The organism is Bradyrhizobium sp. CCGB20 (genome assembly GCF_024199855.1).
Taxonomy (GTDB): Bacteria; Pseudomonadota; Alphaproteobacteria; order Rhizobiales; family Xanthobacteraceae; genus Bradyrhizobium.
Window position 1 is genome coordinate 2734562 of sequence record NZ_JANADN010000001.1, and the last position, 56329, is coordinate 2790890.

At 64.1% G+C, this 56329-nt stretch carries 52 protein-coding genes (2 of these 52 cut by a window edge); 32 read left to right on the forward strand and 20 right to left on the reverse strand.

The genetic code is table 11. The features are described from left to right. Positions 1-644, reverse strand: partial view of a response regulator transcription factor gene (locus NLM15_RS12700; RefSeq protein ID WP_254124222.1) — the 5' portion only. It extends 19 nt beyond the left edge of the window; only the first 644 of its 663 coding nucleotides appear in the window; it begins with the start codon at positions 642-644; its stop codon lies off the left edge, out of view. A 517-nt stretch (positions 645-1161) separates the two neighbouring features. On the opposite strand from NLM15_RS12700, the gene NLM15_RS12705 reads away from it, so the two are divergent. Next, entirely contained in the window at positions 1162-3234 is a 2073-nt protein-coding gene (locus NLM15_RS12705) for a TonB-dependent siderophore receptor (protein ID WP_309144926.1), read from the forward strand. Further along, positions 3234-3599 carry a hypothetical protein gene (locus tag NLM15_RS12710; RefSeq protein ID WP_254117280.1) on the forward strand — a complete coding sequence of 122 codons (366 nt, stop codon included), beginning with the start codon at positions 3234-3236 and terminating at the stop codon, positions 3597-3599. The genes NLM15_RS12705 and NLM15_RS12710 overlap by 1 nt, the downstream gene beginning before the upstream one ends. Positions 3600-3649: 50 nt before the next feature. Here NLM15_RS12710 and NLM15_RS12715 read toward each other — a convergent pair whose 3' ends face one another. Both NLM15_RS12715 and NLM15_RS12720 read right to left on the reverse strand, forming a co-directional pair. After that, positions 3650-4861, reverse strand: coding sequence for a 3-hydroxybenzoate 6-monooxygenase (locus tag NLM15_RS12715; RefSeq protein ID WP_254117281.1), 1212 nt, complete (start codon positions 4859-4861; stop codon positions 3650-3652). A gap of 21 nt (positions 4862-4882) precedes the next feature. Continuing rightward, a complete protein-coding gene (locus NLM15_RS12720) occupies positions 4883-5437 on the reverse strand; it encodes a MarR family winged helix-turn-helix transcriptional regulator (RefSeq protein ID WP_254117282.1) in 555 nt (184 codons plus the stop codon). 165 nt (positions 5438-5602) lie between these two features. Here NLM15_RS12720 and NLM15_RS12725 point away from each other — a divergent pair, with 165 nt between their 5' ends. The 3 genes from NLM15_RS12725 (at position 5603) to NLM15_RS12735 (ending at position 8532) form a co-directional block, all read left to right on the forward strand. Then, positions 5603-6670 carry an amidohydrolase family protein gene (locus tag NLM15_RS12725; protein WP_254117283.1) on the forward strand — a complete coding sequence of 356 codons (1068 nt, stop codon included), beginning with the start codon at positions 5603-5605 and terminating at the stop codon, positions 6668-6670. Continuing rightward, on the forward strand, positions 6639-7997 hold the full coding sequence (locus tag NLM15_RS12730; RefSeq protein WP_254117284.1) for an MFS transporter: 1359 nt from the start codon (positions 6639-6641) through the stop codon (positions 7995-7997). The genes NLM15_RS12725 and NLM15_RS12730 overlap by 32 nt, the downstream gene beginning before the upstream one ends. Before the next feature lie 70 nt (positions 7998-8067). Then, complete coding sequence (locus tag NLM15_RS12735) at positions 8068-8532, forward strand: DoxX family protein (protein ID WP_254117285.1); 465 nt, start codon at positions 8068-8070, stop codon at positions 8530-8532. 7 nt (positions 8533-8539) lie between these two features. Here NLM15_RS12735 and NLM15_RS12740 read toward each other — a convergent pair whose 3' ends face one another. The 3 genes from NLM15_RS12740 to NLM15_RS12750 all read right to left on the reverse strand — a co-directional run bounded on the left by NLM15_RS12740 (position 8540) and on the right by NLM15_RS12750 (position 11851). Further along, positions 8540-9682 (reverse strand): mandelate racemase/muconate lactonizing enzyme family protein, encoded by a 1143-nt coding sequence (locus NLM15_RS12740; RefSeq protein ID WP_254117286.1) that lies wholly within the window; start codon positions 9680-9682, stop codon positions 8540-8542. Between the two features lie 22 nt (positions 9683-9704). Next, the gene (locus NLM15_RS12745; RefSeq protein WP_254124223.1) at positions 9705-11162 is read right to left on the reverse strand and encodes a sensor histidine kinase; all 1458 of its coding nucleotides are present in this window, start codon (positions 11160-11162) and stop codon (positions 9705-9707) included. Between the two features lie 344 nt (positions 11163-11506). Next, entirely contained in the window at positions 11507-11851 is a 345-nt protein-coding gene (locus NLM15_RS12750) for a DUF1236 domain-containing protein (protein WP_254117287.1), read from the reverse strand. A gap of 136 nt (positions 11852-11987) precedes the next feature. On the opposite strand from NLM15_RS12750, the gene NLM15_RS12755 reads away from it, so the two are divergent. From NLM15_RS12755 to NLM15_RS12770, 4 genes are all read left to right on the forward strand, one after another. Next, on the forward strand, positions 11988-12221 hold the full coding sequence (locus tag NLM15_RS12755; RefSeq protein ID WP_254117288.1) for a hypothetical protein: 234 nt from the start codon (positions 11988-11990) through the stop codon (positions 12219-12221). A gap of 376 nt (positions 12222-12597) precedes the next feature. After that, the gene (locus tag NLM15_RS12760; RefSeq protein WP_254117289.1) at positions 12598-13596 is read left to right on the forward strand and encodes a TRAP transporter substrate-binding protein; all 999 of its coding nucleotides are present in this window, start codon (positions 12598-12600) and stop codon (positions 13594-13596) included. Between the two features lie 83 nt (positions 13597-13679). Beyond that, positions 13680-14195 carry a TRAP transporter small permease gene (locus NLM15_RS12765; protein WP_254117290.1) on the forward strand — a complete coding sequence of 172 codons (516 nt, stop codon included), beginning with the start codon at positions 13680-13682 and terminating at the stop codon, positions 14193-14195. Further along, on the forward strand, positions 14192-15511 hold the full coding sequence (locus tag NLM15_RS12770; protein WP_254117291.1) for a TRAP transporter large permease: 1320 nt from the start codon (positions 14192-14194) through the stop codon (positions 15509-15511). The genes NLM15_RS12765 and NLM15_RS12770 overlap by 4 nt, the downstream gene beginning before the upstream one ends. A 48-nt stretch (positions 15512-15559) precedes the next feature. Here NLM15_RS12770 and NLM15_RS12775 read toward each other — a convergent pair whose 3' ends face one another. Then, positions 15560-16834 carry a serine hydrolase gene (locus NLM15_RS12775; protein ID WP_254117292.1) on the reverse strand — a complete coding sequence of 425 codons (1275 nt, stop codon included), beginning with the start codon at positions 16832-16834 and terminating at the stop codon, positions 15560-15562. Between the two features lie 157 nt (positions 16835-16991). On the opposite strand from NLM15_RS12775, the gene NLM15_RS12780 reads away from it, so the two are divergent. Both NLM15_RS12780 and NLM15_RS12785 read left to right on the forward strand, forming a co-directional pair. Further along, entirely contained in the window at positions 16992-17909 is a 918-nt protein-coding gene (locus tag NLM15_RS12780) for a dioxygenase (protein WP_254117293.1), read from the forward strand. Positions 17910-18181: 272 nt separating this feature from the next. Further along, positions 18182-19021, forward strand: coding sequence for a Crp/Fnr family transcriptional regulator (locus NLM15_RS12785; RefSeq protein ID WP_254117294.1), 840 nt, complete (start codon positions 18182-18184; stop codon positions 19019-19021). A 52-nt stretch (positions 19022-19073) separates the two neighbouring features. On the opposite strand, the gene NLM15_RS12790 is transcribed toward NLM15_RS12785, so the two are convergent. The 3 genes from NLM15_RS12790 to NLM15_RS12800 form a co-directional block, all read right to left on the reverse strand. Further along, positions 19074-19817 (reverse strand): hypothetical protein, encoded by a 744-nt coding sequence (locus NLM15_RS12790; RefSeq protein WP_254117295.1) that lies wholly within the window; start codon positions 19815-19817, stop codon positions 19074-19076. A 353-nt stretch (positions 19818-20170) separates the two neighbouring features. Beyond that, complete coding sequence (locus tag NLM15_RS12795; protein ID WP_254117296.1) at positions 20171-21901, reverse strand: bifunctional protein-serine/threonine kinase/phosphatase; 1731 nt, start codon at positions 21899-21901, stop codon at positions 20171-20173. A 66-nt stretch (positions 21902-21967) separates the two neighbouring features. After that, on the reverse strand, positions 21968-22807 hold the full coding sequence (locus NLM15_RS12800) for a formate/nitrite transporter family protein (RefSeq protein WP_254117297.1): 840 nt from the start codon (positions 22805-22807) through the stop codon (positions 21968-21970). 671 nt (positions 22808-23478) lie between these two features. Here NLM15_RS12800 and NLM15_RS12805 point away from each other — a divergent pair. From NLM15_RS12805 to NLM15_RS12855, 11 genes are all read left to right on the forward strand, one after another. Continuing rightward, entirely contained in the window at positions 23479-24789 is a 1311-nt protein-coding gene (locus NLM15_RS12805) for a CmpA/NrtA family ABC transporter substrate-binding protein (RefSeq protein WP_254117298.1), read from the forward strand. Positions 24790-24851: 62 nt separating this feature from the next. Then, a complete protein-coding gene (gene ntrB / locus NLM15_RS12810; protein WP_254117299.1) occupies positions 24852-25748 on the forward strand; it encodes a nitrate ABC transporter permease in 897 nt (298 codons plus the stop codon). A 13-nt stretch (positions 25749-25761) separates the two neighbouring features. Then, entirely contained in the window at positions 25762-26556 is a 795-nt protein-coding gene (locus NLM15_RS12815; RefSeq protein WP_254117300.1) for an ABC transporter ATP-binding protein, read from the forward strand. A gap of 337 nt (positions 26557-26893) precedes the next feature. After that, a complete protein-coding gene (locus NLM15_RS12820) occupies positions 26894-28285 on the forward strand; it encodes an MFS transporter (protein WP_254117301.1) in 1392 nt (463 codons plus the stop codon). A 123-nt stretch (positions 28286-28408) separates the two neighbouring features. Then, positions 28409-28837, forward strand: a complete 429-nt coding sequence (locus tag NLM15_RS12825) for a globin family protein (protein WP_254117302.1) — start codon at positions 28409-28411, stop codon at positions 28835-28837. A gap of 10 nt (positions 28838-28847) precedes the next feature. Further along, on the forward strand, positions 28848-30065 hold the full coding sequence (locus NLM15_RS12830) for an FAD-dependent oxidoreductase (RefSeq protein WP_254117303.1): 1218 nt from the start codon (positions 28848-28850) through the stop codon (positions 30063-30065). 15 nt (positions 30066-30080) lie between these two features. After that, positions 30081-32786, forward strand: coding sequence for a nitrate reductase (locus NLM15_RS12835; RefSeq protein WP_254117304.1), 2706 nt, complete (start codon positions 30081-30083; stop codon positions 32784-32786). A 235-nt stretch (positions 32787-33021) separates the two neighbouring features. Then, positions 33022-33924, forward strand: a complete 903-nt coding sequence (locus NLM15_RS12840) for an SMP-30/gluconolactonase/LRE family protein (RefSeq protein WP_254124224.1) — start codon at positions 33022-33024, stop codon at positions 33922-33924. A 46-nt stretch (positions 33925-33970) separates the two neighbouring features. Then, entirely contained in the window at positions 33971-34810 is an 840-nt protein-coding gene (locus NLM15_RS12845) for an aldo/keto reductase (protein ID WP_254117305.1), read from the forward strand. 186 nt (positions 34811-34996) lie between these two features. Continuing rightward, positions 34997-35938, forward strand: coding sequence for a DMT family transporter (locus tag NLM15_RS12850; protein ID WP_254124225.1), 942 nt, complete (start codon positions 34997-34999; stop codon positions 35936-35938). A 60-nt stretch (positions 35939-35998) separates the two neighbouring features. After that, the gene (locus NLM15_RS12855; protein ID WP_254117306.1) at positions 35999-37078 is read left to right on the forward strand and encodes a zinc-binding dehydrogenase; all 1080 of its coding nucleotides are present in this window, start codon (positions 35999-36001) and stop codon (positions 37076-37078) included. A gap of 155 nt (positions 37079-37233) precedes the next feature. Here NLM15_RS12855 and ppk2 read toward each other — a convergent pair whose 3' ends face one another. Continuing rightward, positions 37234-38154 carry a polyphosphate kinase 2 gene (ppk2, locus tag NLM15_RS12860; protein ID WP_254117307.1) on the reverse strand — a complete coding sequence of 307 codons (921 nt, stop codon included), beginning with the start codon at positions 38152-38154 and terminating at the stop codon, positions 37234-37236. Between the two features lie 77 nt (positions 38155-38231). Further along, positions 38232-38693, reverse strand: a complete 462-nt coding sequence (locus NLM15_RS12865; protein WP_148737445.1) for an Lrp/AsnC family transcriptional regulator — start codon at positions 38691-38693, stop codon at positions 38232-38234. A 133-nt stretch (positions 38694-38826) separates the two neighbouring features. On the opposite strand from NLM15_RS12865, the gene NLM15_RS12870 reads away from it, so the two are divergent. Further along, entirely contained in the window at positions 38827-41190 is a 2364-nt protein-coding gene (locus NLM15_RS12870) for a transketolase (RefSeq protein WP_254117308.1), read from the forward strand. A gap of 211 nt (positions 41191-41401) precedes the next feature. Next, complete coding sequence (locus NLM15_RS12875; protein WP_254117309.1) at positions 41402-42832, forward strand: aldehyde dehydrogenase family protein; 1431 nt, start codon at positions 41402-41404, stop codon at positions 42830-42832. A 297-nt stretch (positions 42833-43129) separates the two neighbouring features. On the opposite strand, the gene NLM15_RS12880 is transcribed toward NLM15_RS12875, so the two are convergent. Then, on the reverse strand, positions 43130-44101 hold the full coding sequence (locus NLM15_RS12880; protein ID WP_254117311.1) for an SMP-30/gluconolactonase/LRE family protein: 972 nt from the start codon (positions 44099-44101) through the stop codon (positions 43130-43132). 89 nt (positions 44102-44190) lie between these two features. Between NLM15_RS12880 and NLM15_RS12885 the strand changes: the two genes are divergently transcribed. Next, on the forward strand, positions 44191-45015 hold the full coding sequence (locus NLM15_RS12885) for an NAD(P)-dependent oxidoreductase (RefSeq protein WP_254117313.1): 825 nt from the start codon (positions 44191-44193) through the stop codon (positions 45013-45015). A gap of 66 nt (positions 45016-45081) precedes the next feature. Here NLM15_RS12885 and NLM15_RS12890 read toward each other — a convergent pair whose 3' ends face one another. Both NLM15_RS12890 and NLM15_RS12895 read right to left on the reverse strand, forming a co-directional pair. Beyond that, positions 45082-45909 carry a potassium channel family protein gene (locus NLM15_RS12890; RefSeq protein WP_254117315.1) on the reverse strand — a complete coding sequence of 276 codons (828 nt, stop codon included), beginning with the start codon at positions 45907-45909 and terminating at the stop codon, positions 45082-45084. A gap of 11 nt (positions 45910-45920) precedes the next feature. Then, a complete protein-coding gene (locus tag NLM15_RS12895) occupies positions 45921-46058 on the reverse strand; it encodes a hypothetical protein (RefSeq protein WP_254117316.1) in 138 nt (45 codons plus the stop codon). A gap of 174 nt (positions 46059-46232) precedes the next feature. Between NLM15_RS12895 and NLM15_RS12900 the strand changes: the two genes are divergently transcribed. Further along, on the forward strand, positions 46233-46496 hold the full coding sequence (locus NLM15_RS12900) for a GlsB/YeaQ/YmgE family stress response membrane protein (RefSeq protein ID WP_254117317.1): 264 nt from the start codon (positions 46233-46235) through the stop codon (positions 46494-46496). 32 nt (positions 46497-46528) lie between these two features. Beyond that, entirely contained in the window at positions 46529-46918 is a 390-nt protein-coding gene (locus tag NLM15_RS12905) for a hypothetical protein (RefSeq protein WP_375166939.1), read from the forward strand. 83 nt (positions 46919-47001) lie between these two features. Here NLM15_RS12905 and NLM15_RS12910 read toward each other — a convergent pair whose 3' ends face one another. The 3 genes from NLM15_RS12910 to NLM15_RS12920 form a co-directional block, all read right to left on the reverse strand. Continuing rightward, positions 47002-47565 carry a hypothetical protein gene (locus tag NLM15_RS12910; RefSeq protein ID WP_254117320.1) on the reverse strand — a complete coding sequence of 188 codons (564 nt, stop codon included), beginning with the start codon at positions 47563-47565 and terminating at the stop codon, positions 47002-47004. Positions 47566-47598: 33 nt separating this feature from the next. Next, a complete protein-coding gene (locus tag NLM15_RS12915) occupies positions 47599-48762 on the reverse strand; it encodes a TAXI family TRAP transporter solute-binding subunit (RefSeq protein WP_254117322.1) in 1164 nt (387 codons plus the stop codon). A gap of 168 nt (positions 48763-48930) precedes the next feature. Beyond that, positions 48931-49611 (reverse strand): GntR family transcriptional regulator, encoded by a 681-nt coding sequence (locus NLM15_RS12920; protein WP_254117324.1) that lies wholly within the window; start codon positions 49609-49611, stop codon positions 48931-48933. Positions 49612-49783: 172 nt separating this feature from the next. Between NLM15_RS12920 and NLM15_RS12925 the strand changes: the two genes are divergently transcribed. The 4 genes from NLM15_RS12925 (at position 49784) to NLM15_RS12940 (ending at position 54666) form a co-directional block, all read left to right on the forward strand. Continuing rightward, positions 49784-51502 (forward strand): IlvD/Edd family dehydratase, encoded by a 1719-nt coding sequence (locus NLM15_RS12925; RefSeq protein WP_254117326.1) that lies wholly within the window; start codon positions 49784-49786, stop codon positions 51500-51502. A gap of 61 nt (positions 51503-51563) precedes the next feature. Continuing rightward, entirely contained in the window at positions 51564-52559 is a 996-nt protein-coding gene (locus NLM15_RS12930) for a TRAP transporter substrate-binding protein (RefSeq protein ID WP_254117327.1), read from the forward strand. Positions 52560-52750: 191 nt separating this feature from the next. Then, the gene (locus NLM15_RS12935; protein WP_254117328.1) at positions 52751-53329 is read left to right on the forward strand and encodes a TRAP transporter small permease; all 579 of its coding nucleotides are present in this window, start codon (positions 52751-52753) and stop codon (positions 53327-53329) included. Continuing rightward, positions 53326-54666, forward strand: coding sequence for a TRAP transporter large permease (locus NLM15_RS12940; protein WP_254117329.1), 1341 nt, complete (start codon positions 53326-53328; stop codon positions 54664-54666). The genes NLM15_RS12935 and NLM15_RS12940 overlap by 4 nt, the downstream gene beginning before the upstream one ends. Before the next feature lie 44 nt (positions 54667-54710). On the opposite strand, the gene NLM15_RS12945 is transcribed toward NLM15_RS12940, so the two are convergent. Both NLM15_RS12945 and NLM15_RS12950 read right to left on the reverse strand, forming a co-directional pair. Continuing rightward, positions 54711-55292: a histidine phosphatase family protein gene (locus tag NLM15_RS12945; protein WP_254117330.1), complete on the reverse strand. Its 582-nt coding sequence runs from the start codon at positions 55290-55292 to the stop codon at positions 54711-54713. Further along, positions 55289-56083 carry an enoyl-CoA hydratase/isomerase family protein gene (locus NLM15_RS12950; protein ID WP_254117331.1) on the reverse strand — a complete coding sequence of 265 codons (795 nt, stop codon included), beginning with the start codon at positions 56081-56083 and terminating at the stop codon, positions 55289-55291. The genes NLM15_RS12945 and NLM15_RS12950 overlap by 4 nt, the downstream gene beginning before the upstream one ends. A gap of 243 nt (positions 56084-56326) precedes the next feature. On the opposite strand from NLM15_RS12950, the gene NLM15_RS12955 reads away from it, so the two are divergent. Then, positions 56327-56329, forward strand: partial view of an NAD(P)/FAD-dependent oxidoreductase gene (locus NLM15_RS12955; protein WP_254117332.1) — the beginning only. It continues 1218 nt past the right edge of the window; only the first 3 of its 1221 coding nucleotides appear in the window; the start codon lies at positions 56327-56329; its stop codon lies beyond the right edge, outside the window.

Sequence of the window (56329 nt, forward strand, 5' to 3'; positions counted from 1 at the left end):
ACCATCCATCCGGCGCCACGGATGTTGTGGATGATGTCCTTGCCGTAGCGCTTGCGCAAACCGTGGATGACGACGTCGACGGCATTGCTCTGCACCTCGTCGCTCCAGCCGTAGATCCGGCTTTCGATCTGGCCGCGCGACAGGATGGTTCCGGGGCGTTCCATCAGGGCGTACATTACGGAGAATTCGCGCGCGGACAGCGTCGACTGGATGCCGCGGAAGGTCGCGACGTAAGTCGAGGGATCGAGCGTGATCTCCTTGCTGCTCATCAGCGAATTGGAGCGGTCGTTGACCCTGCGTATGATCGCGCGGATGCGGGCGAGCAGGGCGCGCAGTTCGAACGGCTTGACGATGTAGTCATCGGCGCCGAGATCGAGCCCCGTCACCATGTCCTCGACCCGGTCCCGAGCCGTGATCACCAGGACGGGCGGGGCCTTCCTCGATCGTGCCGCCTTGAGAATTTCGAAGCCTGTCATTCCCGGCAGCCCGATATCGAGCAGGGCGATCGCGTGTTCGGCGCGTTGCAGGGCGGCGTGGCCGTCGTGTCCGTGGCGAGTCCAGTCCACGGTCATTCCGTTTCGCTTCAATCCGCGGACGAGCGCTTTGCCGAACATCGGATCGTCTTCGATCAGCAGAAGGCGCATTGGTTTGGGAAAATCGCGTTGTCGGGAGGGGAGCCGTTGCGTGGCGCGGTCGTCAGCCGCGGCCTGATCATCTAGCCACATTCGACGCCAGGGCCAAATGGTCAACCGCCAGCGCACAAATTTAGAACTTCTAAAAACTGCTGTGCGGGATTCCGGGAGCCTCGACCTATTCTAAACCCGATCTAATCCTCATCTAATTCTTCGCATTGCAGATGCGCCTCGGTTTGGGACCGCGAAGCCGTCTTTCCAGAACGGCACGCGACATTTTGGGGCGTTGCAGATGAATATGGGTTGTTGGAGTGGCCGCAAGGCCTTGCGTGCTATCTTGCTGTCGACGAGTGCGGCAGTGTCGTTTGGTGTCGGGCCGACGATGCAGATCGGCTCGGCTTCCGCGCAGCAGGGGCAGGCAGCGAGTACCTTGCCGCCAGTCAGCGTTTCCCCTCCGCAGCAGCGTGCACGTCGGGCGCAGACCACGAGCACGTCACGCGCGGCGCAATCGACCCGCCGGACCGCTGTAGTGGCTCCAACCGAAAAGAAGCCGCCGAGCGTCAACAATCAGGATGCACGCACGGGCCAGCAAGGCTACCTCACGCGGAGCGTCACCAGCGCAACGAAGACCAATACGCCGCTCATCGACGTGCCGCAATCGGTGACGGTGCTGACCAAGGAGTTCATCAGAGACCAGGCGTTCACCTCGATCGGTGAGGCGACCCGCTACGTGCCGGGCGTGATCTATCATCAGGGCGAATCCCATCGCGACGATCTGGTCATACGCGGCCAGCGCAGCAACGCGGATTTCTACACCAACGGTATACGCGACGACGTCCAGTATTTCCGCGATTTCTACAACCTCCAGCGCCTCGAGGTGCTGAAGGGGCCGAACGCGATGATCTTCGGCCGCGGCGGCGGTGGCGGTGTCGTCAATCGCGTGCTGAAGGAGGCCGACGGCACCACCGTTCGCGAGGTGACGGTCGGCGGCAATTCCTATCCCGGCGGGCGCGTGACCACCGACGTCGGTCAGGCCATCAACGAGAACTGGGCCTTCCGCCTCAACGCGATGTACGAGAACACGCAGAGCTACCGCGATTTCGTCAACCTCGAGCGCTGGGCCATCAATCCCACGGCGACCTTCGCGCCGAACGACACCACGACGGTGAAGCTGAGCTACGAGCATTTGCACGACCGGCGTACGGTCGATCGCGGCATCCCCTCGCAAATCCGCGCCGGAAACGCCTTCCCGCGCTATCCCTACGACACTTCGTCGTCCGCGTTCTTCGGCAATCCCAACCTCAACTATGCGCTCGCCGACGTCGATATCGGGACCGCGGTCGTCGAGCACGATTTCGAGAACGGGTGGACGATCAAGAATTCGTCCCAGATCGCCAATTACGACAAGTTCTACCAGAACATCTATCCGGGCGGAGGCGCCAATGCGGGTGCGGTGAATGCCGCCGGCACGTCCAGCAATCTCTCCGCTTACAACAACGAAACCGACCGGACCAATTACTTCAACCAGACCGACCTCACCTACAAGTTCGGCACCGGCCCGATCCGCCATACGGTCGTGTTCGGCGCCGAGGTGGGTCGGCAGGACGGCCTGAACTACCGGCAAAGCGGGCTCTTCAACGGCGTCGCCTCGACCATCACGATCGATCCGAGGAATCCGACATCGTACGTGCCGGTCACTTTCGCCAATAACGGCGGTACGGACGCCAACAACACCTACAAGCTCAATCTCGGTGCCGTCTACGTGCAGGACCAGGTCGAGATCACGCGTTATCTGGAGCTGATCGGCGGGCTGCGATTCGACCATTTCGACCTGACCTCGCAGGACCGCCGCACACTTGTCGCGCTCAACCGGGTCGATGATCTGGTATCGCCGCGTGCCGGTGTCGTGTTCAAGCCGCTCGAGAATTTGTCGATCTACGGCAGCTACAGCATCTCGTATCTGCCGAGTGCCGGCGACCAGTTCAGCGTGCTGACGCCGGGCCTCGTCATCGCAGCCCCCGAGAAGTTCGTGAACGGGGAGGTCGGGCTCAAATACGACATCTTGCCGCGCCTGCAATTCGCCACCGCGATATATGATCTGAACCGCACCAATCAGCGCTTCGCCGATCCCAACAACGCGGGGTTCTTCATCTTGAGCGGCGCTACCAAAACCCGTGGCTTCGAGGCGTCGTTGACAGGCTACGTGACGGATGCCTGGCAGGTCATGGGCGGCTACGCCTACACGGACGCGCGGATCACCAGCAACAATTCGGCGACCATTCTTGCCGGCAACCGCGTGGGGCTTGTCCCGTACAATACGTTCTCTCTGTGGAACAAGTACCAGTTCACGGAGCAGTGGGCCGCGGGCCTCGGTGTGATCCACTACTCGAACTTCTTTGCGTCATCCGACGATACCGTACTGATCCCGGAGTTCACGCGGGTGGATGCCGCGGTCTACTTCAGGCTCGACAAGACCTGGCGTGCCCAGCTCAACATCGAGAATCTCCTCGACCGGAAATACTATTCGACGGCCGACGGGAATAACAACATCACGCCGGGGTCTCCGCGTGTGTTCAGATTGTCAGCCACGGCCAACTTCTGATGACGCGTACAGGCAGTCGGGCCGAGGGCAGGTCGGCAGCACGCAAGAGCAATCGCGCCGCAGAGGCGGCGCGACAACCTTGCTTCGTGCTGGAGATCAATCAGCGGCCCGTTCTGGCGTTCTCGGCGAGGTCGCTGCACTCCGCCCGAACGCGGGTGCAGGAGGCCTGGTTCGTCGAGGAGTTGGAGAGTATGCGTTCGGCCGGGAAGCCTCTGCTGCGCCCGGATGATGTCCGGCATGTCAGACTCGCACTTCCCGCGGAGATCGCCGCGGTCGAACTTGGACGCGGCCTCGATGAGGTGCGCGGCGAAGACGCTAAATATGGCTTTGCGTTTCTTGTGCCGATCGACGTGCCGCCGAATTGATGGGGGCGGGCACTCTTGGGTCCCGTAGGGCGAAGCGCACCGGCTCAGCGCTACGCGACCCGCCTTGCCGCATCCGGCGTCCGTTCCGAAAATGGCGACTGGTAGAGCCAGGCGAGGTTATCGCAGAAGCGCTCCAGGCTCGTCTCGCGCATGAGCTGATTGCGCAGCAGCGCGTGGACGCCGGCCGGATGATAGACGTGGTCGCCGAGCTCTCGGGCCTGAAGCTGGACGCGCGCGGTACGCAGCATCCGGGCATTGCGGTATCGCTCCAGCGCGTGGGTGACATCGCCTTCCGTCGCGTCGAGCTCGTCCGCGAGGCAGACGGCGTCTTCCAGCGCCATGCAGGCCCCTTGCGCGAAATATTGCAGCATCGGATGCGCGGCGTCGCCGAGGAGAACGACGCGCCCGTCGATCCAGCGATCGGTCGGATCGCGATCGCAGGTCACCCACGCCTTCCAGTCCCTTCCATGATGAATGATCGCCTTGGCGCGCGGGTGCACGTCCCGGAAACCTGCGAGCACCTCCTCGTGGGTCACGGGCTTCGCCGCGAACGCCTCGGCGGGATCGTTGTGGCAGGTGATCGCGAGATTGAACACTTTCCAGCCCGAGAGCGGGTAATGCACGAGATGGCACTTGGTGCCGGCCCACAACGTCGCGGCGTTCCAGCGCAGATATTCCGGCATCTGCTCGGTCGGGATGACCGAACGATAGGTGGTGTGGCCGGCGACCCGTGGCGCGCCGTCGGCGACCATCTGCTGGCGAATGCGGGAGCGGAGGCCGTCGGCGGCAATCAAGAAGCACCCGGCGACACGCTCGCCGGACTTGAGCCGCGCCGTTGCCGAACTGCCGTTCTGCTCGTAGCCGACGACGTCGCAATCGGAGCGCAGCGTGACGGACGGGTGCGCCTCGCAGACGCGGACGAGGATGCCATGAAGATCGCCGCGGTGAACCACCGCGTAGGGATTGCCGAAGCGCTGGCGGAAATAGCTGGTCAGATCGATGCTGGTGATTTCTTCCGCCGAGATCGCGTCCATCAGCCGGAGCTGATCGATGAAGACCGCGATCGAGCGCACGGCATCGCCGAGCGCCAGGCGATCAAAGGCGTGGAATGCGTTGGGACCAAGCTGGATGCCGGCGCCGATCTCCTGGTAGCGCGGCGCGCGTTCCAGGACGATGACCTGAAAACCCTTCTGTGCCAGTGCGATTGCGGCTGCAAGTCCGCCGATGCCGCCGCCGGCAATGATGATGGGATTCTGTCGCATGTCCTCTCCTCGGTGGTTTCCCTATTTTCTTGATGTCTTGGCGCGGGGCTGCCTCGCCCTGGCGCGTGCCTCCGGTTGCTCGTCACGGACGTCCTTGGGCCGCGCCGACGGGGGCACCTTGATCAATCCGGCTTCGACTTCCTGCTCGAGCCGATCGATGTTCTTGTAGAGCTCGACCAGCACGCGCTTGAGCTCCGCCGCTTCCTTGGCGGACATGCTGCCGGTTGCGACTTCCTCATAATAGGCGGCGAGCGGCATCAGCCGCCCCGCCAGCTCGGCGCCTTTCGGCGTCAGCACGACCTGGAGGCTGCGCTGGTCGTTCTCGGGCCGGTCGCGTGTCAGGAGGCCTGCGCGACTCATCTCCGCGACGATGCGCGACAAGGTGGACACGTCGGCCGACGTCAGCTCGGCGATCTCTCCGAGCCGCAACGGATGGCCCTGCTCCGACAGTGCGGCCAGCACGCGGTACATCGGAAGCGTCAACTTCTCGTGGCGGATCACGCGTGCGAAGAGGTCGCCCATGCGAACGCCGAGCCGGGCGAGCAGATAGGGCAGCGAATTCGAAAATCGATACATGGACTTGGATCCTGGCGGGAGAACTCCGCCCGGAATAAGCGTCAATCTTCGCATGAGCAATATTTGCATATCAATCATTTGCATTTGCAACTTTCTCATTGACAAGTATTTGGATCAGGTGCTTTGCTTTGTCAACGCCGAAAGCAGAGCCGAAGGAACGACGCCATGCAGAGAAAGATTGCGCTCGAGGAGCACTTCGCGCTTCCGGGGACCGTTCAGGACAGCGCGGGCTTCGCGCCGGCCGACGACTGGCGCGAGCTCGAGGCGCGGCTGCTCGACATTCATGACCGGCGGCTTGCGGAGATGGACGCGCATGGCATCGAGATGATGCTGCTGTCGCTGAATGCGCCGGCCGTCCAGGCTATTCCGGACCGCAGCCGTGCGCTCGAGCTGTCACGCCGCGCCAACGACTTCCTCGCCGAGCAGGTCGCCAAGCGGCCGGATCGCTTCCAGGGCCTCGCGGCGCTGCCGATGCAGGATCCCGACGCGGCTGCGCGCGAGCTTGATCGCAGCGTGGGCACGCTTGGATTTCGCGGAGCGCTGGTCAATGGCTTCAGCGAGCTCGCCGGCACCGATCATGCGATCTATTACGACCGCAAGGAGTTCTGGCCGTTCTGGTCGGAAGTCGAGCGCCTCGGCGTTCCCTTCTACCTGCACCCACGCAATCCGCTTGCGAAGGACGCGGCGATCTACGAGGGGCACCGCTGGCTCCTGGGACCGACCTGGGCGTTCGGACAGGAGACCGCGGTCCATGCCCTGCGCCTGATGGGTTCTGGACTGTTTGACGCGCATCCGCGGCTCCAGATCATTCTCGGCCACATGGGGGAGGGGCTGCCGTACTCGATGTGGCGGGTCGACAATCACAACAAGTGGATGCGGACTCAGAATGCCTATCCCGCGCGGCGCAAGATCGCCGACTATTTCCGGGAAAATTTCTACATCACCACATCGGGCAATTTCCGCACCCAGACGCTGATCGACGCGATGCTCGAGATCGGCGCCGACCGCATTCTCTTTTCCGCCGACTGGCCGTTCGAGAACATCGACCACGCCGCCGACTGGTTCGACAACGCGACGATCTCCGAAGGCGACCGCATCAAGATCGGTCGCGACAACGCCCGCGCCTTGTTCGGGCTCGGCGACGCAACATTCCAATCTGCCGCAGAGCAGAAGGCGCAATCGCTATCAATGGAGGAACCCCGTGAGCATCTCGTTCGAAATCGACGTGCATGAAGAACTATCCGGAGCCGCGATCGGGCCGTTCCACAAGCTGCTTGGCATCCTGATCACGCTCATCACCCTGTTCGACGGCTATGACACCTTCAATCCGGCCTATGTCATCCACTACGTCATGCAGCCCTGGGGACTCGCACCAAGCCAGGCCGGGTTTCTGGTGAGTTCGGGTCTCGTCGGATTCCTGTTCGGCGCGATCGGTCACGGTAGCGTGGCGGATCGCTTCGGCCGCCGCGGCACGCTGCTCGCTGGCTTGTGGATCGTCAACGTCTTCACATTGCTGACGGCGTTGCTGGCGAACGATTTCTGGAGCTATTGCGCTTTGCGTTTCGTCACCGGGCTCGGCCTCGGGGTGCTGCTGCCGCTCGGAACGACGTTCATCAACGAACTCGCGCCCAAGCGAGTCAGCAATACGTTCTCGCTGTGGGGCGTGACGCTGGGCTGGTCGCTCGGGGGCGTCTGCGCCGGTCTCGTCGGCGTGTTCCTGACGCCGCAGCACGGTTGGCAGATCCTCTACTATATTGGCGCGCTGTCGATCCCGCTGACCTTCGTGGCGCACGCGATCCTGCCGGAAAGCCCGCAATTCCTGGCGGCAAGGTCGCGGGTCCCAGAATTGCGCGCGCTGCTGGCGCGGTTGCGGCCCGAGCGGGCGGCCGTCTACCAGAATGCCACGTTCGCATCGCATGACGATCCGCGGCCGCAGAACACGATCGGAGCGTTGCTGAGCCCGCGCTACCGCCGCGTTTCGCTGACCATCTGGATCACGGCCTTCCTCAGCCTGTTCGCGATCTTCGGTCTGACGGGCTGGATTCCGACGGTGATGCTCAAGCGCGGCGAGACCTTTGCGGCGTCGTTCGGCTTCGGCGCCCTGATGCAGGCGATGTCGTTCATCGGCGGCCTCACGCTCGCCATGCTGGCCGACCGCAATTTCTCGCTGACGCCCCGTTACCTCGCGACCTGGTGGTTGACCGGCGGCATTGCCGTGCTGGCGCTCGTCTTCGTCAGCGGTCATGGCGTCAATCTCGCCATCGTGGCCGTTGCGGGGTTCTGCATCATCGGCGCGCAGCACGTGCTCAACAACTTCACCGCCGGCTCATACGAGACCTGCTTCCGCGCCAGCGGCGTCGGGATGGAATTGGGCGTCGGCCGGGTAGGAGCGATCCTTGGCCCCTATGTCATCGGTCTGTTGCAGCAAGTGACCGGCGGTCCCGACGCCGTGTTCTGGGCCATCGGCGGCGCATCCATCGTCGGCGCGCTGGCGATCGGATCGCTTGGTCTCGCCGCGGCAACGCGTCTGCCACGCGCCGATATCGCACCCGCGGAGTGAAGAGGCACCGGTCCGATCGACAATCAACGGCAGCGCCTTGACTGCCAGGCTTCACCAGAGGAGATCCGAAATGCCGACATCCACCCGTTCCGCCGCGACCGCAGGCCCGCTCGATGACTGGGTGCTTCTGTTCGCACGCATCGCGATCGCACCGCTGTTTCTCTACAGTGGTGTCGGAAAGGTGCTGGCATTTGCCGCGACCGCGAGCCGGCTTCCAGGAGGAGCGGACGGGCTGGGCGTCGTGCTCGCCGCTGGCGCGATTGCGGTTGAACTCGGAGGTGGCACGGCCCTGTTGCTCGGCCTGTTCGCGCGTCCGGCGGCCGCGGTCCTGATCCCGTTCACCATCGCCGCCACGCTGATGTTTCACAATTTCTGGGCTGCGCCCGAAGCGCAGGTCGTCATGCAGACCATCAACTTCCTGAAAAATCTCGGCCTGCTGGGTAGCCTTGCGCTCGTCGCCTGTTACGGACCGGGCGTCTACGCCGTGCAGGCCGCGATCAGGCCCGGTTCCAAAGGTGCCCCCCGGCTCACGTGATCCCTGGCTATTCCGACGAGCTGACCGCGAACCGCGCCAGCGCGGCGCGGTCGATCTCGATGCCGAGACCGGGGCCATCGGGCACCCGCACCACGCCTTTCTCGTGCTCGATCGGATCTTTCAGGATCGCCTGACGGATCGGATGCTCGGTGCGGTCGAATTCGAGCATCGGCTCGAGCGGTGCCAGCGAGGTCGGCGTGTGTGACGGCAGCACGGCGAGAAGCTGGAGCGAGGCCGCGATCGCGATGCCGGTGCCCCAGACATGCGGATTGTAGCGGATGCCGAAGGCCTCGCTCATGTCGGCGATCTTCTTGCATTCGGACAAACCTCCGGCCGCGCAGGTGTCGGGCTGGGCGATGTCGAGCGCATGCGAGGTGAACAGGTCGCGGAAGCCGAAGCGCGTGAACTCGCACTCGCCGCCGGCGATCGGAATCGTCAGCGCGGACCGCGCGGCGCGATAGCCGGCGACGTCCTCCGGCGGCACCGGCTCCTCGAACCAACCGATGTCGTAGCGCTCGATCAGGCGGCCGAGCCGGATCGCCGCGACCGCGTCATAGGCGTGGTTCGCATCGACCATCAGCGCGACATCGCCGCCGATCGCCTCGCGCACGGCGCGCGTGACCGCAGCGTCCTCCGCGATGCCGAAGCCGACCTTCAGCTTCACGGCGCGGAAACCTTCCGCGGCATAGCCGGCCGCTTCCTCCGGCAGATATTCGAGCGGATCTCCCGATCTGCGCCGGTAGAGGCCGGTCGCATAGGCGGCAACCTCCTTGCGCGCGGCGCCGCCAAGAAGCTGATGCGCGGGCACGCCAAAATGCTTGCCCTTGATGTCCCACAACGCGATGTCGATGCCGCTCAGCCCCTGGATCACGACACCCTTCTGGCCGTGATCGCGCAAGCGTGCGTAGACCGACTGCCACAGCACGTCGGTGCGCAGCGGATCCTCGCCGACCAGCCAGGGCGCGATGCTCTGCACCACCGCCGCCGTCATCCGCGCCGGGCCGTAGCATTCGCCCCAGCCGGTCAGGCCGTCATCGGTCTCGATCTCGACCAGCATCGCGGTGCGCGTGTCGTACCAGGCGCGCGAATAGGCGAAGGGCTGCGAGAGCTTTGCTTCGAGGATGTGCGTCCGCAGTTTGGTGATCTTCATCGCCGATGTTCCTTCAGTCCGTTTACCGCGCCTCGTCCAGCACGCATGTCACCGTGCAGACCACGCCGCGCGGCAGGAAGTCGACGGTTGCCTCGCCGCCGAGCTGGTCGCGCGCGCTGCGCTCGATCAGGCGCGAGCCGAAACCGCGCTGCACCGGCGCCGTCACCGGCGGTCCGCCGATCTCGCTCCAGATCAGTCGCAGCCGCGGCTTCGGCGTGTCGGCGATGACCTCCCATTCCAGCGTCACCCGCCCGGCCTCGTTCGACAGCGCGCCGTATTTCGCGGCGTTGGTGGCAATCTCGTGCACGATCATCGACAGCACCACGGCGAGCCGCGGTGACAGGGGCACGGCGGGGCCGGCCATGCGGATGCGATCGGGATTGCTCAGCAGGAACGGCTGAAGCACGCGAACGATCACATCCCTGAGCTCCGAGCCCGCCCATTTTTCCTGGCTGAGGAGATTATGGGCCTCGGCGAGCGCGCCGAGCCGGCCCTCGAACTTGGTCCGCTCCTCGCGGCTCGAACTTCGGAAGGTCTGCACCGCGATCGCCTGCATCAGGGCCAGCGTGTTCTTGACGCGATGGTTGAGCTCGTCGATCAGCAGATTGTGCAGCATCTCGCCGCGCGCGATCGTGGTCGCCATCCTGACCGCGAAGGTCAGGCCGGTCAGCAGCAGGATGCCGCCGATCAGGCTGGTGATTGCGATGTTGCGCCAGAGCGGGGCGATCAGCGAGCTCTCGGCAACACCGGCGGCGACTGTCCAGCCCGTCAGTTGCGATCGCGTGTAGGCTGCGGCCAGCGCGACGCCGTCGAGCGACACCGTCGGGAGCGATGCCTCGCTGCTGCGGAACATCTCGTCATAAAGCGAAGGGGACGCGCGCTTGCCGAAGGTTTCACTGGGGTTCGGCGTGCGTGCGAATACAATGCCCTTGGTGTCGAGCAGAGACACCGTCCAAAACCGGTCGGGCCGCTGCTTCTCCACCAGCTCCTGAAAGATGCTGACCGGCGGGCTGAAACAGAGGTCGTAGATCACCTCGCCGTTGCGAAACACCGGGACCTCGACGGTGAGCACCTGTCGTCCATTGATGGCGCCCGTGAACAGGTCGGAATATTGCGGCGACCTGCTCGCAAACACCTTTTCGATGGTCTCGAGATTGCCGCGCGGCGGCAGGCTCGCGGTGTCCTCCGTCGTCGAGGAGAACACCAGCCGACCCTTGCGGTCGGAGATCAGCACAAGGCCGCCCTTGCCATATTGCTCGACGAAACCGAGCGCGATGCGGCGGAAGTTCTGGAAGTCGTCGTTGCGCAGCGAATTCGTCAGCGCAAGCACCTGCAGGCCGCCGGTCATCCGCTGCACCTCGGAGTCCAGCACGAGGCGCATGCTGCGCACGTTCTCCAGCACGCGGCGGGTCGCGTCGTCCCGGTCCTGCTTGTAATTGTAGACGACAATCCCGACCGCGAAGACGATCAGCGGCAACATCGTTCCCGTGACCAGGAGAGCGAGCCGAACCGGCAGGGTGAGCTTTGACAAACGCGGACGTCCCGGTTCCAGCGCAGGGGCGCCGGATTATGATTTTGGGGAGACCATACGGGCGGGACTTGCCCCGCGCCACGATTTTCGCAGCGACGAGCAGCCCGGAGACGCGATGTTGCAGCGCAGTCCGGTACGCCGGCGCTTCAGCTCATGCTGATGGCGGTCAGCAGGAGACACATGGCGTAGACAGCCGCCAGGCTGAGCCCGGCGATCCGGGCCTCTCGATGCGATGTCATGCGGTGAACTCCGGGAGGGCGGCCGCCTTCAAGGCGACCGCCATCGCGCTTCGATCAATCGATTTCCTGCACGACCGTGCGCGAGCCGGGGTCCACCAGCATCACGCGCTCGCCGGAGTAGACGTAGCGATACTTGGTGAGCGAGGGACCCCAATCGGCCGGAACGGCCTCGAGCTCGACGTCGCTCGGCACCGTCGCGCCGACGATGATCTTTTCCTTCGTCGTGACCGGACGGACGTGGTGTTCGGTGACGTAGGATTTGATCCTGGTTCGATATTGCGGCTCGATCTGAACCGCTGCCGCGTGACCGGTTCCGGTCGTGGTCACCACGGTGGATTGCGCGAACGCGCCGGTCGACATCAGGACCGCCGCGGCGGATATCAGGAACAGCTTCTTCATCTTGTCCTCCTCATGAGTTGGGCGCCGCAACAACAGCTCACCATGCGGGACGTTCCGGCCGGATAGGAACAAATTGCCATTTTTTCCCGTTTGTGAATCGGCCGGTTGGAATGCCCGGCGATTGGAGGAGAGGAAAATGAAGCTGAGAATCGCAACTGCAGCGCTGATGCTTACTGCATTGTCCCTGCCGGCGTTCGCCGCCGACGAGTTCTATGTCGTGCAGGACGTCAAAACGAAGAAGTGCACAATCGTCGACAAGAAGCCGATGGACACGACCATGACCGTCGTCAGCCCGTCGGGCACGATCTACAAGTCGCGCACCGAAGCCGAGAGCGGCATGAAGACCGTCAAGGTCTGCACGTCAAACTGAGGAAGATGACAGATGCCAGTTCTGATTTTGTGGGCCGTGCCGGCCGTGCTGGTGATCGGCGGCGGCATTTATCTGATCGGCCACATGCACTGAGAGGCGAGCGGGTCTGTGCGTGCAGCGCACGGGCCCGCTAGTCTTCGGTGCTCCCCGCGAGTTGGGGGGAGACGGCCCATGCGGCCTGCTGCGCGCCCAACAGGGGCGCGAGTTGCAGTGCAGCAGGTCGCGCGGAAACAGCCCTGCGACGAAGAGTACCTCCGGCGCACGCGAAATCACTTCCGTCCCGCCGACGTTTTTCATACGCTTGTCTCTAGCACGCCGCATACCGGCTGCGCTCACGGCCCGGCTACAGGGCCGGAGCATCAAGGGAGGGGAGACGATGAAGCGAAGGTCATTTCTCGCTGGTCTCGGTGCGACCACTGCGGCGGCCACGATCGGCATGCCGTCGATCCTCAGGGCGCAAGCACCGATCACGCTGAACGGCGCGGTCCAGTTCAACGACGACCATGCCTTCAACCGGGCACTGATCCGGTTCGAGGAGCTGGTGAAGCAGTATTACGGCAAGCCGGTCAACTTCACGCTGCACAAGAACTCCTCGCTCGGCCTCGAGAAGCAGTATTTCGAGTACATGTCGCAGGGCAAGGCGGTCGATTACGGCATCGTCTCGCCGGCCCACATGTCGACCTTCGCCAAGGCGGCCCCGTTCATCGATGCGCCCTTCGTGTTCAAGGGCATCGAGCACATGAACAAGGTGGTGGAAGCCAATATCCTGGCGCCGATCGCCGATGAGGTCGAGGCGAAAGCCGAGGTCGTTCTGATCGGTTATTCCGGTGGCGGAATCCGCAACATCTTCGCCAACAAGCCGCTCAAGACTCTCGCCGATCTCAAGGGCCTCAAGGTTCGCGTGCAGGGCGCGCCGATCTGGTCGAAGACCTTTGCGGCAGTCGGCATGAGCCCGACGGTGATCGCCTACAACGAAATCTACAACGCGATCCAGAACGGTGTGATATCGGCCGGCGAGAACGAGGCGGCCGGCGTCGAGGCGATGAAGTTCTACGAGGTGGCCCCGCATCTCAGCCTGACCCAGCACGCCGTATCGATCCGGCCGATCTGCTTCTCGGTGAAGACGCTGAAGACCTTGCCGAAGGACCTGCAGGACGCGATCAGGAAGGCCGGCAAGGAGGCCGGCGACTACGGCCGTCAGCTCGAGTCGAGCGAGGAGGTCGTCAAGCTCGACACGCTCGAGAAGGCCGGCAAGCTCAAGCGCGTTCCCTTCGAGGAGCGCGACGCCATGAAGAAGCTCGCCGACCCCGTGATGGCCACCTACGCCAAAGACATTGGTGCAGAAGTTATTTTCGAGAAGATCAACGTCGCCTGAGATCGTTGCGTCCGCCGACGGCAATCCGGGCAGGCCCCGCTTCTTGCCCGGACGTGGCGGATGAGTTGCCGCACGGAGCCCCAATGTCTGAAATGCCCGTCCCGTCCACACCGTCGCTGTGGCGTCGCGTCACGGCCGCCTATGCGAAATTGCTGGAATTCCTGCTGGCCGCCTGCGTCGGCGTCCTGATCATTCCGGTCACGCTGCAGATCATCTCGCGCTACACGCCCTTCATTCCGTCCTACATCTGGACGGAGGAAATGGCCCGGTTCCTGTTCGTCTGGACGATCATGATCGGCGCCATGGTCGGTGTGCGGGAAGCGCAGCATTTCGAGGTCGACGTGTGGCCCGACCTGTCGCGGCGGTCGGAGGCCGCGGTGCGGATCCTCGCGCGGCTCGGCGTGCTCGCGCTGACGCTGGTGTTCGTATCAGCCGGCCTCGAGTTCACCCGCTTTGCCTGGAACAGAACTTCGGAGCTGGCCGATCTGCCGCTTTGGCTGATCCACGTCGCCTGGCCCGTGACCGGCGCGACGTGGATCGTCTTTGCGGGCGAACAGATCATCGATGAAATGCGCATTCTGGTCGGGGCAGGGCGATGAGCGGCAATGTACTCTCCGCCGGACAGGCTGCGATGGTGCTGTTCGGGGTCTTCATCGGCCTGCTCATCGTGCGCGTGCCGGTCGCCTTCGCGCTCGGCCTCGCCTGCGTGCCGATCCTGCTGATCGAGCCGCATCTGTCGCTGATGACGCTCGCGCAGGAAACATTCAATGCCTACAATTCGTTCATCCTGCTGGCGGTGCCGTTCTTCCTGCTGACGGCGAACCTGATGAGCATCGGCGGCATCACCGACCGGCTGGTGGCGCTGTCGCGCTCGATGGTCGGGCACTGGCCGGGGTCGCTGGCGCAGATCAACGTCGTGCTGTCGGTCTTCTTTGCGGGCATCTCGGGCTCTTCCACCGCCGATGCGGCGAGCCAGTCCAAGATCTTCATCGATGCGCAGACGAAGGAGGGCTACGATCTCTCGTTCTCCATCGCCATCACCGCGGTTTCTGCGGTGCTTGCGGTCATCATCCCGCCGTCGATCCTGATGATCGTGTGGGGCGGATTGATCTCGACCTCGATTGCGGCGATGTATCTGGCCGGCATCGTGCCGGGCCTGCTGATCGCGGGCGCGCAGATGGCGACGGTGCACATCTATGCGGTGCGCCGCGGCTATCCGACCTATCCGAAGGCGACCTGGGTCGAGATGCGATGCGCCATCTGGCAGTCGCTACCGGCGCTGATGACGCCGTTCATCATCGTCGGCGGCATTCTGCTCGGATGGTTCACCGCGACCGAGTCCGCCTGCGTTGCGGTGCTCTATTCCGTCGTGCTGTCGGCGTTCTTCTACCGCGAGACGGGTCCACGCGAATTGTACAAGGCGCTGCTCGACACCGGGCGTCTTGCCGGCGTGGCGCTGTTTTGTGTCGGCACCGCAAGTGCGTTCGGCTGGCTGCTCGCCTACTACAAGATCCCGCAAGCGCTGTTGGCGAACGTCTCGACATGGGGGATGGGCGTCGTCGCCGCCGGTTTCTTCATCTCGTTCTGCTTTCTGGTGGTGGGCTGCTTCCTCGACGCCATCCCGGCCATCATCATCGTCGGTACCGTGCTGGAGCCGCTGGCCAAGTCCGTCGATCTCCATCCGGTCCAGTTCGCGATCATTTCCATCGTCTCGCTGGCGTTCGGACTGGTGACGCCGCCCTATGGCTTGTGCCTGATGATCGCTTGTTCGATCGCCGGCGTGCGGCTGCGCTACGCCTTGAAGGACACCGTGATCATGCTGGTGCCAATGCTGCTCGTGCTGGCGGCCGTCATCATCTGGCCCAGCGTGTCGCTGTTCCTGCCGCGCCTGATCGTACCGGAGATGTTGAAATGAGCAGGGCTCGATCCCGCGGCCCTGAGGCCGCGGGACCGGTTCGATTGCTCAGAGATTGCTGTCGGTGATCGCGGCATAGACCATGCTGCGCAGCTCGCGGCGGAGCGGATAGGCGCTCGACGGCAGCACCTGCGTCATGAAGATGGTGATCAGCTCCTCGGCCGGGTCGATCCAGAACGAGGTCGTGGCCGCACCGCCCCAACTATACTCGCCCGGGCTGCCGGCGATCAGCGTCTCCGCCGGGCGCATGGTCACGGCGAAGCCCAGGCCGAAGCCGATGCCGTTATAGCTCGCCTCCGAGAACAGGGAGCGGGAGACTTCCGGCAGCGCGCGATCGCCCGGAATGTGATTGCTCGTCATCAGCGCCAGTGTCTTCGGCCCGATCAGGCGGATGCCGCCCAGCTCGCCGCCATTGAGCAGCGCGCGGCAGAAGGTGAGATAGTCGGCGATCGTCGAGCACAGCCCGCCGCCGCCCGAGATGAACGAGGGCGGGGACAGGAACGAGCTCTGGGTCGGATCGTCCTGGAGCGTCAGGCCCTCGCGGCGCTGGCCGGCATGGAAGGTCATGCCGCCGCCCGGATCGGCGGAATAGCAGGCTGCGAAACGGTGCGCTTTGGCGGCCGGCACGTGAAAATCAGTGTCGGTCATGCCGAGCGGATCGAGGATGCGTTGCTTCAGGAACTGTTCGAAGGGGATCCCGGAGATCTTGCCGATGAGATAGCCGAGCACGTCGGTCGCGACGGAGTAGTTCCAGGACTCGCCGGGCGAGAACTCCAGCGGGATCTTTGCGAGGGCCTCGATCATGGTCTGGAGCGTGCCGGCTTTCTCGACCTCGCCGATCTTTTCGGTGCGATAGGCGGCATCGACGTTGGAGCGCTGCTGGAAGCCGTAGGTGAGGCCGGCAGTGTGGCGCAGGAGATCGACGATCAGCATCGGCCGGGACGGCGGCCGGGTGAGGAAGGCCGGCGCGGTGCCGGCGACGAACACGCCGAGATCTTTCCATTCCGGAATATACTTGGCGACGGGCTCGTCGATCGCGACGAGCCCTTCCTCGACCAGCATCATGAAGGCGACGCTGGTGAGCGGCTTGGTCATGGAATAGATGCGGTAGATGGTGTCGTCCTTGACCGGAACCTTGCGCTCGACATCGGCAAAGCCCTGCACCGAGCTGTGGGCGATCTTGCCGCGGCGATAGACCAGCAGCTGCGTGCCCGGGAAGCGGCCGGCATCGATGTATCGGCTTTTCAGATGCGCATCGACGCGGTCGAGCGCGGCCTTGGACATGCCGACGGATTCGGGCGAGGCGGGGGTAGGTGCGAGCATCAGTTCCTCCGGACGGTTTTGTTCAGAGGTGATAGCGAAATCGTGCCCCCATTCCAAGCCGGTCCGCGCTTAACGCGGGCCCCCCGGCTGGTGTAGGCTCACCCTAGAACCCCCTCGGGGACCAACAAGAAGATCGAAAACGGGAAGCCCAATTGCCATGACCCAGTTCAACGAGACCGAACTCACCGAAGCCGTCGTCAAGAGCTTCGACAACACGCCCGATGCGCGCGCGAAATTCCTGCTTCAGGAACTGGTGAAGTCGCTGCACGATTACGTGAGCAAGACCGGTCTCACCTTCCCCGAGTGGGAATACGCGATCGATTTCCTGACCCGCACCGGCCAGAAATGCACCGATACCCGCCAGGAGTTCATCCTGCTGTCCGACGTGCTCGGCGTCTCCATGCTGGTCGATGCCGTCAACCACCGCGACCGCGAAGGGGCCACCGAGACCACCGTGCTCGGCCCGTTTTATGTCGGCGAACACAAGGTCACCGCGCACGGCACCGACATCTCGCCGAACAACCAAACCGGCGAACGGATGTTCGTGCAGAGCCGCGTCACCGATCTCAACGGCAAGCCGCTCGCCAATGTCCCCGTCGACGTCTGGCATGCGGACGATGACGGCTTCTACGATTCACAGAAGGCGAATTATGACGAGGTCGGCGCCTCGGCGCGGGCGCGGTTCATCACCGATAGCGACGGCCGCTTCTTCTTCCGCACCATTTTGCCGTGCAGCTACCCGATCCCGACCGATGGCCCCGTCGGCGAGATGATCGTGCAGACCAGGCGCCATCCGATGCGCCCGGCCCATGTGCACTTCCTGGTCAACGCGAAGGGCTACGAGCCGCTGATCACGCATGTCTTCATGGACGGCGACAAATATCTCGATTCCGACGTGGTGTTCGGGGTCAAGGACGACCTCGTCGCCAAGGTCGAGCCGCGCCACGATCCGGCGATGCCTGACGGGACCAAGGCGAGCGGGCAGTGGCACCTGATGACCTACGAATTCCACCTCAAGCCGGGCGGCGGCATGGCGCCGAAACCGCTCGGGGCGAAGGCGGCGGAGCCGGCGTGACGGCTCGCCGGAAACGCGGCAGTCTTGGCCCAGGTCGTCCGCTCTGCTTCGAGCTGCGCCAACGGCAGGCTCGCGCGTTGCTGCAATCTGACTGGCCGATCACATCGTGGGGCATTCCGCCGAGCGGCAAAGATCGCGAATAGTATGATGTATGCAAGATCGTGGTTGCGCGGCGAGGGCGCCCATCAAGTCTCCGCAAATGTCCGTGCTTGATCTCGACCAATGGCTCTGTTTGGATAGTTGATGTTCGGCAATTCGTATTTCGGATAATCATGGTAGATGAAATCAGCGGATACCGTCGTTCATCGGGGGCTCGCTCGCAAGAAGGCATCGTGACTGTCCACCGCACGGGCACCGGGAATCGGTTGCTGGCGGCGTTGCCACCAGCGGATCTCGGCTTGCTCACGCCCTACTTCCAGAAGGTCTCGTTCGAACCCGGTGCCGTCCTGGTGCGCTCGGGCGACGAGCTCGACCCGGTTTGTTTTCCCCATAGCGGCGCAATCGCCTTCATGCTCGACATGCCGGACGGGCAAACGGTCGCAACCGCGTTGATGGGACGGGAAGGCGCTCTGGCCTCGTTCTCCGTGCTCGGCCCGTCGCTTTCATCCGTGACCGCGGTTGCACGCATGGCCGGCACGGCATCGCTGATTTCCGCCAGCAGATTTCGGGCTGCCTATGGGCAAAGCGCAGCCATCAGGAATGTCGTGCAGGTCCACGTCCGCGCGGTGATGCTGCAGCTCCAGCATGTAGCCGCTTGCAACGCGCTGCACCGGGTGGATAGCCGCATGGCACGCTGGCTCCTGCAGCTTCACGACCGCGTTCCCGATGACCGGCTTCCGGTGACGCAGGAGGCGCTTGCGCAATTGCTTGGTGTGCGACGGACGACAGTGACCCTGACTATGAACAAGCTGCGCGAAGCCGGCGCCGTCCCGTCCGACCGGCGCGGGTTCGTAGAGATCGATCGGGCGCGGCTCGAGAGGGTCGCATGCGATTGCTATGCGCTGATGCAGCGAAACATTGATCGGATGTATTGTCAGGAATTGGAGGCGCCGCAGCCGGCCTCGGCGCCGTTCCGGGAAAGCGCCATCGTCGCCTCCAACGGAGCGGGATAATAAATCCAGGCCGCTTCAGTCCTTGAGCTCTGAAACCGCTCGCGTTTGCTGTTCAGAGCGGCAGAAGTGCTGCTGCCTTCTGCAGTCCATCACTGGATTCGAGTTCATTCGACCGCGCGAAGACAATCCGGGATCTCAAGGCTATTTCCGCGTCGTCCCTGCCATCTTGGCCTATCAGGATCAATCCGGCGCCGCCATTGGCGACGTTCAGAATGATCGGCTCACCGCTCCAGGTTTTTATTGGCTCCATGCCAATGATGAGGAATTCACCCGTGGGCTGGTCGAAATATTGAATGCGCAATTGAGGACCGACCTCGGCCGCGGCAAGCGCGAAGCCGAGCTTCCGGGCGCGGGCGTAAATGGAGGCCAATGTCACGGTATCGGTCTTGAAGCCAAGCTCGGCCGCTGACACGGCCACAAGCTCCACGTCGATTGCCTTGGAGCCGATGGTGAAAGCCGGTCGGGCAAGAATTTCGCCAGCTGCCCCGCCAACATTGCAGCCTGCGGCATCAAGAGCACGACGCAGCGCGATCCGGTCGGCAAAGTTGCCCATCGTAATCCTCTTCCATGTCGGGACGTCGCGGGCTGACGTGATGAGCTTTTGAGGCACGTCGACCGGGCGCGCCTTGTTGCCTTTCAACTGGTTCTGCAAAACGTCGCGAGCCGTGCACTGAGCCCAGGCGCTGTTTGCGAATTGAAGGACAAGGCAAGCAGCGCAAAACACCGAAAGGATGAAGTATCGGCCGGCACGCGGAGTCTTCGAGCCGCAACCGGCTCGGTTCGCCAGAACAGACATGTCGAATATCCATTCGGTCGTAGCACTTGAAAAAGCCCGCCTCCGAGTCAATGGGAAGAGCGGAGGGTGATGCATCAACGAAACATCGCCGGCCGACTTTAAAATGCGTCCGGGGGCGGGGCGCTAATGGCTCAAGTATTCCCATTCCAATGACGGGCGGCAGTCCGCAAGCCTGGTCGCCCGCCCATCAGACCTAACGAGGAATGATGCAGTTTGAAGAGTAGCACTGCGGTCTTGTTGGTTCAATCTTGAACTGGGCTGACCTCTCCTGCATGCCCGCGTAGGAAGAGTAGTGCGCTGACGTTCAACCGAGTCCGCTCGGCAAGATCGCGACGTCTGTGCCCTTATTCCCTCTAACGTGCGTGCAGCAGCGCCAGAAGGACGACGACGGCGCAGGCGAGCGCCGCCGAGGTCAGCTTCCAGAACATCAGCGGGCTGCGCTCCAGCAGGGGCGTGATCCGCGTGTTGAGGTAGGCCGGATTTGGCGTGCGAAGTTCGAAGACGAATTCGGACAGGTCCTCGTGCCGCTTGTAGGGATCGGGATGGAGCGCGCGCCTGAGCGCCCCGTCGACCCAGGCCGGCACGTTGCGGTCGTCGTCGGCCGGGCGATACTGAAGTCTCCGCACGTCCGCCTTGCGCCGGATCCTGGCGACCTGGGTGCCATAGGGGAGCTTTCCCGTGAGCAGCTGGTAGCAGATCACGGCCAGCGAGAACATGTCGGAGCGCGGCGAGCCGCCCTGCCCAAGAAAATACTCGGGCGCCGTATACTGGACCGTCCCCAGGATTTCGTCCGCTTCCTCTCGTGGCGCGGCCTCCGCGACGCCGGCGACCCTGACCGATCCGAAGTCGATGATCTTCGCGGTGCCGGTCTTGTCGATCAGGATGTTGTCGGGCCTGAGATCCTGATGCAGCATTTCCATGCGGTGGAAGGCGCGCAGGCCGGCGGCGATCTGCTCGACCAGTCCGCGCACGGTTTCCAGATCGGGGCGCGGATTGTCGGTCATCCACTGCTTCAACGTCTGCCCTTCGACGAATTCGGTCGCGACGTAGAGGTAGCTGCGCCGGCGCGACTGCGACAGCGGCTTGAGCACATGCGGGCTGTCGATCCGGCGCGCGATCCATTCCTCCATCAGGAAGCGCTTGAGATAGGCGGGGTTGTCGCGCAAATCGATCGACGGCAGCTTGAGCGCGACCGGCTCCTCGGTCTCGGCGTCGACCGCGAGGTAGATGTGACTGCGGCTGCTGCCGTGGATTTCGCGGACGATCCTGTAGCCGTCGAAGATCGTCCGCGGCTCCGGCAGCGGAGGCAGCGGCAATTGCGATGTCTGATTGAAGATGCCGGCCGGCTCGCGTTGCGGCACGGCGTCGATGCGCAGGATCTGGACGGTGATGTTGTCGTCGCTGCCGCGCCGGTAGGCTTCCTCGACGATCGCCTTCGCCGCCTCGTCGAGCTCGGCTGCGTGCTCGCCGAGTGCGTTCGTCATGAAGCGCTGATCGACGAATTCATAGGCGCCGTCGGTCGCGAGGATGAAGGTATCGCCGGCCTCGATCTCGAACGCCTGGTAGTCGATCTCGAGTTGCGGATTGATGCCGAGTGCGCGGCCGAGATAGGTCTGCTCCGACGAGACGATGATCCGGTGATCGTCGGTCAGCTGCTCGAGCGCCTTGCCGGCGACGCGATAGACGCGGCAGTCGCCGACATGGAAGATGTGTGCGGTGGTCGCCTTGATGACCATGGCGCTGAGGGTGCAGACATAGCCCTTGTCACGGTCATAGGCATATTGGCTCTTGCGCGTCTGCGCGTGCAGCCAGGAATTGGTCGCGTCCAGCACGCGGCGGGCGGAGGTCTTCACCGTCCAGGATTCCGACGTGCAGTAATAGTCCATCAGGAAGCTCTTGACCGCCGACTCGCTGGCGATCTGGCTCACCGTGCTGCTGGAGATACCGTCGGCCAGAACGGCCGAGATCCCCTTCAGGCTGAGCAGTGGCTCCTCGGGGATGAGGACGCCGTGAAAATCCTGGTTGATGGGCTTGCGACCCTTGTCGGAGTGCTGGCCGACCGAGATCTGGAGTCCGCGGGTCATCGTCGCCACCGGAAGAGGGGAGCCTCACCCTGCTCGGGCGAGGCTCCCCTGTCGAGACGTATTCGATCAGGCCGCGACGCGGGTCGGCGCAGTCGTGCCGGCCTGACGCTTCGGCTTGGTCATGACGTGCGTGGTGTAGAGGGTCATGCCGGTGAAGGCGAGGCCACCGACGAGGTTGCCCAGCACGGTCGGGATCTCGTTCCAGATCAGGTAATCCATAATCGAGAATTTTGCGTGCAGCATCAGGCCCGAGGGGAACAGGAACATGTTCACCACGGAATGCTCGAACACCATGTAGAAGAACACCAGGATCGGCATCCACATCGCGATGACCTTGCCGGGGACCGAGGTCGAGATCATGGCGCCGACGACGCCGGTCGACACCATCCAGTTGCAAAGCATGCCGCGCAAGAACAGCGTCGCCATGCCGGCTGCGCCGTGGGCCGCGTAGCCCAGCGTGCGGCCCTCGCCGATGTTACCGATGGCCGCGCCGATCTTGTCGGGGGCCTGCGTGAAGCCGAACGTCGTGACGAAGGCCATCATGAAGGCGACGGTGAAGGCGCCGGCGAAGTTGCCGACGAAGACCAGGCCCCAGTTGCGCAACACGCCGCCCATGGTGACGCCGGGACGCTTGTCGATCAGGGCGAGCGGCGAGAGCACGAACACGCCGGTCAAGAGGTCGAAGCCCAGCAGATAGAGCATGACGAAGCCGACCGGAAACAGCAGCGCGCCGACCAGCGGCTGGCCGGTGTTGACGTTGATGGTGACGGCAAACCAGGCCGCCAGCGCGAGGATGGCGCCGGCCATATAGGCGCGGATGATGGTATCCCGGGTGGACATGAAGATCTTGGACTCGCCTGCATCCACCATCTTGGTGACGAATTCCGAGGGCGCGAGATACGACATCAATGGTTCCTTTTGCTTCGTAAGTGAGAGCGACACGCCCGGGAGCGCGGCTGAACGTCATGGGACGTGCGGGCTGGCCTGCCGCACGCGAGCTATGGAAAGTCTGGAAGCCTTGGGAATCGCGTCACGACGACTGAGCCGGGAAAGGCCGCGAAGCAGTTGAGCTTCCGGAATGCAGCCGCCAGAGGCTGCAACAATGCGGCAAGCCGCAGTCTTCGTTGACAGCAAAGGATAAGCAAGTTGCGTGCCGACTGTAGGCATCAGAAAGATGTAGCGAAATCAATGTGATGCGTTGGCGCCCGACCTTGCTCGGGCGCGACGCCGGGCCTCTTGCCTGAGCTGTTGCACAGTCTTTGTGCGTCGCACAAGAATTGTGCAGGCCGCAAATTTCCGATGCGGAACACCCCTGCGGCAGTCTGGCGCGGGCGCCGTAACCCACTCATTATCCAGCGTTTTTCGGCGTGCGAAGCTTGGCACGAAGCTTGAATAGTTCCAGGCCGACGCCATTGAAGCCGTCCCGCGAGACTTCTCATCCGATTTGCTGACGCCACCAGACGGGGGTTTCCCCGTCGTTGCGTTCGCATGCGCCAAAGCCGGCGTCACGGACGGACGGGCTGCTCGCGAGCACTGACGCCAACAATTCTGCAACGATGCAAAGGACGACACCGCCTATGACCACGCGCATCCGCCGGCCCTCGGGCCTGAGCCGCCGTCAATTGTTGAAGGCCACCGGCTCGACCGCCGCCCTTCTCGCCGCAGCAAAACTGAATTTCCCCGCCGGCGCCTTCGCGCAGGATTCAGGTCCCGAGGTCAAGGGTGCCAAGCTCGGCTTCATCGCGCTGACCGATGCGACCCCGCTCTTCGTCGCCAAGGAGAAGGGCATCTTCGCCAAATACGGCATGCCCGACGTCGAAGTGCAGAAGCAGGCCTCCTGGGGCACCACGCGCGACAACCTCGTGCTCGGCTCCGAGGGCAACGGCATCGACGGCGCGCACATCCTCACCCCGATGCCGTATTTGATCTCGGCCGGCAAGGTGACGCAGAACAACCAGCCGACGCCGATGTACATCCTGGCGCGCCTGAACCTCAACGGTCAGTGCATCTCGGTCGCCAAGGAATATGCCGACCTCAAGGTCGGCATCGACACCGCGCCCTTCAAGACCGCGCTGGAGAAGAAGAAGGCCGGCGGCAAGGCCGTGAAGGCGGCGATGACCTTCCCGGGCGGCACGCATGATCTCTGGATCCGCTACTGGCTCGCCGCCGGCGGCATCGATCCGGACAAGGACATCGAAACCATCGTGGTGCCGCCGCCGCAGATGGTCGCCAACATGAAGGTTGGCACCATGGACTGCTTCTGCGTCTGCGAGCCCTGGAACCTGCAGCTCATCCACCAGGAGATCGGCTACACCGCGATCACCACCGGCGAGCTCTGGGACAAGCATCCCGAAAAGTCGTTCGGCATGCGCGCGGCCTGGGTCGATAAATATCCGAAGGCGGCGAAGGCACTGCTGATGGCGGTGATGGAAGCCCAGCAATGGGCCGAGAAGGCCGAGAACCGCGAGGAGGCCGCGGTGATCTGCGCCAAGCGCCAGTGGATCAACTGCCCGGTCGAGGACATCACCGACCGCATGAAGGGCAAGTTCGACTACGGCACCGGCCGCGTCGTCGACAACTCGCCGCAGCAGATGCGCTTCTGGAAGGACCAGGCCTCCTATCCGTTCCAGAGCCACGACCTCTGGTTCCTCACCGAGGACATCCGCTGGGGCAAGTACGAGGCGAATTTCGACACCAAGGCCCTCATCGCCAAGGTCAACCGCGAGGACCTCTGGAAGGATGCGGCCAAGACGCTCGGCGTCGCCGCCTCCGACATCCCGACCTCAACCTCGCGCGGCAAGGAGACCTTCTTCGACGGCAAGGTGTTCGATCCAGAAAATCCGGCGGCCTATCTGAAATCGCTCGCGATCAAGCGCGTCGAAGTCTGATGGAGCCAGCGGCCGCCTTTTGGGCGGCCGCATCGCCCTTGGAAAGCCGGAGAGATATTGCGATGAACATGCCTGCCACGAAAATCGAGGTTGAGACCGCGATGCCCGCGGTCGTTGCCGCACCCGTCGTCGCGATGACGCCAAAGCGTCCGCCGCGCGCTGAGACCTACGCACGGATGGCGCGGGAGACCGCTGTGCGCGTGATTCCGCCGCTGGTCGTGATCGCGCTGCTGACGCTGGTGTGGGAGCTGGTCTGCCGCCGCGCCGGCTCGGCCCTGCCGCCGCCGTCAAAGGTATTCAAGGACACCAAGGAATTGATCCTTGATCCGTTCTTCGACCATGGCGGCATCGACAAGGGCTTGTTCTGGCATCTCTCGGCAAGTCTTCAGCGCGTCGCGCTCGGCTATTCGCTGTCCGCGATCGCCGGCATCGCGCTCGGCGTGCTGGTCGGTCAGTCGGTCTGGGCGATGCGCGGGCTCGATCCGCTGTTCCAGGTGCTGCGCACCATCCCGCCGCTCGCCTGGCTGCCGCTCTCGCTTGCGGCGTTCCGTGACGGCCAGCCTTCGGCGATCTTCGTCATCTTCATCACCTCGATCTGGCCGATCATCATCAACACCGCGGTCGGCATCCGCAACATCCCGCAGGACTACCGCAATGTCGCGGCCGTCGTGCAGCTCAACCCGCTCGAGTTCTTCGGCAAGATCATGATTCCGGCGGCGGCGCCCTACATCTTCACTGGCTTGCGCATCGGCATCGGCCTGTCCTGGCTCGCCATCATCGCGGCCGAAATGCTGATCGGCGGCGTCGGCATCGGCTTCTTCATCTGGGACGCCTGGAACTCCTCGCATATCAGCGAGATCATCCTGGCGCTGTTCTATGTCGGCATCGTCGGCTTCGTGCTCGATCGCCTGATCGCGGGCCTCGGCAAGATCGTCACCCGCGGCACGGCGCAGAATTGAGGGAGAAGAGCACATGACCACCTATCTGAAGCTCGACCACATCGACAAGATTTTTACCCGCGGCGCTGCGACCACCGAAGTGCTCAAGGACATCAACCTCTCGATCGAGAAGGGCGAATACGTCTCGATCATCGGCCATTCCGGCTGCGGCAAGTCGACTTTGCTCAACATCATCGCAGGCCTGACCGGCGCCTCGACCGGAGGCGTGCTGCTCGAGAACCGCGAGGTCAACTCGCCAGGTCCCGATCGCGCGGTGGTGTTCCAGAACCACAGCCTGTTGCCGTGGCTGACGGTCTACGAGAACGTCAAGCTCGGCGTCGACAAGGTCTTTGCCAGGACCAAATCCCGCGCCGAACGCGACGCCTGGGTCATGCACAATCTCAACCTGGTGCAGATGGCTCACGCCAGGGACAAGCGTCCTTCCGAAATCTCCGGCGGCATGAAGCAGCGCGTCGGCATCGCCCGTGCGCTGGCGATGGAGCCGAAAGTACTGCTGCTCGATGAGCCCTTCGGCGCGCTCGACGCGCTGACCCGCGCGCATTTGCAGGATTCGGTGATGGCGCTGCATCAGAAGCTCGGCAACACCATCTTGATGATCACCCACGACGTCGACGAGGCGGTGCTGCTGTCCGACCGCATCGTGATGATGACGAACGGGCCGAGCGCGCGCATCGGCGAGGTGCTGGAGGTGCCGCTCGCACGTCCCCGCAAGCGGCTCGATCTCGCGACCAACGCCACCTATTTGAAGTGCCGCCACCGCGTGCTCGAATTCCTCTATGAGCGTCATCGCTTCGTCGAGGCCGCGTAAACGAAGGTTTAACGCGCACGATGGGCGCGCCTAAATAATCGACACCTCGCTCAATCCTTGTGCGCCGCACAAGGATTGAGCGAATCGCAAGATTTGCGAGCGAAATACACCTGCCGGAACTTCGGGCAATACGAATAAGCTCCTGAATTCCCTGTATTTCCCGAACGCGCGCAATTGGCACGGAAATTGAAATGTCAATTTGCGACGCCAACGACGACGTCCCTCAACATCATCAATCAGCATCGTGAACTCGCCACCGGGGCTTGGCCTCGGCGCGCGCCTCCATGCGGAGGCAGAGCCTGCAACGACGCAGCGGTGAGCCTAGAAGGGATTATCAATGACGACGAATCCGACACGGAATCCGACGTGGATTTCAGACTGGCGCCCCGAAGATGAGGCGTTCTGGAATGCGACTGGCAAGACTATCGCGCGACGCAACCTGATCTGGTCGATCGTGGCCGAGCACATCGGCTTCTCGGTCTGGCTGATCTGGAGCATCGTCACCACCAAGCTGCCGCAGGCAGGCTTCCACTACACCACCGACCAGCTGTTCCAGCTCGTCGCGGTGCCGGGGCTCATCGGCGCCTTGATGCGCTTTCCCTACACATTCGCGGTGACGACGTTCGGTGGCCGCAACTGGACCATCTTCAGCGCGGCAATTCTGTTCATTCCGACGCTGTCACTCGCCTGGTTCGTCAGCCATCCCGACACGCCGTTCTGGCTGATGCTGCTGGTTGCCTCGACCGCGGGCCTCGGCGGCGGCAACTTCGCCTCCAGCATGACCAACATCTCCTTCTTCTTCCCCGACCGGATGAAGGGATGGGCACTCGGCCTGAACGCCGCCGGCGGCAATATCGGTGTCTCCAGCGTCCAGCTCCTGACCCCGATCCTGATGACGCTCGCCGTCATCAACCTGTTCCAGGCAAGCCCGGTCGATGGCATCTTCCTCCAGAATGCCGGCCTGATGTGGGTGCTGCCGATCGCGATCGCGGTGTTCGGTGCGGTGTTCTTCATGAACAACCTGACCACGGCCAAATCGTCGATCGGGAACCAGCTTGCCGTCGTCAAGCGCAAGCACACCTGGATCATGGCGTATCTCTATATCGGCACGTTCGGATCCTTCATCGGCTACTCCGCGGCGTTTCCGCTGCTGATCAAGACGCAGTTTCCGACGGTGACGATCGCGATCGCGTTCCTGGGGCCGCTGGTCGGCTCGCTGTCGCGTCCGCTCGGCGGCTGGCTCGCCGACAGGATCGGCGGCTCGATCATCACCTTCTGGAATTTCATCGTGATGGCGGGCGCCACGGTCGGCGTGCTCTACTTCGTCGGACAAAAGGATTTCATCGGCTTCCTGTCGATGTTCCTGGTGCTATTCGTCACGACGGGCATCGGCAACGGCTCGACCTATCGCATGATCCCCTCGATCTTCCGCGAGCAGAACCTGTTCAAGGTGCGCGGCAAGGGCGACGCGGCGCGCGCACTTGCGCTGAAGACGGCGAGCATCGAGAGCGGTGCGGCGGTCGGCTTCATCGGCGCGATCGGCGCGGTCGGCGGCTATCTGATCCCGACCGGCTTCGGCAAGTCGATCGCCATGACCGGCGGCCCGCAACTCGCGCTCGCGATCTATCTTGGCTTCTACGCGTCCTGCCTCGCTTTGACCTGGTGGTTCTATCTGCGTCGCAGCCCGCAGGGCGAGGGCGCAGGAAGCCTCGCCGAAGCGCGTGTGTGACACTTGGTATGAAACTCGCTTCTCCCCGTACGCGGGGAGGAGCTCTCTCTGATGACGTTTGATCCATGAACTTTTTCCGCAACGGCGCGGACAAAGGCAGACCGAAACAGACAGGAAAACATCATGACGCCCGAACAGATCATTCTCGTCCAGCAGAGCTTTTCCAAGGTCGCGCCGATTTCAGAGGCGGCCGCAGTGCTGTTCTACGATCGCCTGTTCGAGGTTGCGCCATCCGTGCGCGCGATGTTTCCCGAGGACATGACCGAGCAGCGCAAGAAGCTGATGGGCATGCTCGCCGCCGTCGTCGGCGGCCTGTCGAAACTGGACTCGATTCTTCCTGCGGCCTCCGCGCTCGCCAAACGCCATGTCGCCTACGGTGCGAAGGCCGAGCACTATCCGGTGGTCGGCGCGACCTTGCTCTGGACCCTCGAGAAGGGCCTCGGCGAGGCCTGGACGCCCGAACTCGCCACGGCCTGGACCGACGCCTATGGCGTGCTGTCCGGCTACATGATTTCCGAGGCCTATGGCGCGCAAGCGCAGGCCGCCGAATAGGAGATGCCTTGTGAGTGAACCGCTCGTCATCGTCGGTAACGGTATGGCGGCCGCGCGTCTGGTCGACGAGCTCGCCAAGACCGCGCTCGGCCGCTACGCGGTCGCCGTGATCGGCGAAGAGCCGCGGCTCGCTTACAATCGCGTGCTGCTCTCCTCGGTGCTGGCCGGCGAGACCGGCTCGCACGAGATCGAGCTGAGGCCGGCCGACTGGTGGCGCCATCGCGGCGTCACGGTGCGCTACGGTTATCGCGTCACCGAGATCGACACCGGCCGCCGCGAGCTGAAGATCGAAGGCGAAGAGAGCATGGAATATTCCAAGCTCGTGCTCGCCACCGGCTCGACACCGCTGCGGCTCAACGTGCCGGGCGCAGATCTCGCCGGGGTTCACACCTTCCGCGACACGCGCGACGTCGACCTGCTGCTGACGCTAGCTGCGGCGAAGAAGCGCGTCGTCGTGGTCGGCGGCGGCCTGCTCGGGCTTGAAGCGGCCTATGGCCTTGCGAAAGCCGGCGCTCCGGTGACGCTGCTGCACCTGATGGACCGGCTGATGGAGCGCCAGCTCGATCTGCCGGCGGCCGATCTGCTGAAGACGCTGGTCGAGCGCAAGGGCATCCGCATCCTGCTCAATGCGTCGACCGCCCGTATTCATGGCGAAGGCCATGTCGAAGCCGTCGAGCTTGCCGACGGCAGCCGCATCGAGGCCGACGCCGTGATCTTCGCCGCCGGTATCAGGCCGAACGTGGCGCTGGCCAAGGACGCCGGCATCGCGGTCAACCGCGGCATCGTCGTCAATGATGAGATGCAGACGGCCTCGCCCGACATCTACGCGCTCGGCGAATGCGCCGAGCATCGCGGCACCTGCTATGGCCTGGTCGAGCCGGCCTATGAGCAGGCGCGCGTGCTGGCGCGGCATCTCGCCGGCCGTCCCGCCGCCTATCAGGGCAGCGTGGTCTCGACCAATCTGAAGGTCTCGGGCGTCAGCGTGTTCTCCGCCGGCGACTTCCTGGGCGGGGAGGGCAGCGAGAGCCTCGTGCTCACGGACCGCAGGCGCGGCACCTACAAGAAGCTCGTCATCGCCGACGGCCGGCTCACCGGCGCGGTGCTGATCGGCGATACCGTCGATGCGCTCTGGTACCTCGAGCTGATCCGCAATCGCGACAAGGTGGCGGCGATCCGCACCGACATGATGTTCGGCCGCGCGCTGGCGCGTCCCTCCAAAGCGGCTTGATGAAGGCGGCCTGATATGACGGCGATCGACCCGAAGCTCCGCGCCACCAGGACGACCTGCCCCTATTGCGGCGTCGGCTGCGGCGTGCTCGCAACGCCGGACGGCAAGGGCGGCGCGGCGATCGCGGGCGACCCCGATCATCCCGCCAATTTCGGCCGGCTCTGCTCGAAGGGCTCTGCGCTCGGCGAGACCGTCGGGCTCGAAAGCCGGCTGCTCTATCCGATGATCCGCTGCAAGGGCGTGCTGGAACGCGTCGCCTGGAGCGATGCGCTCGACCATGTCGCCCATCGCATGCAGCACATCGTGGCGCGCGACGGCGCCGACGCGGTTGCGTTCTATCTCTCGGGCCAGCTCCTGACCGAGGACTATTACGTCGCCAACAAGCTGATGAAGGGTTTTGTCGGCACGGCCAACGTCGACACAAATTCGCGGCTCTGCATGTCGTCCTCGGTCGCCGGTCATCGCCGCGCCTTCGGCGCGGACACCGTGCCCGGCTGCTACGAGGATCTCGACCAGGCCGATCTGCTGGTGTTCGTCGGCTCGAACGCCGCCTGGTGCCACCCGGTGCTGTTCCAGCGCATGCTGAAGAACCGTGGGGAGCGCGGTGCGCGGATGATCGTGATCGATCCGCGCCGCACCGACACCGCGAGCGACGTCGATCTGTTCCTCGGCCTGAAACCCGGCGCCGACACGGCGCTGTTCTCCGGCCTGTTCGTCCATCTCGCCGACAATGGCGCGCTGGATCAGGACTACATCGCGAACAACACGTCGGGCTTCGATGACGCACTGGCGCGCGCACGCAGCATCGCCGGCAGCGTCACCGCGACCGCGCTCGCCACAGGCCTCTCTGAGCAGGACGTTGCCACCTTCTTCAGGATGTTCCGCGAGACGCCTCGTGTCGTCACGCTTTATTCGCAGGGCGTCAACCAGTCGGCGCAGGGCACCGACAAAGTCAACGCGATCCTGAACTGCCATCTCGCCACGGGGCGCATCGGCAAGCCCGGCGCTTCGCCGTTCTCGCTGACCGGTCAGCCCAACGCGATGGGCGGCCGCGAGGTCGGCGGCCTTGCCAACCAGCTCGCCGCGCATATGAACTTCACGCCGCCGGATATCGACCGTGTCAGGCGGTTCTGGAAGGCGCCGCGCATTGCCACCCATGAAGGGTTGAAGGCGGTGCAGCTGTTCGAGGCGATCAACCGCGGAGAGGTCAAGGCGCTGTGGGTGATGGGCACCAACCCGGCGGTGTCGCTGCCCGATGCGGATTTTGTCCGCGAGGCGCTGAAGAAGCTCGAGCTGTTCGTTGTTTCCGAGAACGTGCTCTCCAACGATACCGTCGAGGCGGGGCCGCATGTGCTGCTGCCCGCACTGGCCTGGGGCGAAAAGTCGGGCACGGTGACTAACTCCGAACGCCGCATCTCCCGCCAGCGCTCGTTCCTGCCGGCGCCGGGCGAGGCGCGGCCGGACTGGTGGATTCTCAGCGAGACCGCAAAGCGGCTCGGCTTCGGCGACAGCTTCAACTACAAATCCGCCGCCGACATTTTCCGCGAGCATGCCGCGCTTTCTGCTTTCGAGAATGACGGCAGCCGTGACTTCGACATCGGCGCACTGACCGCGCTCTCGGACGAGGCCTTCGATGCCTTGAAGCCGGTGCAGTGGCCGGCGCGAGAGGGCGCGGCGTCCGGTGAACGCTTCTTCGCGAGCGGCGGCTTCTTCACCAATGACGGCAAGGGCCGCTTCGTCGCCCCGGAGGTGCCGTCGCTGCGTAGTGAGACCGGCGCTTCGCGCCCCCTGCGACTCAACACCGGACGCATCCGCGACCAGTGGCACACCATGACGCGCACCGGCCTCAGCCAGCGGCTGGGTGCGCATCTGCCCGAACCGTTCGTCGAGATCCATCCGGACGACGCCAGCAAATACGGCATCGTCCATGACGGCTACGCCCGCATCACCACCGATTACGGCCAGTGCATCCTGAAGGTCGTTGTCAGCGACCGCCAGCAGCGCGGCACGCTGTTCGCGCCGATCCACTGGAGCGCGATGAACGCCTCGCATGGCCGCGTCGGGGCGCTCGTGCAGTCCTTCACTGACCCGTTCTCGGGCCAGCCGGAATCGAAAGCCACGCCGGCGGCGATCACGCCTTATGAATACGTCTTCCGCGGCTTTGCGCTGTCGCGCAAACAGCTCGATCTGCCGCCGAACCTGCTGTGGACCCGCGTCACGGTCGCTGGCGGCTTCGGCTATCTCTTCGCCGATAATGCCGATCTGTCGCGCTGGCCGGCCTGGCTCGGCGGCGTCGCCGGCGAGGACGTCGCGGACTATCGTGACTTCGGCGGCGGCGTTTATCGCGCGGCATCGTTCGCAGGCGACCGTATCGAGACCTGCCTGTTCGTCGGTCCCGCGCATGATGCCGGCGACTGGGAGGTGGTGAAGAGCCTGTTCGTGGCCGATCACGTCACCGACGAGCAGCGCCGCATGCTGCTGTCAGGCAAGTCGACGGAGGGCGCGGCCTCGACCGGCCCCATCGTTTGCGCCTGCTTCGGCGTCGGCCGCGGCACCATCTGCGACACAATCGCAGCCGGCGCGCGCACGGCGGCCGAGATCGGCGCCAAGCTCAAGGCCGGCACCAATTGCGGCTCCTGCATCCCCGAGCTGAAGCGCCTGATCGCGACGACAGAGGTGGCGCCAGTGAAGCAGGCCAAGCTGGCGGGCGCGGCGGGGTAGGCGCGACGTTCTCGGTCGTCGCCCGTATACTCCTCCGTCATCGCCCGGCTTGACCGGGCGATCCAGTACGCCGAGACACCTGTGATTAGGCGGTGAGGCCGCGGCGTACTGGATTCCCCGCTTTCGCGGGGAATGACATTGAGGGTGGGGCGCCATGCCCTCCGCACCAATCGACGTTCCCGCGATTGTGCCCTATGCTGCCGCGCTCCCCCCATCAACACCCATAACAAAAATGATGTACCTGGAAACGCCGCCGCGCCTGATCGAGACCACGGTCTTCTCCGCCATGCCCGACAAGTTCCGCCGCAAGGGCGTGCGGACCGATTGGGCCGATGCCAACCGGCCGGGTGTGCCGACCGATAGCTTCATCGAAGGGCCGTCGTTCGACAAGGACGGCCATCTCTACATCGTCGACATTCCCTTCGGCCGCATCTTCCGCATCGCGCCGGATGGCGAGTGGTCGCTGGTGATCGAATATGAGGGCTGGCCGAACGGATTGAAGATCGCCGCCGACGGCCGCATCCTCGTCGCCGACTACATGCACGGCATCATGGAGCTCGACGCCGGGGCAGGACGCATCAAGCCGATCCTGACCGCGCGCAATTCGGAATCTTTCCGTGGCTGCAACGACCTGCATCTCGCCTCCAACGGCGACATCTTCTTCACCGATCAGGGCCAGACCGGCCTGCACGATCCCAGCGGGCGTGTTTATCGCCTGACGCCGAGCGGCCGGCTGGATTGCCTTGTCGACACCGGCATCAGCCCGAACGGCCTGGTGCTCGATCCCAGTGAAACCGTGCTGTTCGTCGCGATGACGCGCGACAACGCGGTGTGGCGGCTGCCGTTCATGAAGGACGGTAGCGTGTCGAAGGTCGGCCGCTTCTGCTCGCTGTTCGGCACCAGCGGTCCCGACGGTATGACGATGGATGCGGCCGGCCGTCTGTTCGTCGGCCACGCCTCGCTCGGCCACGTCTTCGTGTTCGCACCGAACGGCGAATTGATCGCGCGGGTCAAATCGTGCGCGGGGCCGAACTGCACCAACGTCGCCATCGGTGGTGCAAGCAAGGATCGGCTCTATATCACGGAGTCCGCGACCGGCAGCGTGCTGGTTGCTGACATCAGCGGATTGAACTCTTGAGCTCGATGGTGGTTGCCCGGGCGAAAGAGCGAGAGCGGAGACAACCATGAACACGAAACCCTTCGGCAAGACCGGCACCAGCGTTTCCGTCATCGGGCAGGGCACCTGGTATCTCGACCATGGCGACCGCAAGCGCGCGATCGCGGCGCTTCAGCGCGGGCTCGAGCTCGGCATGACCCACATCGACACCGCCGAGATGTATGGCGATGCGGAGCTCGTCATCGCCGATGCAATCGCAGGCCGCCGCGACGAGGTGTTCCTCGTCTCAAAGGTGCTGCCGAGCAACGCCTCGCGGGGCGGCACCATCACGGCCTGCGAACGCTCGCTGAAGCGGCTGAAGACCGATCGTCTCGATTGCTATCTGCTGCACTGGCGCGGGTCCTATCCGCTCGAGGACACCGTCGCCGCGTTCGAGGAGCTGGTGAAGGCCGGCAAGATCAAATCCTGGGGCGTTTCCAATTTCGACGCCGACGATCTCGACGAAATCCTCGCGGTCTCCGGTGCAGGCCGCATCGCCTGCAATCAGGTGCTCTATCATCTCAAGGAGCGCGCGATCGAGCATGCGGTGATCCCGTGGTGCGAGAAGCACGGCGTTGCGGTAGTCGCGTATTCGCCGTTCGGGCACGATGATTTTCCGGACGCGCGCAGCAAGGGTGGTGCCGTGCTCGCGCGCATCGCGGAGGCGCGTCGTGCGACACCGCGTCAGGTCGCGCTGAGCTTCCTCACCCGTGCGACTACGGTGTTCGCGATTCCGAAGGCGTCGTCCGCGGAACATGCCGGCGAGAACGCGGCCGCCGGCGGTCTCGTGCTGACGAAAGAGGAGATTTCGGCGCTCGATGCGGCGTTTCCGCGCGGTCCGAAGCCGCGCGGTCTGCCCATGCTGTAGTGCACAAAGGCCTATTATTAATGGAGTATTGACGCGCGAGGACCTGAGCGCATATCGGCATCCTGTTTTCGGAAGTTGTGAAAGCGGCGCTTTTGTCGTTTTTTACGATCGTTCCCGAATCGTATTTCCCAGGTTCCAGCCGTGACACCGCCGCCCGCCGTAGCCGCAAGGCTCGACAGTATTCCCATGCCCGTGCCGGAGAAGAAGCAGGAGGCTCGCCGTGCGCCTGCGCGCGTCGATCATCCCTTCAAGGGCATCGCGCTGGTGCTGCTCTCGACGATCTTCCTCGGTTGCTCCGACGTCACCGCAAAGTATCTGTCGACCAGCCTGCCGTCGATCGAGATCACCTGGATTCGCTTCGTCACGTTCGCGCTGATGTTCACGCCGGTGATGCTGCCCGGCTCGCCGCTGCATGCGATGCGCACCGATCGCCTCGGCCTGCAGCTGATGCGCGGCGCAGCGCTGCTCGGCTCGTCGCTGTTCTTCATCACCGGCCTGCGCTTCCTCCCGATCGCGGAAGCCTCCGCCACCGGCTTCGTCTCGCCGCTGTTCGTCACCGCGCTGTCGATCATCTTCCTGAGCGAGAAGGTCGGCATGCGCCGATGGATCGCGACCGCGATTGGCCTGACGGGCGTGATGATCATCCTGCGGCCGGGCTCAAGCGCGTTTCATGCTGCCGCGTTCTTTCCGATCGTCTCGGCCTTCTGCTGGGCCGCTGCGCTGATCCTGACGCGCATGATGAGCGGACGTGAAGCCGTGCTCACCACGATGGCGTATTCGGCGCTCACGGGCGTTGCGATCCTCAGCCTGATGGTGCCGTTTGTCTGGGTGACGCCGAGCTGGACCGCGATCGGGCTCGGCATCGTGATCGGCGTTGCCTCCACCGTCGGCCAGTGGATCATCGTGCTGGCCTATCGCTATGGCGATGCCTCGGTGCTGGCGCCGTTCTCCTATACGCAATTGCTGTGGGTCAGCATTCTGGGCTTTTTCCTGTTCGGCGAAGTGCCAGATATCTGGACCGTCACCGGCGCAGCCTTCATCGTTGCCAGCGGCCTCTATATCGCCCATCGCGAGCGCATCCGCCGCGCCCAGCTCCTGGTGCTGGAAGAGCGTTCCCCGAACCCCTGACGCAAGTCCGCGCGTCCCGCTTCGTGCTATCAACGGCTCCAACAACAAGGGAGGAGCCGGATGCGCGCTGCGATTTTCAGGAACGGTGAGATTGTCGTCGACCGCATGGCCGAGCCGACGCCCGGCAACGGCCAGGTCCTGGTCAAGACGCTCGCCTGCGGCATCTGCGGCTCCGATCTTCACGCGCGCCAGCACGCCCACCGCATGGTGGAGATGGCGAAGAAGACCGGGCGCAAGCCGATGGACCTCACCCGCGACGTCGTGTTCGGCCACGAGTTTTGCTGCGAGATCGTCGATTACGGCCCGGGTACTGCGCGCAAGCTCAAGCCGGGTACGCGCGTCTGCTCGCTGCCGGCCCTGGTGACGGCGCAGGGCATCGAGGGCATCGGCTATTCCAACGAGAATATCGGCGGCTATGCCGAGGCGATGCTGCTCAGCGAGCCGCTGCTGCTCGAAGTGCCCAACGGGCTTGCGCCGGAGCACGCCGCGCTGACCGAGCCGCTCGCCGTCGGCGTCCACGCCGTGGCGAAGGCCAACATTAGCGGCGGCGAGGTGCCGCTCGTGATCGGCTGTGGGCCGGTCGGGCTCGCGGTGATCGCCGCGCTCAGGATCAAGGGCCTGCATCCGATCGTCGCCGCCGACTATTCGCCGACGCGTCGTGCACTCGCGGCAAAACTCGGTGCCGACATCGTGGTCGATCCCAGGGTGTCGCAGCCCTATGCGACCTGGGCCGAGCACGCACAGATGTCGGACGCCGAGAAGGCGGCGCGGCCGCCGCTCCAGGCCATGCTGCCGGCGCTCAAGCCCGCGATCATCTTCGAATGCGTCGGCGTGCCCGGCCTGTTGCAGCAGGTGTTCGAGGGTGCGCCGCGCGATGCCCGCATTGTCGTGGTCGGCGTCTGCATGGAGAGCGACAGGAGCGAGCCCATGCTCGGCATCATGAAGGAGCTTAACGTCCAGTACGTGCTCGGTTACACGCCGGATGAATTCGCGGCCTCGCTGCGGCTGATCGCGGAAGGGCAGGTGGATGCCGCCGCGATGGTCACCGCCGAGGTCGGCATCGATGGCGTCGCCAAAGCGTTTGCCGACCTCGCCAATCCCGAGGCGCACACGAAGATCATCGTGCAGCCGTGGAGATGACTTTTGCTGCGTAGGGTGGGTTAGCCCTGCGGCTGCGCGAAGCGCAGTCCGCTGGCGTAACCCACCACTTCTCTTGCGGTGGCGGCAGAGGAGGTGGGTTAGACGAGCAGATGCTTCGCGCGTCTGCTCGTCTAACCCACCCTACGGGACCTCCCTCAATATTTCGACGGCACGTGCATCTCCGCGGGAATCGGTCCGCGGTGATAGTCGGGATTTCGCACGCGCGGCGGCAACACCACAGGCGCGCGCGCGACCTCCTGGTACGGCATCTGGCTGAGCAGATGCGAGATGCAGTTGAGGCGGGCGCGCTTCTTGTCCACGGCATCGACGATCCACCAGGGCGAGTCGGGCAGGTGGGTGTGCTCCAGCATCGTCTCCTTGGCCTTGGTGTACGCCTCCCAGCGGCTGCGGGCCTCGACGTCCATCGGGCTCAGCTTCCACTGCTTCAAGGGGTCCTTGATGCGCATGGTGAAGCGGAACTGCTGCTCGTCGTCGGTGATCGAGAACCAGTATTTGATCAGGATGATGCCGGAGCGGATCAGCATTCGCTCGAACTCCGGCACCGACTTGAAGAACTCCTGGTACTCCTCCTCGGAGCAGAAGCCCATCACGCGCTCGACGCCGGCGCGGTTGTACCAGCTGCGGTCGAACAGCACGATCTCGCCGCCGGCCGGCAGGTGCGACACGTAGCGCTGAAAATACCATTGCGTGCGCTCGCGCTCGCTCGGGGCGGGGAGCGCCGCGACGCGGCAGATGCGGGGATTGAGGCGCTGGGTGATGCGCTTGATGACGCCGCCCTTGCCGGCGGAGTCGCGGCCCTCGAACAGCACCACGACTTTCTTCTTCTCGCTCTGCACCCAGTCCTGGAGCTTGACCAGCTCGCCCTGGAGCCGCAGCAGTTCCCGGAAATAGAGCTTGCGATCGACCGTCGGTCCCGGCGCATCGGTCTCGTCCAGCAGCTCGTCGAGACGGGCGTCGTCGAGCTCCATTTCGAGCTCTTCGTCGAGGTCGTCGGCCATCTCCTGAAGGATGCGCTCGCGCTTGGCGGTTTCGGAGGTGCGGCTGGCGTCGGTCATGGCTACGGCTCTCGCTACGGGACAATCGTCAAATGACCATCCCCGGCGTTTGTTTCATCCATGTGACACCATCGCCGTCACACCGGCAGCGCGATCGAGTATTTGACCTGGCTCAGCGCGAAGCTCGACTCGATCGAGGCGATGCCGTCGAGCCGGGTCAGCTTGGTCTTCAGGAAGGTCTCGTAGGAGGCGAGGTCGGCGGCCACCACGCGCAGCAGATAGTCGCGGTTGCCGGTCATCAGATAGCACTCCAAAACCTCGTCCCATTTCGAGATCGCGCGCGCGAAGCGGTTGAGGTCCTCCTCCTTCTGCCGGGCCAGCTTGATCGAGATGAAGACGCTGACATGCAGCCCCAGCGCCTTCTGGTCGACGGTCGCGATATAGCGCGAGATGACCCCGCGCTCCTCCAGCAGCTTGACCCGGCGGTGGCAGGGCGAGACCGAGAGCCCGACCTTGTCGGCCAGTTCCTGCATGGTCAGCCGGCTGTCGTTCTGGAGCAAAGCGAGGATTTTTCGATCGATGGCGTCGAGCTCGGGCATTGGGATGGAACCTGTATTCTGCCGGGTTATCCTGGTAAAATATCCCAATATTCGAGGGTATGGCGCGAAAAATTGAGAAGTTTGGCGCCGCCCGCAGGCGTATCATCCGGTACCTGTTTCCGGGAGCATTGCCATGCCCGTTGATTCCGCCCGTCTCGACACCTTGACCGCGCTGGCCCGCAAGGCGCTGTGGCTGTCGTCATGGACCATCCACCACGCCAACCACGTCCGCCCGAACACGGATGGCCTCAAGGTCGGCGGCCACCAGGCCTCGTCCGCCTCGCTCGCGACCATCATGTCGGCGCTGTACTTCCATGTGCTGCGGCCGGAGGATCGCGTCGCGGTGAAGCCGCATGCGAGCCCGGTGTTCCACGCGATCCAGTATCTGTTCGGCCGGCAGAGCCGCGAGAAGCTGGAGAATTTTCGCGGCTTCAAGGGCGCGCAGTCCTATCCCTCGCGCACCAAGGATGTCGACGACGTCGACTTCTCGACCGGCTCGGTCGGCCTTGGCGTCGCGCAGACGCTGTTCTCTTCGCTGGTGCAGGACTACGTCAAGGCGCACGGCTGGATGAAGGATCGCCGCGAGGGGCGGATGATTGCCCTCGTCGGCGATGCCGAGATGGACGAGGGCAATATTTTCGAAGCCCTTGCAGAAGGCTGGAAGCACGGCCTGCGCAATACGTGGTGGGTGGTCGACTATAACCGCCAGTCGCTCGACGCCGTCGTGCGCGAAGGGCTCTGGGAAAAGTTCGAGACCATGTTCCGCAATTTCGGCTGGGACGTGGTGATCGTGAAATATGGCCGGCTGATGCGCGAGGCTTTTGCCGAGCCCGGCGGCGAGGCGCTGAAACGCTGGATCGACAATTGCCCGAACGCGCTCTACGCGGCTCTGTGCTTCCAGGGCGGCGCCGCCTTCCGCAAGCATCTGCACGATGAGATCGGCGACCAGGGCCCGATTACCAAACTGATCGACAAGCGCAGCGACGAGGAGCTGCTGGCGCTGATGTCGAACCTCGGCGGCCACGACATGGCGAGCATGGTGGAAGCGTTCGAATCCATCGACCACGATCGCCCGGTCTGCTTCATCGCCTACACCATCAAGGGCGTCGGCCTGCCGTTCCAGGGCCACAAGGACAATCACGCCGGCCTGATGACGGTCGCGCAGATGGAGAAGTTTCGCGACAGCCAGGCCATCCGGCCTGGGCACGAATGGGACAGATATGAGGGCCTCGCGCAATCCGCGGCCGAGCTCGACGCCTTCCTCGCGCGCGTGCCGTTCAACCAGGACGGCCGCCGGCTAACCGCGCCTGTCATCGAGGTGCCGCAGCAACTCGCGTTCAAGCCGTCGGCGCAGATGTCGACCCAGCAGGGCTTTGGCCTCGTGCTGAACGAGATCGCGCGCAGCGACAGCGAGTTGGCGAGGCGCATCGTCACGACCTCGCCCGACGTCACCGTCTCGACCAATCTCGGTCCGTGGGTGAACCGGCGCGGGCTGTTTGCGCGCGGCGAGAAGGCGGACTTATTCCGCAGCGAGAAAATTCCGTCCACGTTCAATTGGGACTTCTCGCCCAAGGGACAGCATCTCGAGCTCGGCATCGCCGAGATGAACCTGTTCATCATGCTCTCGGCGCTCGGCCTGTCGCACCAGATCAACGGCGAGCGGCTGCTGCCGGTCGGCACGCTCTACGATCCCTTCATCGAGCGCGGCCTCGATGCGCTGAACTATGCCTGTTACCAGGACGCGCGCTTCATGGTGGCGGCAACGCCATCGGGCATCACGCTCGCGCCCGAAGGCGGCGCGCATCAGTCGATCGCAACGCCGCTGATCGGCATGGCGCAGGATGGGCTCGCCTCGTTCGAGCCGGCTTTCGTCGACGAGCTCGCGGTGATCATGGCTTGGGGCTTCGAGCACATGCAGCGCGATCCGGGCGAGGGGGGCTCGATCTATTTGCGGCTCTCGACGCGCAGCATCGAGCAGGCCCAGCGGATCATGACACCCGAGCTTGCGCAGGGCGTCACCGACGGCGCCTATTGGCTGCGCAAGCCGGGCCCGAATGCCGAGCTTGTGATCGCCTATACCGGTGCGGTCGCGCCCGAAGCGATCGAGGCGACCGGCTTCATCGGCGAAAGCCGGCGCGACATCGGCCTGCTCGCGATCACTTCGGCTGATCGCCTCCATTCGGGCTGGACCGCCGCGCGAAAGTTGCGCCGTGACCGGCGCGGCGTGCAGCACCTCAGCCACATCGAGAAGCTGCTGGCGCCGCTGGCGCGTGACTGCGGCATCGTGACCGTGATCGACGGGCATCCGTCCGCGCTCGGCTGGCTCGGCAGTGTCCGCGGTCATCGCGTCGAGGCGCTCGGCGTCGAGCAGTTCGGCCAGACCGGCACGATCGCCGACCTCTACCGCCACTATGGCCTCGATGCCAACGCCATCATCGATGCGGCGGAAAGCCTCACCGCGGGCGCGCCGATCGCCCATCGCAAGATGGCGGTGTAGTCGGGGTAACTACCCTGTCATTCCGGGCTCGCGGCTTTGCCGCGTCCCGGAATGTCGATGTTGTGCGACCTTGCCACGTTCCCGCCATCGGCTCATATAACCTCCGTCCGCCGCAACGCTGGCCCCGCATATGGCGGGTTCAATTGCCGGCGCTTTCGTGCAAGGATGCCTGCCGAAACGCCCCCACCAAGCCCCCAAGAAGAGGTTAACGATGGTCAATCGCATGCAATTCTACATCGACGGCGCCTGGGTCGATCCCGCCGTCAAGAAGTCCACCGCCGTGGTCAATCCCGCGACGGAAGAGGCGATGTACGAGGTTGCGCTGGGCTCCAAGGCTGACGTTGACAAGGCCGTCTCTGCTGCCAAGCGCGCCTTTGCAACCTTCTCCCAGACCAGCCGCGAGGAGCGCGTCGCGCTGCTCACGAAAGTCATCGAGATCTACAAGGGCCGCCTCAAGGAGATCGGCGCCGCCGTCTCGGACGAGATGGGCGCGCCGCTGCCGATGGCGGAGAAGCTCCAGGCCGGCGCCGGCCTCGGCCATCTCATGACCACGCTCGACGTGCTCAAGAACTATCATTTCGAGGAGCCCGTCGGCACCGCCATGGTGCTGCGCGAGCCGATCGGCGTGGTCGGCATGATCACGCCCTGGAACTGGCCGCTCAACCAGATCGCCTGCAAGGTCGCGCCCGCGCTCGCCGCCGGCTGCACCATGATCCTGAAGCCGTCGGAGTTCACCCCGACCTCGGCGCTGATCTTCGCGCAAATCCTCCATGAAGCCGGCGTGCCCAAGGGCGTGTTCAACCTCGTCAACGGCCTCGGCCCCGAGGTCGGTGCCGCCATGAGCGAGCACCCCGACATCGACATGATCTCGTTCACCGGCTCGACCCGCGCCGGCATCGACGTTGCCAAGCGCGCGGCGCCGACCGTGAAGCGCGTCAGCCAGGAGCTCGGCGGCAAGTCGCCGAACGTGATCCTCGAAGGCGCCGACCTCACGAAGGCGGTCACCGGCGGCGTGATGCACATGTTCAACAACTCCGGTCAGTCCTGCAACGCGCCCTCGCGCATGATCGTGCCGCTGTCGAAGATGAAGGAAGTCGCCGCGATCGCGAAGGCCGTCGCCGACAAGACCAAGGCGGGCGATCCGCGCGCCGAAGGCACCACCATCGGCCCGGTCGTCAACCGCGGCCAGTGGGACAAGATCCAGGGGCTGATCAAGAAGGGCATCGACGAGGGCGCAACGCTCGTCTCCGGCGGCCCGGGCCTGCCCGAGGGCGTCAACAAGGGCTTCTATGTCCGTCCGACCATCTTCGCCGACGTCACGCCCGACATGACGATCGCCCGTGAAGAGATCTTCGGACCGGTACTGACCATCATCGGCGCCAAGGACGAAGCCGATGCGGTGCAGATCGCCAACGACACGCCGTATGGCCTCGCGGGTTACGTCACGGGCGCTTCGGTCGAGGACGCCAAGCGCGTCGGTCGGCAGATCCGCGCCGGTAACGTCAACCTCCAGGGCGTGCCCAACGACCGCACCGCGCCGTTCGGCGGCTACAAGCAGTCGGGCAATGGCCGCGAGTGGGGCAAGTACGGCCTCGAGGACTTCCTCGAAGTGAAGGCCGTTGCCGGCTTCAACGCGGCGTAAGGTTTCGCGCCTGAACAAACAAACGCCGGAGCGGGCAACCGCTCCGGCGTTTTTTTGTTTTGTTCGCAATGACGGAGGAGAGATCTCGTAGGGTGGGCAAAGGAGCGCAAGCGACGTGCCCACCATTTCGCGACGAACAAGAAGTGGTGGGCACGCTTGCGCTTTGCCCACCCTACGAGACTGAATTCGTAGGGTGGATTAGCGAAGCGTAATCCACCTCTTTTGTGTCCGCGGAGGTAAACAGTGGTGGGTTACGGCTTCGCCTAACCCACCCTACGGGACCGTCGCTGCGAAGACCTATCCCCCCACCGCGCCCTGCGTATTCACATACAGCGCGTAGATCGACTGGCTCGCGGCCATGAACAGGCGGTTGCGCTTGACGCCGCCGAAGCAGACATTCGCGCACCGTTCGGGCAATGCGATACGCCCGATCATGACGCCGTCGGGCGCGAACACCACGACGCCATCGAGCTCGGGATCGCCCATGCCCCAGCCGCACCAGAGATTGCCGTCGATGTCGCAGCGCATGCCGTCCGGCGTGCCCGGGCCTGCATCGATATGGACACGCTTGTTGGAGATCGTGGTGCCGTCAGGCGAGACGTCATAGGCGAGGATCTTGCGGTTCGGCACCCCGCGCGATTCCACGACGTAGAGGATCTTCTCGTCGGGCGAGAAGCACAGCCCGTTCGGACCTAGCACGCCTTCGGCGACGATGGTCGCCTCGCGCGTCGCGGGATCGAGCCGATAGACGTTCGGCTCGATCTCGGGCTCGGCCTTGTAGCCCTCGTAATTGCCGAGCAGGCCGAAGGTCGGGTCGGTGAACCAGATCGAGCCGTCGGACTTCACCACGACGTCGTTCGGCGAGTTCAGCCGCTTGCCGCCGAAGGAATCCATCAGCACGGTGATGCTGCCGTCATACTCGGTGCGCACCACGCGGCGCCCGCCGTGCTCGCAGGTGACGAGCCGGCCCTGACGGTCGCGCGTGTTGCCGTTGGCGAAATTGGAGGGTTTCCGGAACACGCTGACCGCACCGGTCTCCTCTTCCCATTTGATGATGCGCTGGTTCGGGATGTCGCTGCACAAGAGATAGCGCCCATCGCCGAACCACACTGGGCCCTCGGCCCAGCGCAGGCCGGTCGCCAGCCGCTCCACCGCCGAAAGCTTCAGCCAGTATTTTTCGAAGCGGGGATCGAGCGCATGAATGGCCGGATCGGGGTAACAGGTCGCCGGCCGCCAGCCTGGCCGCTCCTGGGACGATGCCTCATTCATGTCGGTTCTCTCGTTTCGTTCCCTCTGGACAATCCTGCTATCATTAGAGACACGTGACGGCAAATCGGACACCAACGGTGAGGGACAACATGCCGCGTATTTTGATGACGGGAGCTTCGGGCGGAATTGGCACGAGCCTGCGAAAACTGCTGCCGCCGATCTATCCTGATCTCCTGCTCTCCGACATCAAGCCGCCGGCCGATCTCGCCGCGAACGAGCAATTCAAGGCGGCGGACCTCGCCGATCTCGCGCAGTGCGAAGCAATCTGCGAGGGTGTCGACGGCATCATCCATTTCGGCGGTTATTCGGTCGAAGGCACCTGGGACCAGATCCTCCAGGCCAACATCATCGGCGGCTACAATCTGTTCGAAGCTGCCTACCGCAAGGGTGTCAAGCGCGTGGTGTTCGCGTCCTCGAACCACGCCGTCGGCTTCTATCCGCGCCACCACAAGATCGGCACCGACGTCACCCCGCGCCCTGACGGGCGCTACGGCGTCAGCAAGGTGTTCGGCGAGGCGGTCGGCGCGCTTTACGCCGACAAGCACGGGCTGAAGGTGACCTGCCTGCGCATCGGCAATTTCGGCGACATGCCGCTCGACCAGCGCCGGCTCTCGATCTGGCTCAAGCCCGACGACCTCGTGCAGCTCTGCCGCATCGGGCTCGAACATCCCGACATCCATTTCGAGGTGTTCTACGGCGCTTCGCTGAACGAGCGCGCCTGGTGGGACAACCACCGCGCCTACGAATTCGGCTATCGCCCGACCGGCCGCGCCGAGGATTTCCGCGAGCACGCGATGGCCGAGCAGGCCAAGCTGAAGCCGGATCCGGTCGGCGATTACTTCCAGGGCGGCGCGTTCTGCAGCATGGAGTTCGACGCCGACCCGAGCCGGATCATCGACTGGAAGAAGCGGTAGGCCGCCATGCGCTTCCTCGCCCCGCGTGCGGGGTGAGGAGGGCCCGCCGGCACTCGCGCCGGGAGCCTAGTCGAGGCCTTCGTCGGGAATGTTCAGTACGGTCCCGCAGGCCTTGCAATGCACCGCGTCGACATCATGGCGCTGCAGAGCGCAGACCGGGCAGGGGAAGCGGACCTTGGAGGGCGCGAGCAATGCCTTGGCGAGATTCAGAAAAAGAGTCACGCCGAAGATCATGATGACGACGGTGATCAGGCGTCCGACGGTGCCTGGCAAGGTGATGTCGCCGAAGCCGGTCGTGGTCAGTGCGGTGACCGTGAAGTAGAGCGCGTCGGCATAGTTGGCGATCTGGTGGTTGTGTGACCTCTGGGTCTCGTAGACAATTCCCGTCATCACGAAAATGAATACGCCGAGGTTCGCGACGGCAAAGACGACCTCCTCGTTCCGCCGGAAGAAGTGACTGTCGATCCGGAGCCGCGCCACCATCTGATAGTCGCGCAGCAGCCGCAATGTTCGAAATGCGCGCAGGAAGCCGCCGGCTTCTCCGGCGAGCGGCGCAAGGAACGAAATGATGACGACGATGTCGGTCCAGGTCGAAAGCCGCGCGAGCTCGTGTAGCGGTTGACGGCTGATGATCATTCGTGCGGCGAAGTCCGCAAGGATCAAGACACCGAACACGACATCGAGCGTCTCGATGGCCCTGTTGCGCGGCAGGAACGAGGTCGCGATGATGAACAGAACCGTGACGATATCGAGCACGAGCAAGGCGTATCGGAATCTGATGCAGCCGAAAGTGTCGCCTTCATAAAGCTGCCGGATCCTGCCCTTCAGGACCTCGAATGGCACGGAGATGGCGTCGGCCAGCCCATGTCCCTTTGTGTTGTTGCGATAAACCATCTCCCGGCAGCCTAGCCCTCCGAAGGATCGAGCATCTCGCCGATCTTGTTGACGGCGACATTGATCGACATGCCGAGATAGTCGCCGGGATCGCCGAACCACGAGCCGGCCAGCGGCACGGCATGGCCCGGATGCCGCGCGATGGCCACCGGAATGAGATCGAAGCCGGCACTCGGGCTGTTGGTCGGATCGTATTCCAGCCAGCCGGCGCCGGGCAGCTGCTTGATCTAGATCAACGTTGCCCCTGGGATGGTCTGGCTCTTCAAACGATCACGCGTTCCGTCAGACGCTGATGCACGAATTGGCCGAATGGAGCGATGAAAATGGGTATCCTTTGGACGATCATCATCGGATTTATCGTTGGAGTGGTCGCGAAGTTCATCATGCCCGGCGACAAATCTGAGCCCAGCGGGTTCATTTTGACGACGGTTCTCGGAATAGTCGGTGCGTTCGTTGCGACCTGGCTTGGTCAGGCCGTGGGATGGTATCGGTTCGGGGAGGGGGCCGGGTTCATCGGGAGCGTGGTAGGAGCGATCATCCTTCTCTTTGTGTACGGGCTCGTCGTCGGACGCCAGAGCCGCGCTTGAAAGTCGCCCTCCCAGTCGTTGCTGTGCTCGGGATGATCGTGTCGGGAATCGCATCAGGACCAGCGCGTGCTACAGCACTCAGCAATGCCGAAGCGACGTTCCTCGATCAGCTCGTCACCGCATCCGCGGTGCTGGAGCAACGATGCGTCGGCTACGAGGTCGACGGTGCCGGCGGCGTTCAGCTCGGCGCCCGGCTTCTCGGCAGCCCCGATGCGGCGATGGCCTTGATCGACGCCTATGCTGCGGCCATCAAGGCCCGCGATGGCGAGAGCTACGATCCCGGTAAATTCCGCCCCGAGGTGTCCGAGACGGCGGGCAAAACGTTCAGGCGCGTCCGGGCAGACTTGATCAAGGACCCGAAAGGGGCCTGCGCCGACTATGGCGATACCAGCGTGGATCGCGGCCTGCTGAGACGGTACTAAACGCCCGTCGTAGGATGAGTAGAGCGAAGCGAACCCCATCGCACTTCTTCCCTGCAGTCGGATCCAGCAAGAAGGGCCCGACCTCATTTTGCAACGCGCGCTTCCTGTTTCCTGGTCACGTGCCAGAGCACCAGATGGTAATGCGGCACATCCACGCCGGGGTGGCCGGGGTTGAAGTAGATGCTGACGTGGTCAACTGGCCGCGCTGACCCCGCCCCCTCCAATGACTTGTGATCGTCGATGTCCTTATTCGGGACCATGTACACGGTCGCGATTAGGCGGTCCCTGCGATCGAAGCACAGGAATGGCCCCAGCGGCAAAGTGTCGGGTTTGACCAAGATGATGCCAAGGCCCGGAAAGAACTTCGGGAAGTTCACGAGATCGCTGACCCGCTCGTACCCGTTTTTCGTCGCGAGCTTCAGCTGATTTGGAGGCGGACGAACGACTTTGTGCTTCCTGGGCGCCGTGCTGCTTCGGTGCGGAGCTGTCCTGGTTTGCTCGACATTGTCGGCCGCTGGCGCGGTGGCCGGTGGGAGCTGCTGCGGCGCTGCCGGCCAGAAGGGAGCAAATTGGGCGGCGGGACGCCTCACGTCGGCGATCAAGGCGAGCAGCGCAACCAGGGCTGCGCTCACCAGCGCTTTGCGCATCGACACCTCCCGAGGTTGCTTGCCTAGGTTTGATCACTTGGCCGGATTGCGCTCTCTCCAGCGCAAGAAGTCTCTGAACAATTCTTCGCGGTCTGGCGGATTAGCGGTTGGCTTTTCCTCGATGAAGCGGCCGAACGCCTTGCGAAGCGCGGCCTCGCCACCGGATTGCTGCTGGAGCCACCGCTCTGCCGGTCGGAATCGTCGCCATCCGGGGAGCTGCGCGGCCAGGTTCACCTCGCGCCATTTGGGGTGATGTGCGTCGCCCAGAAATTCTGGAAAGCGCGAGAACAATGTCTGAACGAAGAATTCCAGCAACCGAAACCGCTCGTTGCCGCTCGGCCAGTTGTAGGCGAAGAGAGCGGATTGGATCGCGATCGTGTCGACGCTTGCTTCGGCCGCGATGATATTCGGGTAGTCCTGATGGCGAAGCGTCGATGGCAGATAAGCTTCTTGCAGTAGCTCGCTGGAGTAGGGGATGGGCAGGAGGTGAATATCATCGAGCTGCGAGACCTGCGTCAGGAAGCTGACCGGCTTTCCTGAGACCAACAGAGCGGCGGAGAGATCTCCCTTCCTCAGGCCATCCAGCGCGGCCTCCGGTCCCAAGTTCGACTCGCTGATCTTGACGCCCAGACGGTTCAACACTTCGCGGCCGAGGATGGCGCCGGCGCTGCCGTCCTCCCCGAGATTGACCCTCTTTCCCGACAGCTCCGAAAGACTTCGGATCTCCGGCCGCGCGAGAAGATGGAACTCTTCGACATGAAGCGGGGCAATGTAGGTCAGCCTTCCAGAGATATCTCCGAAGGTCCTTGTCTCCCGCAGGCGATCGACCAGGACGACAGGCGCGATCGCCACGTCAGCACCCGCCAGGGTCAGCACATCAAGGACGTTGCGGATACCGCCGTTTCCCACGATGGGCAGGACCCGCAAGGCGACCTCGCCACGAGGGCCGGTCTCTTGGCCGCTGGCGAGCGTAGTCGCAATGTCCTGAGCGATCGCGAATTCAGTGCATTGCGGCGTGCCGGTTACGAAACCCACAGTATAGGGGTCCGCAGATCGTCCCGTTTCCTTCCTGGGGGTGACTTCCTTTCTCGGAGACGTCTTCGTGGATTCGCTCGGAGAAGCGGGCGGCCGCTTTTGTGCAAGGGAATCCTGGACCTGCCCGCCGAGCAAGGCCGCTGCAATCAGTGCGATGAACAAACCGGCCCGCATCGCTCCGCAGACCCTCAAGACCGAGGCTGAGCTTGGCCTTCCAACGCGCCCGGGGCAGCGGCGTTCCGTGATGATGCCTGCATCAGGAGTTTGCCGACTGGTCCGATCGTCGGCTCGTGCTCGCACCGCGCCGGGACAGGCGAAGGAAGGGCCGAGCTAGCTCGCCTCGCTACCAATCCTTGCCAGATAATCCGACTTGCTGAACTGCATGTGGTCGACGCAAAGCTGCGCCAGCGCCCAGCTGTCGCGGCCCTTGAGCAGCTCGATCATCAGCTCGTGCTGGCGCCGCGACTGCGCGAGGCCCTCGCGGTCAGCGAGATTCTTCGCGCGCATCGGCAGCGTCAGGTTCATGTAGTCCTGGAGCGAGCGCACCAGATAGGGATTGCCGCAGGCTGCGAACAAGGCGACGTGAAAGGCGTCATTGGCCTCGTGAATGCCGCGCAGGTCGCGGATGTCGGCCTTCGCGCAATAGTCGCGTTGTAGCGCAGTCAATTCGTCGATCAGGCCCTGCGGTGCGGGCAGGGGGATCATCAACGCGGCCTGCCGGGTCAACATCTCCCGCACCTCGTAGATCTGCCGGACCTCTTCGGCCGAGTAGAACCGCACGGTGGCGCCGACGTTCTTCTCGCGGCGGACGATGCCGCGACGCTCCGCATCCACCAGGGCCTGCCGCACGAAGTGGCGCGAGGTGCCGTAGCGCGACATCAGCGCGTCCTCGGTCAGGCGCGCGCCCGGCGGCAGGCGGCCGAAGATGATGTCCTCCTCCAGCCGCGCGACGACGTCGTCCGGGTCGTCGCGCCGGACCGGCATTGCCTCAGCGGTGCGAATGTCGGACATGCCCTCAGCCTCCGGCTTCGGCCGGTCAGCCCTGTGGAGCAGGGAAGGGACAGATTGTCAATAATTCGTGTCGCAACAGGCCCCTCAGGCCAGAAAGCGCGACAATATGGACCAATCTTATTGACAATCGAGGGGCAGCCTGTACCACAATGGCAACGTAAGGAGTGGCATGATGACGAGTGGTTTGCGCAAGGGCCTGACGAGCTATGGCGATGCCGGCTTCTCGCTGTTCCTGCGCAAGGCGTTCATCAAGGCCATGGGCTATTCCGACGACGCGCTCGAGCGCCCGATCGTCGGCATCACCAACACCTATAGCGACTACAATCCCTGCCACGGCAACGTCCCGCAGATCATCGAGGCCGCAAAGCGCGGCGTGATGCTGTCGGGGGCGATGCCGTTCGTGTTTCCGACCATCTCGATCGCCGAGAGCTTTGCGCATCCGACCTCGATGTACCTGCGCAATCTGATGGCGATGGACACCGAGGAGATGATCCGGGCCCAGCCGATGGATTCGGTGATCGTGATCGGCGGCTGCGACAAGACGCTGCCGGCGCAGGTGATGGCCGCGATCAGCGCCGACCTGCCGACCGTGGTCATTCCCGTCGGCCCCATGGTGGTCGGCCATCACAAGGGCGAGGTGCTGGGGGCCTGCACCGATTGCCGCCGTCTCTGGGGCAAGTACCGCGCCGGCGAAATGGATGATGCCGAGATCGAGGCGGTCAACGGACGCCTCGCGCCGTCGGTCGGCACCTGCATGGTGATGGGCACGGCCTCGACCATGGCCTGCATGATCGAAGCGATGGGCCTGTCGCTGCCGATGAGCGCGACCATCCCGGCGCCGCATGCCGAACGCTTTCGCCTGGCCGAGGCCAGCGGCAGGGTTGCCGCCGAGATGGCCAAGACCAAGGGGCCGAAGCCGAGCGAACTGTTGACGCCTTCTTCTTTCAAGAACGCACAGGTCGTGCTCCAGGCGATCGGCGGCTCGACCAACGGCCTGATCCATCTGACGGCGATGGCGCATCGCTCGCCCCACCGGCTCGATCTCGAAGTGTTCGACCAGATCGGCCGCGAGGTGCCGGTGCTGGTCGATCTCAAGCCGTCCGGCGAACACTATATGGAGCACTTCCACCACGCCGGCGGCGTGCCCAAATTGCTGGCGCAGCTCGGCGATCTCGTCGATCTCGACGCCAGGACCATCAGCGGTCAGACGCTGCGCGATGTCGTCGCGAACGCGGAGGATGTGCCCGGCCAGGACGCGATCCGTTCGCGCGACAATCCGATCAAGAAGGAAGGCGGCCTTGCGGTCCTGCACGGCAATCTCGCGCCACGCGGTGCCGTCATCAAGCAGTCGGCGGCGAGCCCGAAGCTCTTGAAGCACACCGGGCGCGCGGTGGTGTTCGAATCCGTCGAGGACATGACCCTGCGGGTCGACGATCCCGAGCTCGACGTGAACTCTGACGACGTGCTGGTGCTGCGCAATGCCGGCCCGAAGGGCGCGCCCGGCATGCCGGAGGCCGGCTATCTGCCGATCCCGAAGAAGCTCGCGCGCGGCGGCACCAAGGACATGGTGCGCATTTCCGATGCGCGCATGAGCGGCACCGCCTTCGGCACCATCGTGCTTCACATCACCCCGGAATCCGCCGTCGGCGGGCCGCTGGCGCTGGTGAAGAACGGCGACATGATCAGCCTGGACGTTGCCAGGCGCAGCATCGAGCTGCTGGTCGATGCCGCCGAGCTGGAGCGTCGGCGCGCCGCATTGAAGCCGGCTGCTGCGCCGGAGGAGGCACGGCGCGGCTACGCCTGGCTGTTCAACGAGACCATCATGCAGGCCGACGAGGGCTGCGACTTCGATTTCATGCAGAGGACTGGCAAGACGACTGGGAAGGGTTGATCGACCACTCGATCGCGCGCTCAGACCGCTAAAGCGGCGGGCGATAAAACAGGGGGAGACGATGATTGCACGATCCATGCGTGGGTTGGCGGCTGCGGCCGCCATGCTTTTCGTCACTGGGGCCGGGGCGCAGGAGGTGAAGCATTATCGCTTCGCTTATGACCAGCCACGCAACACCGGCTACTCGATCGCGGGCGACCTCTTTGCCGACAAGCTCAAGGAATTGAGCAAAGGCACCATGATCATCGACCAGTATCCGGGCGCGCAGCTCGGGCAGGAGCCGCAGGTGCTCCAGCTCGTGAAGGCCGGCGACATCGAATTCGCGATCATCTCCTCGGCCAACACCGCGACGATCTCGCCGCAGGCCGGCGTGATGTCGCTGCACTATCTGTTCCGCGACGAGAACCATGTGATCAAGGGGCTGGCCGATCCCCGCGTGTTCGAAGCGCTCAAAACCATGATCGACGAGACCACGCAGGGCCTGCACGTCATCGCGACGGGTTCGCAGGGCGTGCGCCACATGTACTCCAAGAAGGAGATCCACAATGTCGGCGACATCAAGGGGCTGAAGATCCGCGTCCAGGCGACCGCGACCGAGGACACCATGTTCCCGGCCTACGGCGCCCAGACCGTGCATATGCCTTTCGGCAGCGTCTACACGAGCTTGCAAACCGGCGTGGTCGACGTCGCGGAGAACAGCATCAACGTCTACCTCGTCAACAAGCACTACGAGGTCGCGCCGGTCCTCAACATCACCGAGCACGAGGCCAACAACGCGCTGGTGTTCGTCTCCGACAAGCTCTGGCAGAGCCTGTCGGCCGAGCAGAAGCAGTGGGTGCAGACCGCGGCCAACGAGGTCAGCACGAAAGAGCCCGCGAAGGCGTTCGACCTCGAGCGCACGGCGGCCGAGAAGCTGAAGAAGATGGGCGTCAAGGTCGTCGACAACGTCGACAAGAAGAGCTTCACGGCGGTCGCCGATCCCTATCTCGACAAGCTCGCCAAGGAGCTCGGCCCGCATGCCGAGAAGATCAAGAATTTGATCCGGTCGGTCAACTAGGGGGCTTGCGGCCATCCTTCGAGACGCCCGCCTCCGGCGGGCCCTCAGAATGAGGTCGCGTGTTGCGGCGAGATCTTAGACCCTCATGGTGAGGAGCCCGCCAAGGCGGGCGTCTCGAACCATGCAGGCCGAGCACGATCGGCAGCTTCCAGCTGTCACATCCGATAGCTCCGGGACGACGGGGGGAGTTGATGGCCATCGCCGATAAACTGCTCGTTCAGCGTCAGCGCCACCTCAAATGGCGCTGGCTCGACTGGCTCGAGCTTGCGCTGATGATCCTCTGCGGCGTGCTGTGCTTCGGCTTCTCGCTGTCGGTGACCGCCGACATCGTCACCCGCACCATCGGCCATCCCTGGCTGTGGCTTCAGGAAGTCACCTCGACGCTGTTCATCTATGCGATCTTCGTCGGGACCGCGGCCGCGACCCGGCGCAACGATCATCTTTATCTCACGGCGATCTCCGAGGCGATGCACGGCACACCGCGCCTGATCGTCGAGGTGATCATTCGGCTCGTCGTGCTCGGCGTCGCCTTCGGCCTGGTCTGGTACGGCTATCAGAACTATCTCCGCGGCTTCGGCAGTTTCCGCCTGCCGTCGGGCACCCCGATCGCCTCGCTCTACGCGATCATCCCGCTGTCAGGCGTGCTGATCGGCCTGTTCACCATCGAGCAGCTCGTCAACGGCTTGCGCAACGGCTTTGACCATCCCGAGCCGCCCGAGGAGGACGGGGCACCCGTCATCACCGAGGCCCAGATGAGGGCGCAGCCGTGAGCGCACCGATTGTCCTGGCGTTGATGTCGATCTGCTTCCTGTCGTTTGGCTATCTCGGCGTGCCCGTGCCGTTCTCGCTGATGGCCGGCGTCTTCATCGGCGCGCTCTTGTCCGACGTCTCGCTGGCCGCGATCATCCAGAAGATCTTCGACGGCGTGGACTCCGAGGCGCTGCTGGCGATTCCGTTCTTCCTGCTGGTCGGCGAGCTCATGAGCTCGGCCAATGTGGTGGTGCGGATCGCGAACCTGTCGGTGTCGCTGGTCGGGCACATCAGGGGCGGGCTGTCGCAGGTCGTCGTCGTCTTCAGCATGTTTTTCTCGGAAATGTCGGGCTCGACCACCGCCGACGTCGCCGTGATGAGCCGCGCGCTGGGCGGCCCGATGAAGCGCGAGGGCTATGAGCCCGCCTTCATCGCGGCGATCATCGCGTCGGCCTCGACCATCGCGGCGCTGGTGCCGCCGAGCATCACGGCGGTGGTCTACGGCGCGGTCGGCAACGTCTCAATCGCCGGCCTGTTCATGGCGGGCGTCGTGCCGGGCCTGATGATCGGCTTCGGCCTGATGATCTACTGCTACTTCTTCGGCCCCTCCGGCCTGCGCAAGCCGCGCGCGCCGCTGCGGCAGGTGGCGTTCGCCGCGGGCGACGCCGCCCTGCCGCTGATGATCCCGGTGATCCTGCTCGGCGGTATTTTGACCGGCTGGTTCACGCCGACGGAAGCCGGCGTCGTTGCGGTGGTCTGGATCATCCTCGTCGTCATCCCCGCGCTCAACCGTGGGCATATCAGGAAGATCCCCTACGATTTCTGTCTCGCCGGCCTGATCTTCTCGCTGCCGCTGATCACCATCGGCGCCGCCAACGCCTTCGGCTGGATGCTCGCTTATCTGCGCGGCGCGACCTATATCGCCGAGTGGATCACCTCGATCGCCGGCAACGATCCGCATCTGATCATGCTGCTGATGGTGCTGCTGTTCACCGTGGTCGGTGACTTCATCGAGCCGGTGCCGACCATCATCATCTTCATGCCGCTGGTCAACGCCCTGACGGAGGCCGGCGACATCAACGCCGTGCATATGGGCGTGGTGCTGATCGCCACGCTCGCCTTCGGCCTGATCACGCCGCCTTACGGCCTCGTGCTGCTGATGGCCTCGAAGTTCGTCGGGATCAGTTTTGCCAAGGCCTTGCGCGCCGCACTGCCGATCTATGTGGTGTTCCTGGCCACGATCGCGTTCGCGATCTACTTTCCGAGCGTGGTGCTGTGGTTGCCGCAGAAAGTGCTGCCGGAATCGGTCGGGTGCTTCAAGTCGCCGGCGGGGACAGGTTACATCTGTCCCAAGTGAATGCCCCAAGTGAATGCCCCAAGTGACCGTCCCAAATGACGGTCCTAAGTGACGAGTTGCTCCACGCGCCAATTCGCTGCTTCGCGGACATAGCGAAACGGCGTGCCGTGGCTGTTCTTGAAGTAGCTGCCGCTGAGCGCCTTCGCGATACCCTGCATCACCGCGTCATGGCAGACGAACAGGAAGCGGTCGCCGGGATGCCGGTCGAGCCACGATGAGACGCAGCGCAGGGAACGTTCGGTCATGGCGTCCCAGCTCTCGCCGTCAGCTGGCAGGATCGAGACGAGGCCCGTCGCCGAATTGACGCCGTGCTTGATCATGAGGTCGCGGACGGGAAGGCCCTCGAAGCTTCCGAAATCGAACTCGATGATGCCGTCGTCGATCGTGAGCGGCACCGAGATCGCGTCCGCGACGATCTCGGCCGTTCGCGCCGCGCGCACCAGCGGGCTTGCGACGATGCGGCTGATACCGGCACCGCGCAACATGTCCGCGGCCTCCTGCGCTTGCCGGAGGCCGTCCTCGTTCAGCGGGTTGTCCGTGCGTCCCTGGAAGCGCCCCTCGCGATTCCAGTCGGTCGCACCGTGACGCAGGCCGCAGAACGAGCGCGACGGCGCCGGCGCGCTCACTTGCCCTTGCTCGTGAATTTCTTCACGGCGACGCGGAAATCCTCCGTGTTCATCGCCATGATGATCTTGTGCTCTTCGGCATCGAGCTGCTGCTTCACCGGCGTGCTGGCAGCCTGATAGACGAGCGATTTGGTGCCGGCGATCGCCGCCGGCGGGTTCTGCGCCAGGCGCTCGGCGAGTTTTCGCGTGGCCGCCTTCAGCTCGGCCGCGGGAACGGTCTTGGCGACGAGGCCCCATTCATAGGCCTGCTGCGCGGTAAAATTATCCTCGGACAGGAAGATCTGGAGCGCACGTCGCGATCCGACCGTGCCGACGATCCCGACCGTCGAGCCGCCGTCCGGCGACACCCCGATCTTGGCATAGGCCGGCGTGAATTTGGCATCGTCGGCAGCGATACAGAGATCGGTGACGAAGGCGAGGCCCATGCCGGCGCCGGCCGCCGAGCCGTGCACGCTGGACAGCGAAATCTTCGGCATGCGCCGGATGATCTCGATGAAGGCGTGATAGTGCTTCAGCAGCTCGCCGACGACCGGCGTCACCGTGTTGGCTTCGGCCGCGGCACCAATCGTCTGCAGATCGCCGCCGGCCGAGAAGGCGCGGCCTTCACCTTCGAGCACCACGACCCTGATGTCGTCGGCGCCCTCGATGTAGGCCGCGAGCTGTTCGAGCTTCTGCGCGATCCCAAGGTTGATTGAGTTGAACGCGGCGGGGCGGTTGAGCGTGATGGTTGCGATCGGGCCGTCGATCCGCAGCAGGGCGGGATCATCGGGTTTGGAGACGGGAGCTGGCATTCTGGAAATCCCCGGCATGAGGTCGTTTCCGCAACTAAATCGCAGATGGGCAGGGGTGACAATCCCCGGCCGCCAGTGCCGCGCATACCGCTCTTGCGCAAGCCGAAACGATAGGCTCAAATGGGGCTGCCTTCGTTTAGGGACGGACACGAGCGCCGGCTCCTCCTAGGCCAGCAAAGCCAAGATCAGCGAGAGAGGAGACGACATGGGTTACGCTCGTGTCTCCGGAAATGGGCTGTTCCAATG

What these genes read in the sequence shown, in the direction of transcription:
- NLM15_RS12875 (WP_254117309.1), top strand. Translation starts at nt 41,402, where the DNA reads ATGGTCAATCGCATGCAATTCTACATCGACGGCGCCTGGGTCGATCCC.
- NLM15_RS12950 (WP_254117331.1), bottom strand. Translation starts at nt 56,083, where the DNA reads ATGCCAGCTCCCGTCTCCAAACCCGATGATCCCGCCCTGCTGCGGATC.
- NLM15_RS12805 (WP_254117298.1), top strand. Translation starts at nt 23,479, where the DNA reads ATGACCACGCGCATCCGCCGGCCCTCGGGCCTGAGCCGCCGTCAATTG.
- NLM15_RS12775 (WP_254117292.1), bottom strand. Translation starts at nt 16,834, where the DNA reads ATGCTCGCACCTACCCCCGCCTCGCCCGAATCCGTCGGCATGTCCAAG.
- NLM15_RS12780 (WP_254117293.1), top strand. Translation starts at nt 16,992, where the DNA reads ATGACCCAGTTCAACGAGACCGAACTCACCGAAGCCGTCGTCAAGAGC.
- NLM15_RS12710 (WP_254117280.1), top strand. Translation starts at nt 3,234, where the DNA reads ATGACGCGTACAGGCAGTCGGGCCGAGGGCAGGTCGGCAGCACGCAAG.
- NLM15_RS12790 (WP_254117295.1), bottom strand. Translation starts at nt 19,817, where the DNA reads ATGTCTGTTCTGGCGAACCGAGCCGGTTGCGGCTCGAAGACTCCGCGT.
- NLM15_RS12855 (WP_254117306.1), top strand. Translation starts at nt 35,999, where the DNA reads ATGCGCGCTGCGATTTTCAGGAACGGTGAGATTGTCGTCGACCGCATG.
- NLM15_RS12825 (WP_254117302.1), top strand. Translation starts at nt 28,409, where the DNA reads ATGACGCCCGAACAGATCATTCTCGTCCAGCAGAGCTTTTCCAAGGTC.
- NLM15_RS12715 (WP_254117281.1), bottom strand. Translation starts at nt 4,861, where the DNA reads ATGCGACAGAATCCCATCATCATTGCCGGCGGCGGCATCGGCGGACTT.
- NLM15_RS12835 (WP_254117304.1), top strand. Translation starts at nt 30,081, where the DNA reads ATGACGGCGATCGACCCGAAGCTCCGCGCCACCAGGACGACCTGCCCC.
- NLM15_RS12800 (WP_254117297.1), bottom strand. Translation starts at nt 22,807, where the DNA reads ATGTCGTATCTCGCGCCCTCGGAATTCGTCACCAAGATGGTGGATGCA.
- NLM15_RS12910 (WP_254117320.1), bottom strand. Translation starts at nt 47,565, where the DNA reads ATGCGCAAAGCGCTGGTGAGCGCAGCCCTGGTTGCGCTGCTCGCCTTG.
- NLM15_RS12925 (WP_254117326.1), top strand. Translation starts at nt 49,784, where the DNA reads ATGACGAGTGGTTTGCGCAAGGGCCTGACGAGCTATGGCGATGCCGGC.
- NLM15_RS12865 (WP_148737445.1), bottom strand. Translation starts at nt 38,693, where the DNA reads ATGCCCGAGCTCGACGCCATCGATCGAAAAATCCTCGCTTTGCTCCAG.
- NLM15_RS12820 (WP_254117301.1), top strand. Translation starts at nt 26,894, where the DNA reads ATGACGACGAATCCGACACGGAATCCGACGTGGATTTCAGACTGGCGC.
- NLM15_RS12920 (WP_254117324.1), bottom strand. Translation starts at nt 49,611, where the DNA reads ATGTCCGACATTCGCACCGCTGAGGCAATGCCGGTCCGGCGCGACGAC.
- NLM15_RS12795 (WP_254117296.1), bottom strand. Translation starts at nt 21,901, where the DNA reads ATGACCCGCGGACTCCAGATCTCGGTCGGCCAGCACTCCGACAAGGGT.
- NLM15_RS12935 (WP_254117328.1), top strand. Translation starts at nt 52,751, where the DNA reads ATGGCCATCGCCGATAAACTGCTCGTTCAGCGTCAGCGCCACCTCAAA.
- NLM15_RS12765 (WP_254117290.1), top strand. Translation starts at nt 13,680, where the DNA reads ATGTCTGAAATGCCCGTCCCGTCCACACCGTCGCTGTGGCGTCGCGTC.
- NLM15_RS12870 (WP_254117308.1), top strand. Translation starts at nt 38,827, where the DNA reads ATGCCCGTTGATTCCGCCCGTCTCGACACCTTGACCGCGCTGGCCCGC.
- NLM15_RS12785 (WP_254117294.1), top strand. Translation starts at nt 18,182, where the DNA reads ATGGTAGATGAAATCAGCGGATACCGTCGTTCATCGGGGGCTCGCTCG.
- NLM15_RS12755 (WP_254117288.1), top strand. Translation starts at nt 11,988, where the DNA reads ATGAAGCTGAGAATCGCAACTGCAGCGCTGATGCTTACTGCATTGTCC.
- NLM15_RS12930 (WP_254117327.1), top strand. Translation starts at nt 51,564, where the DNA reads ATGATTGCACGATCCATGCGTGGGTTGGCGGCTGCGGCCGCCATGCTT.
- NLM15_RS12905 (WP_375166939.1), top strand. Translation starts at nt 46,529, where the DNA reads ATGATCGTGTCGGGAATCGCATCAGGACCAGCGCGTGCTACAGCACTC.
- NLM15_RS12760 (WP_254117289.1), top strand. Translation starts at nt 12,598, where the DNA reads ATGAAGCGAAGGTCATTTCTCGCTGGTCTCGGTGCGACCACTGCGGCG.
- NLM15_RS12885 (WP_254117313.1), top strand. Translation starts at nt 44,191, where the DNA reads ATGCCGCGTATTTTGATGACGGGAGCTTCGGGCGGAATTGGCACGAGC.
- NLM15_RS12850 (WP_254124225.1), top strand. Translation starts at nt 34,997, where the DNA reads ATGCCCGTGCCGGAGAAGAAGCAGGAGGCTCGCCGTGCGCCTGCGCGC.
- NLM15_RS12880 (WP_254117311.1), bottom strand. Translation starts at nt 44,101, where the DNA reads ATGAATGAGGCATCGTCCCAGGAGCGGCCAGGCTGGCGGCCGGCGACC.
- NLM15_RS12815 (WP_254117300.1), top strand. Translation starts at nt 25,762, where the DNA reads ATGACCACCTATCTGAAGCTCGACCACATCGACAAGATTTTTACCCGC.
- NLM15_RS12900 (WP_254117317.1), top strand. Translation starts at nt 46,233, where the DNA reads ATGGGTATCCTTTGGACGATCATCATCGGATTTATCGTTGGAGTGGTC.
- NLM15_RS12735 (WP_254117285.1), top strand. Translation starts at nt 8,068, where the DNA reads ATGCCGACATCCACCCGTTCCGCCGCGACCGCAGGCCCGCTCGATGAC.
- NLM15_RS12740 (WP_254117286.1), bottom strand. Translation starts at nt 9,682, where the DNA reads ATGAAGATCACCAAACTGCGGACGCACATCCTCGAAGCAAAGCTCTCG.
- NLM15_RS12770 (WP_254117291.1), top strand. Translation starts at nt 14,192, where the DNA reads ATGAGCGGCAATGTACTCTCCGCCGGACAGGCTGCGATGGTGCTGTTC.
- NLM15_RS12890 (WP_254117315.1), bottom strand. Translation starts at nt 45,909, where the DNA reads ATGGTTTATCGCAACAACACAAAGGGACATGGGCTGGCCGACGCCATC.
- NLM15_RS12725 (WP_254117283.1), top strand. Translation starts at nt 5,603, where the DNA reads ATGCAGAGAAAGATTGCGCTCGAGGAGCACTTCGCGCTTCCGGGGACC.
- ppk2 (WP_254117307.1), bottom strand. Translation starts at nt 38,154, where the DNA reads ATGACCGACGCCAGCCGCACCTCCGAAACCGCCAAGCGCGAGCGCATC.
- ntrB (WP_254117299.1), top strand. Translation starts at nt 24,852, where the DNA reads ATGAACATGCCTGCCACGAAAATCGAGGTTGAGACCGCGATGCCCGCG.
- NLM15_RS12840 (WP_254124224.1), top strand. Translation starts at nt 33,022, where the DNA reads ATGTACCTGGAAACGCCGCCGCGCCTGATCGAGACCACGGTCTTCTCC.
- NLM15_RS12720 (WP_254117282.1), bottom strand. Translation starts at nt 5,437, where the DNA reads ATGTATCGATTTTCGAATTCGCTGCCCTATCTGCTCGCCCGGCTCGGC.
- NLM15_RS12845 (WP_254117305.1), top strand. Translation starts at nt 33,971, where the DNA reads ATGAACACGAAACCCTTCGGCAAGACCGGCACCAGCGTTTCCGTCATC.
- NLM15_RS12750 (WP_254117287.1), bottom strand. Translation starts at nt 11,851, where the DNA reads ATGAAGAAGCTGTTCCTGATATCCGCCGCGGCGGTCCTGATGTCGACC.
- NLM15_RS12745 (WP_254124223.1), bottom strand. Translation starts at nt 11,162, where the DNA reads ATGTTGCCGCTGATCGTCTTCGCGGTCGGGATTGTCGTCTACAATTAC.